Origin of the sequence: Cohnella sp. LGH (assembly GCF_017671885.1) — a bacterium.
GTDB lineage: Bacteria > Bacillota > Bacilli > Paenibacillales > Paenibacillaceae > Cohnella > Cohnella phaseoli.
On record NZ_CP072117.1, the window covers coordinates 1 to 57,671 of the forward strand.

General features: G+C 51.3%; 48 protein-coding genes, 1 tRNA gene and 4 rRNA genes (1 of these 53 running past the window's edge). 42 read left to right on the forward strand and 11 right to left on the reverse strand.

Features of this window, described 5'->3' with window-relative positions; genetic code table 11:
- The first annotated feature begins 98 nt into the window (after positions 1-98).
- From dnaA to gyrB, 6 genes are all read left to right on the forward strand, one after another.
- On the forward strand, positions 99-1,451 hold the full coding sequence (gene dnaA / locus J4772_RS00005; RefSeq protein WP_116060980.1) for a chromosomal replication initiator protein DnaA: 1,353 nt from the start codon (positions 99-101) through the stop codon (positions 1,449-1,451).
- Positions 1,452-1,599: 148 nt separating this feature from the next.
- Positions 1,600-2,739, forward strand: a complete 1,140-nt coding sequence (gene dnaN / locus J4772_RS00010; RefSeq protein WP_209073674.1) for a DNA polymerase III subunit beta — start codon at positions 1,600-1,602, stop codon at positions 2,737-2,739.
- A 10-nt stretch (positions 2,740-2,749) separates the two neighbouring features.
- Positions 2,750-2,965 carry a S4 domain-containing protein YaaA gene (gene yaaA / locus J4772_RS00015; protein WP_116060982.1) on the forward strand — a complete coding sequence of 72 codons (216 nt, stop codon included), beginning with the start codon at positions 2,750-2,752 and terminating at the stop codon, positions 2,963-2,965.
- 42 nt (positions 2,966-3,007) lie between these two features.
- On the forward strand, positions 3,008-4,126 hold the full coding sequence (gene recF / locus J4772_RS00020) for a DNA replication/repair protein RecF (RefSeq protein ID WP_209073675.1): 1,119 nt from the start codon (positions 3,008-3,010) through the stop codon (positions 4,124-4,126).
- Between the two features lie 17 nt (positions 4,127-4,143).
- The gene (gene remB / locus J4772_RS00025; protein ID WP_116060984.1) at positions 4,144-4,389 is read left to right on the forward strand and encodes an extracellular matrix regulator RemB; all 246 of its coding nucleotides are present in this window, start codon (positions 4,144-4,146) and stop codon (positions 4,387-4,389) included.
- A gap of 28 nt (positions 4,390-4,417) precedes the next feature.
- Positions 4,418-6,331, forward strand: coding sequence for a DNA topoisomerase (ATP-hydrolyzing) subunit B (gene gyrB, locus J4772_RS00030; RefSeq protein WP_116060985.1), 1,914 nt, complete (start codon positions 4,418-4,420; stop codon positions 6,329-6,331).
- A gap of 49 nt (positions 6,332-6,380) precedes the next feature.
- Here the strand turns inward: gyrB and J4772_RS00035 are convergent, their stop codons facing one another.
- Positions 6,381-7,154: a YheC/YheD family protein gene (locus J4772_RS00035; protein ID WP_209073676.1), complete on the reverse strand. Its 774-nt coding sequence runs from the start codon at positions 7,152-7,154 to the stop codon at positions 6,381-6,383.
- Between the two features lie 139 nt (positions 7,155-7,293).
- On the opposite strand from J4772_RS00035, the gene gyrA reads away from it, so the two are divergent.
- The 4 genes from gyrA (at position 7,294) to J4772_RS00055 (ending at position 12,877) form a co-directional block, all read left to right on the forward strand.
- Positions 7,294-9,777 carry a DNA gyrase subunit A gene (gyrA, locus tag J4772_RS00040; RefSeq protein WP_209073677.1) on the forward strand — a complete coding sequence of 828 codons (2,484 nt, stop codon included), beginning with the start codon at positions 7,294-7,296 and terminating at the stop codon, positions 9,775-9,777.
- 50 nt (positions 9,778-9,827) lie between these two features.
- Positions 9,828-10,904, forward strand: coding sequence for an HD-GYP domain-containing protein (locus tag J4772_RS00045; RefSeq protein WP_116060988.1), 1,077 nt, complete (start codon positions 9,828-9,830; stop codon positions 10,902-10,904).
- A 123-nt stretch (positions 10,905-11,027) separates the two neighbouring features.
- Positions 11,028-11,753 carry an MgtC/SapB family protein gene (locus J4772_RS00050; RefSeq protein WP_209073678.1) on the forward strand — a complete coding sequence of 242 codons (726 nt, stop codon included), beginning with the start codon at positions 11,028-11,030 and terminating at the stop codon, positions 11,751-11,753.
- Positions 11,754-12,262: 509 nt separating this feature from the next.
- Positions 12,263-12,877: a TetR/AcrR family transcriptional regulator gene (locus J4772_RS00055; protein WP_209073679.1), complete on the forward strand. Its 615-nt coding sequence runs from the start codon at positions 12,263-12,265 to the stop codon at positions 12,875-12,877.
- A gap of 71 nt (positions 12,878-12,948) precedes the next feature.
- Here the strand turns inward: J4772_RS00055 and J4772_RS00060 are convergent, their stop codons facing one another.
- A complete protein-coding gene (locus J4772_RS00060; protein WP_209073680.1) occupies positions 12,949-13,617 on the reverse strand; it encodes a DNA alkylation repair protein in 669 nt (222 codons plus the stop codon).
- 393 nt (positions 13,618-14,010) lie between these two features.
- Here J4772_RS00060 and J4772_RS00065 point away from each other — a divergent pair.
- The 5 genes from J4772_RS00065 (at position 14,011) to rrf (J4772_RS00085) (ending at position 19,169) form a co-directional block, all read left to right on the forward strand.
- Positions 14,011-15,564, forward strand: a 16S ribosomal RNA gene (locus J4772_RS00065).
- A 106-nt stretch (positions 15,565-15,670) separates the two neighbouring features.
- Positions 15,671-15,787 (forward strand): 5S ribosomal RNA (gene rrf, locus J4772_RS00070).
- 70 nt (positions 15,788-15,857) lie between these two features.
- Positions 15,858-15,934, forward strand: a tRNA-Ile gene (locus J4772_RS00075).
- Positions 15,935-16,053: 119 nt separating this feature from the next.
- Positions 16,054-18,970 (forward strand): 23S ribosomal RNA (locus J4772_RS00080).
- Positions 18,971-19,052: 82 nt separating this feature from the next.
- Positions 19,053-19,169: ribosomal RNA gene (gene rrf, locus J4772_RS00085) — 5S ribosomal RNA — on the forward strand.
- Together the 16S, 23S and 5S rRNA genes with 1 tRNA gene alongside form the textbook arrangement of a ribosomal RNA operon.
- Before the next feature lie 252 nt (positions 19,170-19,421).
- Here rrf (J4772_RS00085) and J4772_RS00090 read toward each other — a convergent pair.
- Complete coding sequence (locus J4772_RS00090; RefSeq protein ID WP_209073681.1) at positions 19,422-19,949, reverse strand: transposase; 528 nt, start codon at positions 19,947-19,949, stop codon at positions 19,422-19,424.
- A gap of 189 nt (positions 19,950-20,138) precedes the next feature.
- Between J4772_RS00090 and J4772_RS00095 the strand changes: the two genes are divergently transcribed.
- The 9 genes from J4772_RS00095 to J4772_RS00135 all read left to right on the forward strand — a co-directional run bounded on the left by J4772_RS00095 (position 20,139) and on the right by J4772_RS00135 (position 27,339).
- Positions 20,139-20,297 carry a sigma factor G inhibitor Gin gene (locus J4772_RS00095; protein WP_371822879.1) on the forward strand — a complete coding sequence of 53 codons (159 nt, stop codon included), beginning with the start codon at positions 20,139-20,141 and terminating at the stop codon, positions 20,295-20,297.
- 80 nt (positions 20,298-20,377) lie between these two features.
- Positions 20,378-21,874 (forward strand): aminotransferase class I/II-fold pyridoxal phosphate-dependent enzyme, encoded by a 1,497-nt coding sequence (locus J4772_RS00100; RefSeq protein ID WP_209073682.1) that lies wholly within the window; start codon positions 20,378-20,380, stop codon positions 21,872-21,874.
- 10 nt (positions 21,875-21,884) lie between these two features.
- Positions 21,885-23,348 (forward strand): glycan biosynthesis hexose transferase WsfD, encoded by a 1,464-nt coding sequence (locus J4772_RS00105; protein ID WP_209073683.1) that lies wholly within the window; start codon positions 21,885-21,887, stop codon positions 23,346-23,348.
- A gap of 227 nt (positions 23,349-23,575) precedes the next feature.
- Complete coding sequence (gene tmk, locus J4772_RS00110) at positions 23,576-24,208, forward strand: dTMP kinase (RefSeq protein WP_209073684.1); 633 nt, start codon at positions 23,576-23,578, stop codon at positions 24,206-24,208.
- 101 nt (positions 24,209-24,309) lie between these two features.
- The gene (locus J4772_RS00115; protein ID WP_116063306.1) at positions 24,310-24,639 is read left to right on the forward strand and encodes a cyclic-di-AMP receptor; all 330 of its coding nucleotides are present in this window, start codon (positions 24,310-24,312) and stop codon (positions 24,637-24,639) included.
- Between the two features lie 22 nt (positions 24,640-24,661).
- Positions 24,662-25,105, forward strand: coding sequence for a YaaR family protein (locus J4772_RS00120; RefSeq protein WP_116063305.1), 444 nt, complete (start codon positions 24,662-24,664; stop codon positions 25,103-25,105).
- Between the two features lie 24 nt (positions 25,106-25,129).
- Positions 25,130-26,107, forward strand: a complete 978-nt coding sequence (holB, locus tag J4772_RS00125; RefSeq protein WP_116063304.1) for a DNA polymerase III subunit delta' — start codon at positions 25,130-25,132, stop codon at positions 26,105-26,107.
- Between the two features lie 2 nt (positions 26,108-26,109).
- On the forward strand, positions 26,110-26,910 hold the full coding sequence (locus J4772_RS00130; RefSeq protein WP_116063303.1) for a PSP1 domain-containing protein: 801 nt from the start codon (positions 26,110-26,112) through the stop codon (positions 26,908-26,910).
- A 75-nt stretch (positions 26,911-26,985) separates the two neighbouring features.
- Positions 26,986-27,339 carry an initiation-control protein YabA gene (locus J4772_RS00135; RefSeq protein WP_371822880.1) on the forward strand — a complete coding sequence of 118 codons (354 nt, stop codon included), beginning with the start codon at positions 26,986-26,988 and terminating at the stop codon, positions 27,337-27,339.
- Between the two features lie 82 nt (positions 27,340-27,421).
- Here the strand turns inward: J4772_RS00135 and J4772_RS00140 are convergent, their stop codons facing one another.
- The gene (locus J4772_RS00140; RefSeq protein WP_209073686.1) at positions 27,422-28,747 is read right to left on the reverse strand and encodes a 6-phospho-beta-glucosidase; all 1,326 of its coding nucleotides are present in this window, start codon (positions 28,745-28,747) and stop codon (positions 27,422-27,424) included.
- A gap of 4 nt (positions 28,748-28,751) precedes the next feature.
- Positions 28,752-29,726 (reverse strand): N-acetylglucosamine kinase, encoded by a 975-nt coding sequence (locus J4772_RS00145; RefSeq protein WP_209073687.1) that lies wholly within the window; start codon positions 29,724-29,726, stop codon positions 28,752-28,754.
- A 382-nt stretch (positions 29,727-30,108) separates the two neighbouring features.
- Here J4772_RS00145 and J4772_RS00150 point away from each other — a divergent pair, with 382 nt between their 5' ends.
- The 4 genes from J4772_RS00150 (at position 30,109) to J4772_RS00165 (ending at position 34,504) form a co-directional block, all read left to right on the forward strand.
- Entirely contained in the window at positions 30,109-30,822 is a 714-nt protein-coding gene (locus J4772_RS00150; protein WP_116063299.1) for a GntR family transcriptional regulator, read from the forward strand.
- A 547-nt stretch (positions 30,823-31,369) separates the two neighbouring features.
- A complete protein-coding gene (locus J4772_RS00155) occupies positions 31,370-32,638 on the forward strand; it encodes an ABC transporter substrate-binding protein (RefSeq protein WP_209073688.1) in 1,269 nt (422 codons plus the stop codon).
- A 73-nt stretch (positions 32,639-32,711) separates the two neighbouring features.
- A complete protein-coding gene (locus tag J4772_RS00160) occupies positions 32,712-33,587 on the forward strand; it encodes a carbohydrate ABC transporter permease (protein WP_209073689.1) in 876 nt (291 codons plus the stop codon).
- Between the two features lie 41 nt (positions 33,588-33,628).
- Entirely contained in the window at positions 33,629-34,504 is an 876-nt protein-coding gene (locus J4772_RS00165; RefSeq protein ID WP_209073690.1) for a carbohydrate ABC transporter permease, read from the forward strand.
- A 90-nt stretch (positions 34,505-34,594) separates the two neighbouring features.
- Here the strand turns inward: J4772_RS00165 and J4772_RS00170 are convergent, their stop codons facing one another.
- Positions 34,595-36,364 (reverse strand): glycoside hydrolase family 35 protein, encoded by a 1,770-nt coding sequence (locus tag J4772_RS00170; protein WP_209073691.1) that lies wholly within the window; start codon positions 36,362-36,364, stop codon positions 34,595-34,597.
- Positions 36,365-36,570: 206 nt separating this feature from the next.
- Between J4772_RS00170 and J4772_RS00175 the strand changes: the two genes are divergently transcribed.
- The 12 genes from J4772_RS00175 (at position 36,571) to J4772_RS00230 (ending at position 51,460) form a co-directional block, all read left to right on the forward strand.
- Positions 36,571-37,503, forward strand: a complete 933-nt coding sequence (locus J4772_RS00175; protein ID WP_209073692.1) for a helix-turn-helix transcriptional regulator — start codon at positions 36,571-36,573, stop codon at positions 37,501-37,503.
- A gap of 1 nt (position 37,504) precedes the next feature.
- Positions 37,505-39,244: a sensor histidine kinase gene (locus tag J4772_RS00180; RefSeq protein ID WP_209073693.1), complete on the forward strand. Its 1,740-nt coding sequence runs from the start codon at positions 37,505-37,507 to the stop codon at positions 39,242-39,244.
- A gap of 156 nt (positions 39,245-39,400) precedes the next feature.
- A complete protein-coding gene (locus J4772_RS00185; RefSeq protein ID WP_209073694.1) occupies positions 39,401-41,590 on the forward strand; it encodes a hypothetical protein in 2,190 nt (729 codons plus the stop codon).
- A 22-nt stretch (positions 41,591-41,612) separates the two neighbouring features.
- Positions 41,613-41,843 (forward strand): twin-arginine translocase TatA/TatE family subunit, encoded by a 231-nt coding sequence (gene tatA / locus J4772_RS00190; RefSeq protein ID WP_209073695.1) that lies wholly within the window; start codon positions 41,613-41,615, stop codon positions 41,841-41,843.
- A 23-nt stretch (positions 41,844-41,866) separates the two neighbouring features.
- On the forward strand, positions 41,867-42,631 hold the full coding sequence (gene tatC, locus J4772_RS00195) for a twin-arginine translocase subunit TatC (protein WP_209073696.1): 765 nt from the start codon (positions 41,867-41,869) through the stop codon (positions 42,629-42,631).
- A 61-nt stretch (positions 42,632-42,692) separates the two neighbouring features.
- Positions 42,693-44,375 carry a response regulator transcription factor gene (locus J4772_RS00200; protein WP_209073697.1) on the forward strand — a complete coding sequence of 561 codons (1,683 nt, stop codon included), beginning with the start codon at positions 42,693-42,695 and terminating at the stop codon, positions 44,373-44,375.
- Between the two features lie 121 nt (positions 44,376-44,496).
- Positions 44,497-46,197, forward strand: a complete 1,701-nt coding sequence (locus tag J4772_RS00205) for an extracellular solute-binding protein (RefSeq protein WP_209073698.1) — start codon at positions 44,497-44,499, stop codon at positions 46,195-46,197.
- Positions 46,198-46,363: 166 nt separating this feature from the next.
- Positions 46,364-47,221 carry an ABC transporter permease gene (locus tag J4772_RS00210; RefSeq protein WP_209076793.1) on the forward strand — a complete coding sequence of 286 codons (858 nt, stop codon included), beginning with the start codon at positions 46,364-46,366 and terminating at the stop codon, positions 47,219-47,221.
- Between the two features lie 18 nt (positions 47,222-47,239).
- A complete protein-coding gene (locus tag J4772_RS00215; RefSeq protein ID WP_209073699.1) occupies positions 47,240-48,124 on the forward strand; it encodes a carbohydrate ABC transporter permease in 885 nt (294 codons plus the stop codon).
- 29 nt (positions 48,125-48,153) lie between these two features.
- Positions 48,154-49,347, forward strand: a complete 1,194-nt coding sequence (locus J4772_RS00220) for a hypothetical protein (protein ID WP_209073700.1) — start codon at positions 48,154-48,156, stop codon at positions 49,345-49,347.
- Positions 49,348-49,349: 2 nt separating this feature from the next.
- Positions 49,350-50,279: a nucleoside hydrolase gene (locus J4772_RS00225; RefSeq protein WP_247741151.1), complete on the forward strand. Its 930-nt coding sequence runs from the start codon at positions 49,350-49,352 to the stop codon at positions 50,277-50,279.
- Positions 50,280-50,317: 38 nt separating this feature from the next.
- Positions 50,318-51,460: a Gfo/Idh/MocA family protein gene (locus J4772_RS00230; RefSeq protein WP_247740959.1), complete on the forward strand. Its 1,143-nt coding sequence runs from the start codon at positions 50,318-50,320 to the stop codon at positions 51,458-51,460.
- Positions 51,461-51,550: 90 nt separating this feature from the next.
- On the opposite strand, the gene J4772_RS00235 is transcribed toward J4772_RS00230, so the two are convergent.
- Genes J4772_RS00235 through J4772_RS00250 form a run of 4 tightly spaced genes read right to left on the reverse strand, consistent with a single transcriptional unit; the run spans position 51,551 to position 54,929 of the window.
- The gene (locus J4772_RS00235) at positions 51,551-52,330 is read right to left on the reverse strand and encodes a 3-hydroxybutyrate dehydrogenase (protein ID WP_209073702.1); all 780 of its coding nucleotides are present in this window, start codon (positions 52,328-52,330) and stop codon (positions 51,551-51,553) included.
- 19 nt (positions 52,331-52,349) lie between these two features.
- Positions 52,350-53,012 (reverse strand): CoA transferase subunit B, encoded by a 663-nt coding sequence (locus J4772_RS00240; RefSeq protein ID WP_116063293.1) that lies wholly within the window; start codon positions 53,010-53,012, stop codon positions 52,350-52,352.
- Between the two features lie 13 nt (positions 53,013-53,025).
- Entirely contained in the window at positions 53,026-53,718 is a 693-nt protein-coding gene (locus J4772_RS00245) for a CoA transferase subunit A (RefSeq protein ID WP_209073703.1), read from the reverse strand.
- Positions 53,719-53,738: 20 nt separating this feature from the next.
- Positions 53,739-54,929 carry an acetyl-CoA C-acetyltransferase gene (locus J4772_RS00250; protein WP_209073704.1) on the reverse strand — a complete coding sequence of 397 codons (1,191 nt, stop codon included), beginning with the start codon at positions 54,927-54,929 and terminating at the stop codon, positions 53,739-53,741.
- A gap of 142 nt (positions 54,930-55,071) precedes the next feature.
- Here J4772_RS00250 and J4772_RS00255 point away from each other — a divergent pair, with 142 nt between their 5' ends.
- The gene (locus J4772_RS00255) at positions 55,072-55,962 is read left to right on the forward strand and encodes a LysR family transcriptional regulator (RefSeq protein WP_209073705.1); all 891 of its coding nucleotides are present in this window, start codon (positions 55,072-55,074) and stop codon (positions 55,960-55,962) included.
- Positions 55,963-56,232: 270 nt separating this feature from the next.
- On the opposite strand, the gene J4772_RS00260 is transcribed toward J4772_RS00255, so the two are convergent.
- Positions 56,233-56,877 (reverse strand): MCP four helix bundle domain-containing protein, encoded by a 645-nt coding sequence (locus J4772_RS00260; RefSeq protein WP_209073706.1) that lies wholly within the window; start codon positions 56,875-56,877, stop codon positions 56,233-56,235.
- Positions 56,878-57,086: 209 nt separating this feature from the next.
- Between J4772_RS00260 and J4772_RS00265 the strand changes: the two genes are divergently transcribed.
- Positions 57,087-57,671: the 5' end (the start) of a hypothetical protein gene (locus J4772_RS00265; protein WP_209073707.1), read on the forward strand. The gene runs 819 nt beyond the window's last position; 585 of the gene's 1,404 nt are visible here — the first part of the coding sequence; the start codon lies at positions 57,087-57,089; its stop codon lies beyond the right edge, outside the window.

The window sequence follows — 57,671 nt, forward strand, 5'->3', positions numbered from 1 at the left end:
ATTCAGGGAATAATGTGGATAACTGGCCGAATTGCGTTCGGCTGAACGTTTTCCGCATATTTTTTGTCCTTGTGAGGAGTTAAAGGAGAGAATTTGTCGTGGACAACCCCAACAATGAAATCTGGCAGCAGGTGTTGTCGGTCATCCAGACGAAGCTAAGCAAGCCCAGCTTCGATACTTGGTTTAAGTCGACGAAGGCTGCGTTCATCAGCGAGAACGCCGTACTCGTCACCGCGCCGACTACCTTTGCCGTGGAGTGGTTGGAAACGCGTTATACGAAGCTCGTCTCCTCGACGATCTCCGACTATATCGGCAGAACCGTCGACGTGAAATTTTCCATCGAAGAGGTTCGCCCGCCCGAGCCCGCCGAGCCTGTACCGCAAATCTCGGTTACGCGCGAGGCCGCGCTCGAAGAACCGACTATGCATATGCTCAATCCGAAATATACGTTCGACACGTTCGTCATCGGCGCCGCCAACCGGTTCGCACATGCCGCCTCGCTGGCTGTCGCGGAGCTACCGGCCAAATCGTACAACCCTTTTTTCATGTACGGAGGCGTCGGACTCGGCAAAACCCATCTCATGCATGCGATCGGCCATTATATATTGGAACATAATCCGCATATGAAGGTTCTGTACTTATCCTCCGAGAAGTTCACGAACGAATTCATCAACGCGATCCGCGACAACCGAGGCGAGAGCTTCCGCAACAAGTACCGCAATATCGACGTGCTGCTCATCGACGATATTCAGTTTCTTGCCGGCAAGGAAGGAACCCAGGAGGAGTTCTTCCATACCTTTAACGCGCTCCATGAGGAACATAAACAGATCGTCATCTCGAGCGACCGCCCGCCCAAGGAGATTCCGACACTCGAAGAACGGCTCCGCTCCCGGTTCGAATGGGGTCTGATCACCGATATTCAACCGCCCGATCTGGAGACCCGGATCGCGATTCTCCGCAAGAAAGCGAAGGCGGAAAATCTCGACATCCCTAACGAAGCGATGATGTACATCGCCAACATGATCGACTCCAACATTCGCGAGCTGGAAGGCGCCTTGATCCGCATCGTCGCTTATTCCTCGCTCACGAATCAGGATATCTCCGCCCATCTGGCGGCCGAAGCGCTGAAGGACATTTTGCCGACGGGCCGCACCCGGCTCATTACGATGCAGGACATCCAGCAGCGGGTCGGCGACTACTACGGGCTTAAGCTGGAAGATTTCAAGGCGCGCAAGCGGACCAAAGCCGTCGCTTTCCCGCGTCAGATCGCCATGTATCTTTCTCGCGAGCTTACCGACTATTCTCTTCCGAAAATCGGAGACGCGTTCGGCGGGCGCGATCATACGACTGTCATTCATGCGCACGAGAAGATTTCGCAGCTGCTTAAGATCGATCAGGACTTGTACAAAATTATCAACAGCTTGACCGAAAAAATTAAAAACTTGACCTGAAAATACACCCAACGCCTGTTCACAACACATCCACATGTGGATAGGCGTTGTTTTCGACCTTTTTCCCACTTATCCACATATTCAGTGCCCCTACTACGACTTATTTTTTAAAACATGCTACAATATACAAAACCGATGAGGTGGATCCATGAAATTCACGATATTGCGCAACGAATTGAACGAAGCGATTCAACACGTATCCAAAGCGGTTTCGTCAAGAGCGACAATCCCGATTTTGAGCGGCATTAAGATCGATGCCGATTTTTCCGGTATTACGTTAACCGCAAGCGATACGGATATTTCAATCCAAAGCTTCATTCCGCTTGAGACCGCGGACAAGACGATCGCTACCGTCGTTAAACCGGGAAGCGTCGTATTGACCGCTAAATTTTTCGTGGAAATCGTCAAGAAGCTTCCTCACGAAGAGGTTCATATGGAAGTCGGCGAACGGTTCCAGACGATGATTACGTCCGGAGCGACCGAGATCCAGCTCGTCGGACTCGATCCCGAGGAATTTCCTGTGCTTCCTTCCTTGACGGAGGAGCAAATCGTGTCGATCCCCGGCGATCTGCTGCGGGATATGATTCGTCAGACGGTATTCGCCGTAACCACTAACGAATCGACTCCGATTTTGACCGGAGTCCTGTGGAACCTGCACGACGGCGTGTACAAATTCGTTGCGACCGACCGTCACCGGTTGGCCAGCCGCCAGATTAGCGTCGATGCAGGAGACGTGCGTTTCTCCAACATCGTGATTTCCGGTAAAACGCTGAGCGAGCTCTCGAAAATCGTCCCGGACCAGAACGTAATGGTCGATATCGTCGTGGCCGAAAACCAAGTGCTGTTCAAGTTGGGCAACGTTCTTTTCTATTCGAGAATGCTCGACGGAACTTATCCCGATACTTCCAAGATTATTCCGCAAAGCTTCAAAACAGAACTCGTCCTCAATACAAAGCAGCTCAGCGATTCCATCGACCGGGCTTATTTGCTCTCCCGCGAAGAGAAGACGAACATCGTTCGCCTCGTCACGACGGATAACGGCGGAATCGAAATTTCGTCCAGCTCGTCCGAGCTCGGCAAAGTAACGGAACAGCTCAGCGTCAGCGCTATGCGCGGGGAACCGCTGAAAATCGCTTTTAACTCCAAATATATGCTTGACGTTCTGAAGGTCTTCGACAGCGAAGAGCTTTTTATCGGCTTTAACGGGTCGATGAGCCCGATCATTATCCGTCCGAACGATCACGAGCTCAGCTTGCATCTCATTCTTCCTTACCGGACGACGAATTGAGGCGAAGCGGATGAAGAGCATCGGAATCTCGACCGAATACATTACGCTCGGGCAATTCCTCAAGCTGGCGGATTGCATCGGAACCGGCGGCGAAGTGAAATTTTTTCTGCAGGAAAAGCGCGTTCTTGTGAACGGGGAGCCCGATAATCGCAGAGGACGCAAGCTGCGAGTCGGGGACACCGTCGAAGTCGAAGGGTTCGGATCGTTCGCGATCGGAACCCGGTGACCCGGCCGGGGCTGTTTATGCCAGTTGGAGAGTGAGTGGCTAATGCAATTAAAAGCGATGGAGCTGCAAGGCTATCGCAATTACGATTCCGTCAAGCTGACGACAGAAGGCGGCGTCAATATTTTCATCGGACCGAACGCCCAGGGAAAGACCAATTTGCTCGAAGCGATCCACGTGCTGTCGCTTACAAAATCCCATCGCACCTCGAAGGATAAAGAGCTGATCAGCTGGAACAGTTCCTCGGCGGTTATTCGGGCTCAGATGAGCCGCAGGGTCGGCGACGTCAGCCTGGAGCTGCAGCTGTCCGCGCAAGGGAAGAAAGCGAAAGTCAACGGGTTGGAGCAACGCAAGCTGAGTACCTTTGTCGGGACGCTTAACGTCGTGCTGTTCGCTCCGGAAGATTTGGATATCGTCAAAGGAGCACCGGGAGTGCGCCGCCGGTTCATGGACATGGAGATCGGCCAGGTGCATCCCGGTTATTTGTACGACATGCAGCAGTATCAGAAAATTCTGCAGCAGCGCAACAACTATCTGAAATCGACCGATATTCGCCGCGCTTCTCCCGAGCTGTTGGAGGTCTGGAACGAACAGCTTGCGCTGACAGGTGTTAAAATGATGCAAAAAAGGAAAAACTTTATCTTACAGCTGCAGAAATGGGCGGAAAAGATCCACGCGGGCATTACCGGCGGAACCGAACATCTGACGGTAGACTATAAACCTTCGTTCGGAACTGCCGACAGCTTGGATAGCCAAGATCAATCTTCTTTATTCGGGCAATTTATGATAAAGTTAACACAGAGCAAGGAACAGGAATTCAGGCGAGGCACGACGCTGACCGGTCCTCACCGCGACGATCTGACGTTCGCCATTAACGGCAAGGACGTACAGTCTTTCGGTTCCCAGGGGCAGCAGCGGACGGCGGCGCTGTCGCTTAAGCTGGCCGAATTGGAATTGATGCACGAAGAGATCGGGGAATACCCTCTCTTGCTGCTCGACGACGTGCTTTCCGAGCTGGATCAGACCAGACAGACCCAACTTATCGAGACGTTTCAGAGCCGCGTACAGACCTTCATCACGACAACCGGATTGGAGAGCGTCAACATGAGCCGGTTGAAGGACGCCTCCATTTTTCATGTGAAGGACGGCCAATTGCTGCGTTAGCGCTAAGGAGGAACTTCGTGTACATCCATCTGGGCGGAGAAAAGATAATTCGAACGTCGCAACTCATCGCAATCTTCGATATTTCGATCGAGCAATCCTCGAAGCTGTCGCGGCAGTTCGTTCTGCATGCGCAGAAGAACAAGGAAGTCGAAACGATCGGAGAAGAAGATCCCAAGTCGATCGTCGTCACGGAGCACAAGGTTTATTACTCTCCGATTTCCACGTCCACTTTGAAGAAGAGGACGCGAATTTTGGAAGGGTAGCTGTTACGTAAAGAAGGCGGTGGAAGGTTTGTCCGTTAATCAACAAAATAGTTACGATGAAAGTCAGATTCAGGTGCTTGAAGGACTGGAAGCGGTTCGCAAGCGTCCAGGCATGTACATTGGTTCGACCAGCGGCAAGGGGCTGCACCATCTCGTATGGGAGGTCGTCGATAACAGTATTGACGAAGCGTTGGCCGGCTATTGCACGCGGATCGACGTCATCATACACGATGATAACAGCATCACCGTCATCGACAACGGCCGGGGCATCCCGGTCGGTTTGAATGCGAAGCTGCAGAAGTCTACGCTTGAAGTCGTTATGACCGTTCTGCACGCGGGCGGCAAATTCGGCGGAGAAGGCTATAAAGTATCCGGCGGTCTGCACGGAGTCGGCGTCTCGGTCGTTAACGCGCTGTCCGAGCAGGTTATCGTTACCGTTAAGCGCGACGGGCGTATCCATCAGCAGGAATACCGCCGCGGCGCTCCGCAATACGACCTGAAAGTCATCGGGGAGACGGAAGAGACCGGAACTCAAACGAGGTTCAAGCCGGATCCGGAGATTTTTACCGAGACGACAATTTACGATTACGAGACTCTCGTCGGCCGGATTCGCGAGCTGGCATTCCTCAACAAAGGGATTCAGATTACGCTCACCGACGAGCGCACCGATATGCACGATTCGTTCCACTACGACGGGGGCATCGTGGAGTTCGTCAAGTATTTGAACAAGACGCGCGAGCCGCTGCACGAGCAGCCGATTTACGTCGAAGGCGCGAAGGATCATATTCATTGCGAAGTCGCAATGCAGTATAACGACGGCTATTCCGAAAATTTGTATTCTTTCGCGAACAATATCAATACGCATGAAGGCGGAACGCACGAGTCTGGCTTCAAGAGCGCTTTGACCCGGATCATTAACGACTATGCGCGGAAAATGGGCTTCGTGAAGGAAAGCGAGTCCAACCTGTCGGGCGACGATGTGCGGGAAGGCTTGACGGCGATTATCTCCGTGAAAATTCCCGAGCCTCAGTTCGAAGGACAGACGAAGACGAAGCTTGGCAACAGCGAGGTTCGCGGCATCGTCGAGTCGTTTTTCAGCGAGAAGCTGCTGCAATTTCTGGACGAGAACCCTTCCGTAGCCCGCAAAATTATGGAGAAGGGTTTGCAGGCGGCCAGAGCGCGGGAAGCGGCGCGCAAGGCGCGGGAATTGACGCGGCGCAAGAGCGCGCTTGAAGTTAGCTCGCTGCCGGGCAAGCTGGCGGATTGCTCCTCCAAGGACGCCGCGATCTCCGAGCTGTACATCGTCGAAGGGGACTCCGCGGGCGGATCGGCCAAGCAGGGCCGCGATCGTCATTTCCAGGCGATCCTGCCTCTGCGGGGGAAAATACTGAACGTAGAAAAAGCTCGTCTGGATAAAATTTTGTCCAACCTGGAGATTCGGGCGATGATTACGGCGCTCGGCACCGGGATTAGCGACGACTTCGATATTACGAAAGCTCGTTATCACAAGATCATCATCATGACCGATGCCGACGTCGACGGGGCGCACATTCGGACATTGCTCTTGACGTTCTTCTATCGCTTCATGCGCAAGCTGATCGAGGAAGGATACGTCTACATCGCTCAGCCGCCGCTGTTCAAGATTGAGCGGAACAAGACGGTTCGCTATGCGATGAACGAAAAGCAGCGGGACGAAGCGATCGCCGAGTTCGGAGAAGGCGCCAAGCTGAACATTCAGCGGTATAAAGGTTTGGGAGAAATGAATGCGGATCAACTGTGGGAGACGACGATGGACCCGTCCAGCCGGACGATGCTGCAGGTGCGCATCGAAGACGCGATCAAAGCCGACCTCATGTTCGATACGTTGATGGGCGATAACGTCGAGCCTCGACGCGAGTTTATTCAACAGTACGCTCGATACGTTAAAAATTTGGACGTATAAGCGCAAGATCAGACAGGGGGTATCTCTCGAGGGAGATACCCCCTGCGGGTTACGATTTGCGTTTGCGAGGTTTGAAGCGACCGTAGGCGGTGGCATAAGCGTACATTTTGCGGAAGATGGATTTATCGGGAAGCTTCTTGAACAAGAAGGGATCCGGCAGCGTATTGACTTCGAGTATCCAGGTCTTATGCTGCTCGTCGACGGCGATGTCGATGCCGATTTCTTTTAATCTCGGATATTTTCGTTCCAGGGCCTCGGCGACGGAGACTCCGAGCTTGCGCAGCCGAGCTTCGAATGAACGCCGCTGATTGGGTGACAAATGCGCGGACATCAGAGCTGGAACCGACTTCGGAGTGCCCCCGGCATGGTAGTTGGTAACGATTTTGCGCGGATGGGCGACGCGTCCGATCATCCCTGTCGTTTCCCAGGAGGCTTGAGGATTTTTCTGCACCATGACCCGGAGATCGAATCTTCTGCCGTGGTGTTTCAGTAGATGGATGCCTTGTTGGCTTAAGTAACTCTTCGGCTTCTTCACCGACAGCAGTTTGCGAAACAGATCGTCGAACGTCGGAAACTCATATTTGGTTTCTCCGGATTGCAGGCGGTACGGGGATGACGAAGCAGGATGCTTCTCGATTCGAATTACGCCTCGTCCGAACGTTCCGTTGATCGGTTTGACATAGATCATTTCATATTTCTCAAGCATTCGTTCCACGGTGAGTCGGTCGAACCCGTCGCTATCGGGAATGTAACCTTTAAGGCTGGGGTCGGCAAGCAGGACTTCAGTTTTGGCCCGTTTGCTGCGTACGCGCTGAATGGACATGCGGGTTCATCCAACCTTTCCCTTCGGCAATATGGTATAATGGAGTCATTGCATATTTACTAATCTATGACGGTATACGCCTTGCGGTGTACAGATTCGCAAGCGCGTTCTGCTTGTATATTCGTTAAGGAGGATCTTCATGTCGGAAGAACAACGCTCCCAGCTTCGCGATCGCGATATCGGGGTCGAGATGCGGGAATCGTTCATGGATTATGCCATGAGCATTATCGTCAGCCGGGCTTTGCCGGACGTTCGCGACGGGTTGAAGCCGGTTCAAAGACGGATTCTGTACGCTATGTCAGAGCTGGGAATGGCGCCGGACAAGCCTTACAAGAAATCGGCCAGAATCGTCGGAGAAGTTATCGGTAAGTACCACCCTCACGGTGATTCCTCGATCTACGAAGCGATGGTTCGCCAAGCGCAGGATTTCTCTCTTCGCTACATGCTGGTCGACGGTCACGGCAACTTCGGTTCGATCGACGGCGACTCCGCGGCCGCGATGCGGTATACCGAAGCTCGGTTATCCAAGATCGCGATGGAGATGCTCCGCGATATCAACAAAGAAACGATCAACTACCAGCCTAACTACGACGGCGAAGAGATAGAGCCTGTTGTACTGCCGGCCAGGTTCCCGAACCTGCTTGTGAACGGCACGACAGGCATCGCTGTCGGTATGGCGACGAATATTCCGCCTCACAACCTCAAGGAAGTGATCGAGGGCACGCAAGCGCTGCTGCGCGATCCGGAGCTGACGCCGTACGATCTGATGGAATACGTCAAAGGTCCGGACTTCCCGACAGCCGGTCTTATTCTTGGCCGCGTCGGAATCCGCCAAGCCTACGCAACGGGACGCGGTTCGGTAACGATGAGGGCTCGTGCGACAATTGAAGAGAATAACGGCAAAGCCCGCATTCTCGTTCACGAGATTCCGTATCAAGTTAACAAGGCGAGACTCGTCGAGAAGATTGCCGAACTGGTGCGCGAGAAGAAGATCGACGGCATTACCGATCTTCGCGACGAATCCGACCGCAACGGCATGCGGATCGTTATCGAGCTGCGCCGCGATGTGACGCCGACGGTCGTGCTCAACAACCTCTACAAGCAGACGCAGATGCAGACGAGCTTCGGCGTAAACATGCTTGCGTTGGTTAACAACGAGCCTAAAGTGCTTAACCTGAAGGACGTGCTCCACAACTATATCCAGCATCAGGTCGAAGTTATTCGCAGACGTACGGAATACGATCTGAAGAAAGCGGAAGCCAGAGCCCACATTCTCGAAGGTCTGCGCATCGCGCTCGATCATCTGGACGAAGTCATCGCGTTGATCCGCGCTTCCCAGACGACGGAGGAAGCCCGCGAAGGTTTGATGACGCGATTCGGACTGTCGCACGACCAGGCGCAGGCCATTCTCGAAATGCGCTTGCAGCGCCTGACCGGACTGGAACGGGAGAAGATCGAGCAGGAGTATGCCGAGTTGCTTGCGAAGATCGCCGAGTACAAAGCGATTCTCTCCGATCCGCAGCTCGTGAACGATATCATTCACGAAGAGCTTGAGGAGATCAAGCAGAAGTACGGCGACGAGCGCCGTACGGAGATCACGATCAGCGACGAGGAAATTCTCGACGAGGATCTGATTCCTCGCGATGACGTCGTCATCACAATGACGCATGCGGGCTATATCAAGCGGCTTCCCGTCTCGACCTACCGCAGCCAGAAGCGGGGCGGAAGAGGCATTATGGGAATGGGGACGAAGGATGAGGATTTCATCGAAAATCTGTTCATCTCCAATACCCATCACTACTTGCTGTTCTTTACGAACAAGGGCCGCGTATTCCGGATGAAGGCTTACGAGATTCCGGATCTCAGCCGAACGGCGAAGGGAACCCCGATCATCAACCTGATCCAGATTGAGCAGGGAGAGACGATCAACGCGGTGATTCCGGTCGAATCGTTCGAGCCGAATCAATTTCTCTTCTTTGCGACCCGGAACGGAATCGTCAAGAAGACGCCTCTCGACGACTACGCGAACATTCGTAAAGTCGGTCTAATCGCGATTTCCTTGCGAGAGGATGATGACCTGATCGGCGTTAAGCTGACGGACGGCTCCCGAGAAATCGTAATGGGAACGAGCCAGGGCATGTCCATTCGTTTCTCCGAGGACGACGTTCGCGCTATGGGGCGTTCGGCAACGGGCGTGAAGGGCATTCAACTGGACGATAACGATAAAGTGATCGACATGGACGTCGTCGAGCCGGAGCAGGACGTGCTGATCGTAACGTCCAAAGGCTACGGCAAACGGACGCCGATGACCGAATATCGCATTCAGACTCGTGGCGGCAAAGGCATCAAAACGTTGAACGTAACGGATAAAAACGGAGAAATCGTCGGCTTGAAGGTCGTTCATGACGAAGAAGATCTGATGATTATGACTTCCTCCGGAACGCTGATCCGTACGAGCATGTCCGGCATCAATACGATGGGCAGAATCACTCAAGGCGTTAAGCTGATCAATATTCGCGACGAAGATTCCGTAGCTACCGTAGCTCGGGCTCCAAGAAGCGAGGACGATGCAGATTCTGAACAGATCGAGCTTGATGGCGAAGGAGCAGGAGAAGACAGCTAACCGGCTGTCTTCTTGTTCTCGCTAGGCAACGGCGGATAAGGAGATGCGGCATGCCGACCATTCCGATTACACAGATACAATTAGGCGATCGTCTGAGCAGCGATGTTCAGACCGCTCTTGGGAGCGTGCTTTTGCAGGAAGGACGCGTATTGTCGGAGAGGGATATGGAAATTCTTCAGGCTTTCCTTATTCCTAGCATAGAGGTTGTTCGCAACGGGCTCGAGGAGTCTGCCGCGGAAGAAAATCCGAACGAAATCGCGGCGACTGCCGAAACCAAGCTGACTATGCTGCAGCAGGAATTTCTGCTGATGGAGAAGCAGTTGCAGCGTACGATTTCCATGGTAAGCTCCGGTCAGAAAATTCCCGTTCTCGATCTGCGCAATGGATTAACCGCCTTGATCGGGCATATGCATGATTACAACGTGTTAACCTTCTCTGTCCCCCTTTCACTTGGGGATCCGAATATCCTCATTCGCAACAGTATCCTGTGCGCGATGACTTCCTATCAGCTCGCCAAGTGGAATAAGTTCCCGGAGAAGGATTGGTTGCCGATTGCCATGGCCGGATTGCTTCACGATATCGGCAACGTTAAGGTGGATCCGGCGATTTTCAACAAGCCGTCCGGGCTGACAGCGGAAGAGATTCAGGAAATGAGACAGCACACCGTATACGGATTTAAGCTGCTTGAAGGGATCGCATCTTTTAATCAAGGCATATGGCTCGCGGCGCTGCAGCATCATGAACGGATTGACGGCAGCGGCTATCCGTTGAAGGTCAAAGGGGAGAAAATTCACCCTTACGCCAAGATCGTTGCGATTGCCGACATGTACCATGCGATGACGTCCAATCGGAAGTATCGCAAAGCCGAGTCTCCGTATCTCGTTCTTGAAGAGCTTCATGCGGGATCTTTCGGCAAGCTGGATCCGCTGTATGTGCAGACTTTTATCGAGAGGACGACACAGTTCCATAATGGCGTATTCGTTAAGCTTAATGACGGACGCATCGGGGAAATCGTCTTTACGGACAGACAGAATCCGACCCGTCCGATGATCTCGATCAACGGACAGATCGTTAATCTGGGATTGAATCGCCAATGGCATATTGTCGAAGTGTTCTCCACGAAATAATCTATAAGTAAATACATGTTATCGGCTTGAGATGAAGAGACGCCGTATTCGGTTGTATGCTTTCGGGTGAAGGCATAGGACAGAATCGGTGTCTCTATCTTCATATATTGGAGGAGAACGGGGATGGGTCAAGGGGTATGGGCGATCTCCTATTGGGAATTATCGCTGAGAATCGTATTGTCCGTAGCTGCCGGCGGCTTAGTCGGATTGGAGCGGGAGTGGAGCAATCGAGCTGCCGGCTTTCGGACTCATATTCTGGTATGCGTAGGCGCTACGGCGATTATGCTGCTGTCCATTTACGGTTTCTCCCAATTCGCGGATGAGTTGAACGTCAGGATGGATCCTGCGCGGCTTGCCGCACAGGTAATTAGCGGCATCGGGTTTCTCGGAGCGGGCGCGATTATGCGCAACGGATTTACAATCTCGGGGCTGACTACCGCGGCTTCGCTGTGGGTTGTGGCAGCGATCGGGCTATGCGTGGGCGCCGGCTTCTACTTCGTTTCTCTTCTAACGACCTTTTTCGTTCTGTTCTGCTTGTTCCTCCTTAATCGCTGGGAGAAGAAGTTTTTCACCGTAAAGCGTAAAATGAAAATGGAAATGAAGATCGGCTGTCGGGCAGGTCGCGTAAACGAAGTCGTGAAGTTGATCGAAGATAGCGGGATCGTCATTGTAGATATGGCGGTGAATAAAGAGGAGCACTTGTTCGGTTCAGATAAAAGAGAGTCCTGCGTCAAAATTCATCTTACCGTCAAAGTATCCAGTGCAAGCATACTCGTACATTTCGTTGATCAATTGGCGGTTCATCCCGACGTTCAATCGTTCCAGCAAAGCGCTCCGAATTCGGGGTAATCCGAGCAGTTGGACGAGAAGCTATCTTTAGTAAAGAGAACAGCCCCATTCAGAAACAGCGAGACGATTTCATCACGTTGGCTTCTGTAGGGGCATCTTTTAGTCCGGAGGGTATTTGGCAACGCGCCGGCCTCTTCATCCTTTTTCGCCGAGAAGCTTAAAATTTGCCGTACAACAATCGTCTTCCGAGCTCCAGTTGCGCTTCGAGTTCGATTCTGTTTTTGCATTCTTCGCAGCAATGCAATCCTTTGCGGTTTCGTTTCAAATGGTCGTAGGCTTGAGTCCCCTCGATGGCATAAAACGTGCGTTTGCAACAATAACATGTGGTACGAAACCGAAAAACTCCATCAATTTGCTCCTGCATCGTATCCCCTCCCGTCAACCATAACAGGTTCAATCCTATTGACGTGGTCCTCCCGGCGCGCTATAACTGAATACAAAATGAAATAACACACTGTATTGTTTTATTTTAGTACACTGTGCTTTTTAAAACAAGGGAGCGGTTATCATTGCCGAAAATCGTGGACCACGAGCAACAAAGAAAACGGATCGCCGAGTCAGCATGGAGCATTATTGAGGAAAAAGGGATCGAACATGCGTCCATCCGTGCCGTCGCCGCGGCTGCAGGTTTGTCGCCCGGAGCCTTGCGGCACTATTTTTCAACGCAGGACGAGCTGTTGTTATTTATCGTGGATTACTATTTGACAAGGGGAGTTGACAGGGCGGCAGAGGGGTTGGTAATAAGCCATATTCCGATAAAGGCTGCGAAGGAAGTTGTGTTACAACTGCTCCCTATGGATGCGGAAAAACGAACGGCTGTCGGCGTCTGGTGGATTTTCGCCATCCGTTCCCTCAGGAGTGAGGCGTTGCAGACTAAAAAAGACGAACTGACGGACGGACTCCATTACCTGACGAAAGCCGTCCTTGAAATTCTAGCTCAGGCGCAGCTTCTGCCCGCTGCGGTGGACATCCAACTCGAAACGCTAAGATTGGCCGCGCTGATCGAAGGCTTGACGATAATGGCAATGCTTCGCCCAGAGCTCTACGCATCGGAGACTATTGAGCAGATCGTCACCCTCCATATCCGAGAGCTATGCTCGCATGGTACGGCTACGGATGGATGAGCCAATAGCAAATACCCTCTCGCCGTCACTTATCGTTATATCAAACAAACACTAATGAATTTCTCGGGGAACTAATTGTTATTTCGTTTGTTCACTTCAATCGCAATGAACTCCGGCAAGTAATTGGGAGTACAGCCCTTTGATACCATTTCATCTTTATAAAGCCCCATTTTTTCACCAAGTTGAATACAACGTGCCCGATTCTTTTGATCATAAACGCCAATCCAGCCTGCGGTGAAATTCATAGCCCATTGAACTTCCGGTTCTTCCTGCGTAATCTTAGCTTCAATTGCAGATAGCAAGTCTGCGTTGTTATCAGGCGGTGTTTGTCCAGTCCATCTCAATCGCGCATTATAATACCAGAAGGTACGCCTTTGAAGAGCAGAAGGGCTATTTTCCCATAACTCCATCAAAGCAATTGTCTTCTTGTCTTTGGTGAGCTGATTAGCCATTAACCAATCCATTAAGTTATTTCGCTCATCGAAGGTGTGAATCTGCACATCCGTATCAAGCTTATTTAGCACATCTTCTGAAAGAAGTTTTTTGTCCATAATTAAAATTGCTAATAGTCTGGGCAAAAACTCTTCGGTTGACCAAAGTTCCACAGCTAGTTCGTGATCTGTTTTAATGTCCTTCGCGATTTTTCTTAAGTCGCCTAGCTTAGTTTTACTATTGATCTGTGACAGAATGTTTTCTGCTTTTGAAGAGCGTTTCATTTCTGTACTTTTATTCTTATTCATTTGACACAACTCCTTTATTAAAAAATATGCCCTCGGCGCGATCTATCAATAACTTAATTTCGCTATAAGTTTTATTGAATACAATTGTACCATTACAAATTTTAAAAGAAGCTATTCATTTCGACGTTACCTATAGTGAGGTGCTTCGTATCCCTATTCTACGGCCATGAAATTGAGCAAAAGTAACTCGTAAAAAGTTTTTTGAAAAAGTGCTTGCATCGTATAATCGTATGTGATACATTATTAAGGTCGCTGTTGACGCGGTGACGAAATAAGAAACACCGATTGTTCTTTGAAAACTGAACATTGAGCGTAAGAAACAAAAACGTCGGAAGACGGCTTCGGTCGTCGGAAGGCAAACCAGCAATAAAGTAATGAGCCTTCTGGCTCTCTATTATGGAGAGTTTGATCCTGGCTCAGGACGAACGCTGGCGGCGTGCCTAATACATGCAAGTCGAGCGGATCTCTGATGGAGCTTGCTCCTGATGAGGTTAGCGGCGGACGGGTGAGTAACACGTAGGCAACCTGCCCCCAAGATCGGGATAACATTCGGAAACGAATGCTAAGACCGGATACACGGTTTGGTCGCATGACCGGATCGGGAAACACGGAGCAATCTGTGGCTTGAGGATGGGCCTGCGGCGCATTAGCTAGTTGGTGGGGTAACGGCTCACCAAGGCGACGATGCGTAGCCGACCTGAGAGGGTGAACGGCCACACTGGGACTGAGACACGGCCCAGACTCCTACGGGAGGCAGCAGTAGGGAATCTTCCACAATGGGCGAAAGCCTGATGGAGCAACGCCGCGTGAGTGAGGAAGGCTTTCGGGTCGTAAAGCTCTGTTGCCAGGGAAGAATAAGGATCATTTAACTGATGATCCGATGACGGTACCTGAGAAGAAAGCCCCGGCTAACTACGTGCCAGCAGCCGCGGTAATACGTAGGGGGCAAGCGTTGTCCGGAATTATTGGGCGTAAAGCGCGCGCAGGCGGCTCTTTAAGTCTGGTGTTTAAGTGCGGGGCTCAACCCCGTGACGCACTGGAAACTGGGGAGCTTGAGTGCAGAAGAGGAGAGCGGAATTCCACGTGTAGCGGTGAAATGCGTAGAGATGTGGAGGAACACCAGTGGCGAAGGCGGCTCTCTGGACTGTAACTGACGCTGAGGCGCGAAAGCGTGGGGAGCAAACAGGATTAGATACCCTGGTAGTCCACGCCGTAAACGATGAGTGCTAGGTGTTGGGGGTATCATGCCCTCGGTGCCGAAGTTAACACATTAAGCACTCCGCCTGGGGAGTACGGTCGCAAGACTGAAACTCAAAGGAATTGACGGGGACCCGCACAAGCAGTGGAGTATGTGGTTTAATTCGAAGCAACGCGAAGAACCTTACCAGGTCTTGACATCCCTCTGAATCCGGTAGAGATATCGGCGGCCTTCGGGACAGAGGAGACAGGTGGTGCATGGTTGTCGTCAGCTCGTGTCGTGAGATGTTGGGTTAAGTCCCGCAACGAGCGCAACCCTTGAACTTAGTTGCCAGCACGTTATGGTGGGCACTCTAGGTTGACTGCCGGTGACAAACCGGAGGAAGGCGGGGATGACGTCAAATCATCATGCCCCTTATGACCTGGGCTACACACGTACTACAATGGCCGGTACAAAGGGCCGCGAAGCCGCGAGGTGGAGCCAATCCCAACAAAGCCGGTCTCAGTTCGGATTGCAGGCTGCAACTCGCCTGCATGAAGTCGGAATTGCTAGTAATCGCGGATCAGCATGCCGCGGTGAATACGTTCCCGGGTCTTGTACACACCGCCCGTCACACCACGAGAGTTTACAACACCCGAAGTCGGTGGGGTAACCCGCAAGGGAGCCAGCCGCCGAAGGTGGGGTAGATGATTGGGGTGAAGTCGTAACAAGGTAGCCGTATCGGAAGGTGCGGCTGGATCACCTCCTTTCTAAGGAGCTCTTCGGAGCTAATCAAAGTCCACGGTCCGCAAGGAAGTGGCAAACGTTTCTTACGCTCATGTTCAGTTTTGAAAGAGCAATCTTTCGCAAAACCGGTTTGGTGATGACGGCGGAGGGGTTCCACGCGTACCCATCCCGAACACGACCGTTAAGCCCTCCAGCGCCAATGGTACTTGGACCGCAGGGTCCTGGGAGAGTAGGACGTTGCCAAGCCGGGTTTTTCTCAACTCAAGAAGTTGGGCTGAGAAGAGCTTATAGGCCCAGCAGGAACGGGCGCATATATTGGCCTTTAGCTCAGCTGGTTAGAGCGCACCCCTGATAAGGGTGAGGTCGGTGGTTCGAGTCCACTAAGGCCAACCAATTTCATAATCCCTTGCACCTTGAAAACTGGATATCGAACCAAACTGCATACAATCTAACGATTGCATGCTGCGCGAAGAAGAATGAAGCATCTCTGCCTTACTAGTGTCAAACGACTGGGTTAAGCTAATAAGTGCGCACGGAGGATGCCTAGGCGCCAGGAGCCGATGAAGGACGCGACGAACAGCGATATGCTTCGGGGAGCTGTAAGTGAGCTTTGATCCGGAGATTTCCGAATGGGGAAACCCAGCTATCGTAATGGATAGTTACCTTCGAGTGAATACATAGCTCGTCGGAGGCATACCAGGGGAACTGAAACATCTAAGTACCCTGAGGAAGAGAAAACAACAGTGATTCCGTCAGTAGCGGCGAGCGAAAGCGGATTAGCCCAAACCAGAGGGCTTGCTCTCTGGGGTTGTAGGACGTCTCACATGGAGTGATAAAAGAGCATATTAGGCGAAGAGGTCTGGAAAGGCCTGCCACAGAAGGTAAAAGCCCTGTAGCCGAAAGTGTGTTCTCTCCGAGACGGATCCTGAGTACCGCGGGACACGTGAAACCCCGTGGGAATCCGGCAGGACCATCTGCCAAGGCTAAATACTCCCTGGCGACCGATAGCGAAGCAGTACCGTGAGGGAAAGGTGAAAAGCACCGCGGGAGCGGAGTGAAAGAGAACCTGAAACCGTGCGCTTACAAGAAGTCAGAGCCCGATCTAGGGGTGATGGCGTGCCTTTTGTAGAATGAACCGGCGAGTTACGTTCACGTGCAAGGTTAAGCTGATGAGGCGGAGCCGAAGGGAAACCGAGTCTGAATAGGGCGCTTAAGTACGTGGTCGTAGACCCGAAACCGTGTGATCTACCCCTGTGCAGGGTGAAGGTGCGGTAACACGCACTGGAGGCCCGAACTCGTGAGCGTTGAAAAGCTCTGGGATGACGTGGGGGTAGGGGAGAAATTCCAATCGAACTCGGAGATAGCTGGTTCTCCCCGAAATAGCTTTAGGGCTAGCCTCGAGGTTGAGCATCATGGAGGTAGAGCACTGATTGGGTGCGGGGCCCGCCAAGGGTTACCAAGTCCAGTCAAACTCCGAATGCCATGGATGTATACTCGGGAGTCAGACGGCGAGTGCTAAGATCCGTCGTCAAGAGGGAAAGAGCCCAGATCATCAGCTAAGGTCCCCAAGTGTGTGTTAAGTGGGAAAGGATGTGGAGTTGCGAAGACAACCAGGATGTTGGCTTAGAAGCAGCCACCATTTAAAGAGTGCGTAATAGCTCACTGGTCGAGTGACTCTGCGCCGAAAATGTAACGGGGCTAAACACACCACCGAAGCTATGGCATGCTTGGGTAGGGGAGCGTTGAATGCGGGTAGAAGTCAGACCGGAAGGACTGGTGGACTGCATTCAAGTGAGAATGCCGGTATGAGTAACGAAAAGACAGGTGAGAATCCTGTCCGCCGAAAGCCTAAGGGTTCCTGGGGTAGGTTCGTCCGCCCAGGGTAAGTCGGGACCTAAGGCGAGGCCGAAAGGCGTAGTCGATGGACAACAGGTTGAAATTCCTGTACCACCGTAATCCGTTATGAGCGATGGGGGGACGCAGGAGGGAAGCGACGCGAGCCGATGGATGTGCTCGTCCAAGCAGTGAGAGGGGTATGTAGGCAAATCCGCATACTGTAACCTTGAGCTGTGATGGGGAGGGAAAATCACAGTACCGAAGGTCGTACACCCACGCTGCCAAGAAAAGCCTCTAGCCAGGAGAAGGTGCCCGTACCGTAAACCGACACAGGTGGGCGAGATGAGAATTCTAAGGCGCGCGGAAGAACTCTCGTTAAGGAACTCGGCAAAATGACCCCGTAACTTCGGGAGAAGGGGTGCCTCGGTAGGGTGAATAGCCCGAGGGGGCCGCAGTGAAGAGGCCCAAGCGACTGTTTAGCAAAAACACAGGTCTGTGCGAAGCCGTAAGGCGAAGTATACGGGCTGACGCCTGCCCGGTGCTGGAAGGTTAAGGGGAGTGGTTAGGGGCAACCCGAAGCTGTGAACCGAAGCCCCAGTAAACGGCGGCCGTAACTATAACGGTCCTAAGGTAGCGAAATTCCTTGTCAGGTAAATTCTGACCCGCACGAATGGCGTAACGACTTGGGCGCTGTCTCAACGAGAGATCCGGTGAAATTTTAGTACCTGTGAAGATGCAGGTTACCCGCGACGTGACGGAAAGACCCCATGGAGCTTTACTGTAGCTTGATATTGAACTTTGGTACGGTCTGTACAGGATAGGTGGGAGCCGATGAAGCTGGGGCGCAAGCCTCAGTGGAGGCGCCGTTGGGATACCACCCTGATCGTATCGGAGTTCTAACCTGCTGCCCTGAATCGGGCAGAGGGACCGTGTCAGGCGGACAGTTTGACTGGGGCGGTCGCCTCCTAAAAAGTAACGGAGGCGCTCTAAGGTTCCCTCAGCGCGGTTGGAAATCGCGCGAAGAGTGCAAAGGCATAAGGGAGCTTGACTGCGAGACCTACAAGTCGAGCAGGGAGGAAACTCGGACTTAGTGATCCGGTGGTACCGAATGGAAGGGCCATCGCTCAACGGATAAAAGCTACCCTGGGGATAACAGGCTTATCTCCCCCAAGAGTCCACATCGACGGGGAGGTTTGGCACCTCGATGTCGGCTCATCGCATCCTGGGGCTGAAGTAGGTCCCAAGGGTTGGGCTGTTCGCCCATTAAAGCGGTACGCGAGCTGGGTTCAGAACGTCGTGAGACAGTTCGGTCCCTATCTGTCGCGGGCGTAGGAAATTTGAGAGGGGCTGTCCTTAGTACGAGAGGACCGGGATGGACGCACCGCTGGTGTACCAGTTGTTCCGCCAGGAGCATCGCTGGGTAGCCAAGTGCGGAAGGGATAAGCGCTGAAAGCATCTAAGCGCGAAGCCTGCCTCAAGATGAGATTTCCCAATTCGTAAGACCCCTGGAAGAACACCAGGTTGATAGGCTCGGGGTGGAAGCGCAGCAATGTGTGGAGCTGACGAGTACTAATCGGTCGAGGGCTTATCCTAACCTCGTGCGATGCAAATCGCTACGAACAGGGCGCAAGCTTTGAATGCCATGTTAAACATGGCTTGAAATGAAGCAATCTGGTCTGGTGATGACGGCGGAGGGGTTCCACGCGTACCCATCCCGAACACGACCGTTAAGCCCTCCAGCGCCGATGGTACTTGGACCGCAGGGTCCTGGGAGAGTAGGACGTCGCCAGGCTGGATAGACAAGAGAAACACCCTTAACCGGGTGTTTTTTGTGTATTAATCAGACTGTTGGAGAAGAAAATTGCATCAGGCCGGTTTACGTGTTGAACATACCGGCTTTGACCATTGGAACGCAGACGGAAGTTCACGGATCGCTCCATCATAAGAGGGTTGTGTGAGGAGCCGACTGTTACGGTGGACTGGCGCGCTTCCGTCAATGAGGCCGGCGAGACAGTTCTTACGGAAAACCATTTTTCAACCCATGTTACTGGTGGTAGAACGACACTTCCTTCGCTTCCAGCCGCACGATGCCGTCTCTGCGCTCACGCCGCAGTGTAAGAAGCAGTCTCACGCGCGGGGTTAACAGCCAAATGTGCCAATACACCAACGAGATCACGAGCGAGGAAGGGGCCCACGGATAGAACAAGCCGGAGACGCAGCACCCGACGAGGAACAGATGGAAGTGAAGTCGGCGAAATAGAGCTAGCTGCGTATCCATGATCGGCAGAGGGCCGATCCATGGCCAGTCTCGGCGGAAGGTCCATTTTTTCTCCGACATTTCGTCGACTCGTCTTAGCGTAATTCGCAATACAAGGGCATGTACAAGCAGCATAAGAACGGCGCCTATAATCGAATAGATCAATCCATACCAGCCGTCAATGAAGTATAATACAGTAACTAGCAGCAGTGCGGTGGACATATAGCTATATTTACTCTCTGGACGAAGAGCTATTTTACGAACGAGTGTATAATTATAGAAAGTAGCTTCTCTCTTGGACTGCAGCTCGCTCATTCACGATATTCCTCCCGGCGCAAAACGCTTCCTGTCCATTACTATCGGAATAATGAAAGCTTATTGTTATGTTTCAAGCCGTTTTCGAACTATCAATAGGTATATTTTCATAGAATTCGGACATACTAGAGGCAACGATAGGAAAAGGCGGAGGTGGCGTTCATGGAGGCGACCGAGCGGAAAACCTGCATGGTATGCGGTGAGCCGAAGGACGAAGGGATTACGATTGTTACGGAATTTATATGTACGTCATGCGAATCTGAGATGGTGCACACAAGCGCGGAAGATGAGAGGTATCCTTTTTTCGTCAAACAGTTAAAACAGTTGTGGGTTCGTTTCCATATTTGATTGCGAGAGACCGGGCAGATAATCTGTCCGGTCTTTCGTTCTGATATAATAAGATCAAAACCCAGAGGGGGCAATGATGAGTGAAGCTAGATCAACAGAAAGCCCCTCTATTCGAAGCGCTGGTCACCCACGATCGGCTGCAGGCGGCCGCTTTCCATGTACCGGGACATAAAGCTAGGGCAAGCTGGGGCGATGGGCGGGCGGCCGCCTATTACGAAGCGCTGCTTGCTCTGGACGTTACGGAGCTGGCGGATACCGACGATCTGCACCATCCGGAGGGGGCGTTGCTTGAAGCGCAGGCTCTCGCAGCGGAATGCTTCGGGGCGGAGGAGACCCGGTTTCTCGTAGGCGGCAGCACGTCGGGCAATCTGGCGATGATCGTCGGCCTATGTCGCCCGGGCGATCTCGTTATCGTGCAGCGCAACGTACATAAATCGATCGTTCACGGTCTAATGCTGGCGGGCGCTCGGGCAGTGCTGCTGTCACCGCAGATCGATCGATTGTCGGGACTGGCGACCGTTCCGGACGAGCGCCTGGCGACGCAAGCGTTGGCGCGTTATCCGGAGGCTAAAGCGCTTATTCTGTCTTCGCCGAATTACTATGGGATGAGCGTCGATCTGTCGCCGCTTATTGCGGCCGCGCATAACCGAGGCGTGCCGGTAATGGTCGACGAGGCGCACGGAGCGCATTTCGGTTCGCACCCGCAATTTCCCCCATCGGCGCTGGAGGCAGGCGCGGACGTTGTCGTGCAATCGACGCATAAAATGCTCGGTGCAATGACGATGGGCGCTATGCTGCATATGCAAGGAAAACGCGTTCCGAGAGCCGCGATCAGGCAAGCGTTAACGATGGTACAGAGCTCCAGTCCCTCCTTCCCGATCATGGCGTCGTTGGACTTGGCCAGATGGCAGCTGAACAATGACAAGGAACGCTTGTTCTCTAGCGCGATGGATGCGGCGCTGCAAGTCGTGAAAGCGTTGGAGAAGACGTCGTTCCGGGCGTTGGGTTACGGGGATTATATAAGCGCCGATATCGTCTACGATCCTCTTAAGCTGGTCCTGTTCGACGAATCGGGCTGTCTGACCGGTTTTGCGCTGCGAGACGAGTTGGAGAAGCAGCTCTGCATTGCGGAAATGGCCGATGAGAGATATGTCGTGCTGGCGCTTGGGCCGGGAACGACGCTGGAGGACGGGCAGAGGCTGAAGGCGGCATTGGCAGACATCGCAGGGCGCAAGCAAGGAAGTGCACCGGGGATTAAACCGCTAGAGGGTAATCCGAAGGAGACATCGCCGTTCGAGGAAGAAGACGAACAGTCCGCGATCGTTCCGGAACCGATTTTGTTTGATCGGGAAGAGAGGATAACCGTAACGGTTTCTTTGGAGAGCAGCATCGGCCGCAAGGCGGCGGAATGGGTCATTCCTTACCCGCCGGGTATACCAGTGTTATATCCGGGAGAAACCATTACAGAGGCAACTGTGAGCCAACTGCAGCGTTGGCGGCATGAAGGGGCGCGTATTCAAGGGGTCCGGGATCCGCAGCTTAGCGAGATTCAAGTATGGCAAGAGAACAACGGCTAGAGGTGAGAGCATGATCAGGGATCGCGTCGGCCGAGACATTCGTATATGGATGGCATGGCTGGCTGGTATTGCGGCAGGAGCGCTGCTGGTCGGATTAATTATGATTCCTCCCGTTATCGGTCTGGCCGACAGCGGAGATTTTGGGCGCGTGCTGGGCGTGTCGGGATTGCGCGTGCTTCATCCGGACCAGTCCTATGAAGCTTTGTATTTCAAATATGCGCATCAGCATTTCGGATATGGGGGCTACACGCTCGGGGGCTATGTCTCTACGCACGTCGTATTCGTAGCCGTTGCCGGGTGGATCGGAAGGCTGGTGGATGGATCGACTTTCGATATTCGCGTACTTGGGGGCCTCTATGCGGCTGCTTATATTTGGGCTGTCGTGCTGTTTGTTCGTTATGCGCCGCGAGCGGATAGCCGCAAAGCGACGCTGGCTATGGCACTGCTATTGGCTGCGGCGCTGTTGTTCGTATTCGGCGATATCGGTTATGCGGCTTATTTTCAATCCTTCTTCGGAGAGCCTTATGCGCTGATTGCGATGCTGCTGATGGTTGCGTCGGCTTTCGCGCTGGCCTCGTCGGACAGGCCGACCGGCTGGCTGTTTGCATTATTCGTGGCGGCCGCATTGGCGGTAGCAACGTCGAAAATTCAGAACGCGCCGCTGGGATTCGTCTTCGCGCTGCTCGCCTGGAGAATGTGCGGATTGCGGAACGATCCTAGATGGAGACGGCAGGTGTGGACGGGAGCGGGAATTTTGCTAGCCGGATCGATCCTTATGATCGTAGCCGCGCCGGATCGGTTAAAGCATGTCAACCTATACCAGTCGATCTTCTTCGGCGTGCTCAAGGATACGCCGCATCTGGAACGCGATATGGAGGAGCTAGGCATCTCCGGCAAGTACGCCGTGCTTGCGGGCACGAATTATTTTCAGAAGGACACGGCTATTCCGCAGAACGATCCCGTGCTGCATCGAGAGGTGCTGCAGCAGCTAAGCCACAAGGATATCGCTATGTATTATTTGAAGCATCCTTCGCGTTTTATGCAGAAGCTGGACAGAGCGGCGGAGAACGCGATGTATATTCGCCCTTATTACCTGGGCAATTATGATGCTTCGGCGGGCAAATCTCCCGGGGCGATTTCGCATTCTTTCAGCGGGTGGAGCGACTTCAAGGTGGCTTACATGCCTCGCAAAGCCGTGTGGTACTTTCTTATTTTCCTCGTATACGTCGGAATCTTGATCGCAGTTTGGCTGAACAACCGCTCGGGTAAATGGAGAATAGGGGTCGAGATGCTTGCCGTCGTTGCGCTATCGGCGGTTTTCTCCTGTATCGTGCCGCTTATTGGGGACGGAGAGGCCGATCTTGGGAAGCATTTGTTTATGTTTAACGTCTGCTTTGATATGATGGTAATAAGCGCAATAGTCGGAGCATTCTACGGAGCAATTAAGCTTGCGCAGAGGCGGGTTTGGAGCTAAATAAGTTGAACCAAAGATACCTCGAAGAGATAAACCAATGGAATGAAGAAAGGGAATGGTTTTGCCGCGAGTTTTGGCTTTGGGCTGCTTACCTATAAAGTTCTTATCGATCCAAGCAGCCCAAAACAACCTGTCTGAAGTCGGCAAAACCATCCCTTTTGGAATGCAATGGGCTTTCCCTTCATTGGTTCAACTTATATAGGCAACGGCTGAAAGGGGAAAGCGGAGTGCAGGGCGGATTGTTCATCACGATTGAAGGCGGGGATGGAGCGGGTAAGACGACGCTAATCACGCAATTGACTGAGAGAATATATAAGGAAACGAAGAGGAGGACAATCCGGACCCGCGAGCCGGGGGGCAGTCCGATTGCAGAATCGATCCGAAGCATTATTCTGGATACGAAGAATACGAAGATGGATGCGAGGACGGAAGCGCTGCTGTATGCGGCAGCCCGCAGGCAGCATCTGGTGGAGATCGTCATGCCGGCGTTGAAGCGGGGGAGTATCGTGATCTGCGATCGTTTCGTGGACAGCAGTCTAGTCTATCAAGGCCATGCTCGGGGGCTGGGCGTAGACAAGGTGTGGGACATCAACCGTTTCGCCATCGAGGATTGCATGCCCGATCTTACTTTATACTTGGATCTGGACCCCGAGGTCGGATTGGCCAGAATCGCGGAGAACCAACACCGCGAGGTCAATCGGCTCGACTTGGAAGGGCTGGCTTTTCATCGCAAGGTTCGTGACGGATATTTGCAGATCGCGGAGAAGTTTCCGGAGCGAATCCGTACGCTGGATGCAAGCGAAGAGTCTGCACGTCTGGCGGAAGCGGCGTGGGTGCTGGTGGAGAAATCGCTGGCATAGCCATTTAAAAAAGGGTTTTAGCGTGTAAGTGTCCAATTTATATTAAGTAGAAGTAAATCCAACATCGACAGACCGCTATTTCATTACGAGGAGGCCTGACTATGAAATTGCTGATTGCGGTTATTCAGGATAAGGACAGCAACCGGTTGTCCAATGCATTGATCAAGGAAGGGTTCCGGGCAACAAAGCTGGCGAGTACGGGGGGATTCCTTCGCGCCGGCAATACGACGTTCCTGATCGGGATCGAGGACGATCGGGTACAGAGCGCTCTGGACGTGATTCGTTCAAGCTGTAAAGTGCGAGACCAACTGGTTACGCCAGTGTCGCCTGTTAGCGGAGCGGCGGATTCGTACATTCCTTTCCCGGTCGAGGTGCAGGTAGGCGGGGCTGCCGTATTCGTGCTTCCGGTAGAACGGTTCGAACATTTCTAACGGTTGGGCGGTGTGAACGGACATGAAGATCCAACCGGGGCTATATCCCGTCGGCAAGACGATTCAACGGGGAGAACTGCCGGCAAGACCTGCCCAATCGCAAAGCTTCGGCGATCTGATGCAGCAGCAGGACGAACAGCGAACGCATGAGGAGCTGCAGCGCAAGCTGGAGGACATCCGAATGCAAGGGGATCGGCTTACCCGTTCGATGACGATTCGGGAGCTGGTGCTGTATCGGCAGATGGTCAAAGCGTTTCTGGAAGATACGGTGCGCCGCGGCATTGCCTTGAAGGAGACGCGGGGCTGGGACAGGAGAGGCCGCGGCAAGCGCTACAAGCTGCTTGAAGAGGTCGACGCGATGCTAGTAGGTATGGGAGAAGAGCTGTTGCAGAGCGAAGAAGGGCGAATCGATCTGCTGCAGAAGGTCGGAGAAATTCGCGGCCTTCTGATTAATATCGCATTTTGAGTTTCGACTAAGGAGTTTCTTTAGATGGGCTTTCAACAGATTGCAGGACAAGACAGGGCGAAGTCGCTTCTGCGCAACGCGCTTGCGGCGAATCGGCTTGCGCATGCCTACCTGTTCGCGGGAACGCCCGGCTCGGGACGGATGGAGATGGCGCAGGCGTTCGCGCAGGCGATTTTTTGCGAGAGGGGCGGCAGCGACGCTTGCGGAGAATGTCTGGAATGCCGCAAGGTGCTCCATGGCAATCATCCGGATCTTCATATCATTCGACCGGACGGAGCAACGGTGAAGATCGAGCAGATTCGTTCGCTGCAGCGGGAGCTCTCCTATCGCAGCTCCGGAGCGGGCTATAAAATATATATCATCGAATCGGCGGAGACGATGACGACCCAGGCGAGCAACAGCCTGCTTAAATTTCTGGAGGAGCCCCCTTCTCCCGTCGTCGCCATCCTGCTTGCCCCGAGCGCACAGGCCGTGCTGCCGACGATTCTGTCGCGGACGCAGCTCGTACCTTTCGTTCCGGGCGATCGGCAAGCGTTGGAAAATATTCTCGTGCAGGAAGGCAAATCGCCGCTGCTCGCACGGGCGGCCGTTCATTTGTCGCCGGGACTCGGGGCCAGCCGAAAATTGGCAGACGAGAATTGGTTTGCAGATATCCGAAACGTAGTGATACAATTAGGCAAGGAGAGTCCGTCCCGGTTCGCCGCCAGTATGCTTCAAGCGCAGCAGCAGGTGTTTAAGACGGAACTCGCCGAACATGTTGACATTTTGCTACAATTGTTAGCTTTGTGGTATAGAGATATGATTTACGCAATGACCGACCGTCAGAGCTATATGGTGTTCCCGGACCAGGCGGAGTGGATTTCCAAGACGGCTTGGAGCCGTCCGATCGGGTCCTGGGTAAGGATTATGGAATCCGCACTGACGGCGGCAAGGAGAATTAAAGCTCACGTAGCGCCGCAACTGGCGCTGGAGCAATTTCTGGTGAACGTGCGGGAGGGGTAGATTTGTACGATGTGGTGGGAGTCCGCTTCAAGAAAGCGGGCAAAATCTATTATTTCGATCCCGCCGAGCATCCGGTATCCAAAGATCAGCATGTCATCGTGGAGACGGCACGCGGCGTTGAATACGGCAAAGTCGTCGTCGGCCCGAAGACGGTAGGAGAAGAGGATGTCGTTCTTCCCCTGAAGAAGGTCATTCGCATCGCGGGAGATCCCGACGCCAAAGCTGTCGAGGAGAACCGCAACGCAGCCAAGAGTGCATTTACCGTCGGACTGCAGAAAATCAAGGATCACGCGCTTAAGATGAAGCTCGTAGACGTGGAATACACGTTTGACCGGAATAAAATCATTTTTTACTTCACGGCTGAAGGGCGCGTCGACTTCCGGGAGCTGGTGAAGGATTTGGCCGGCGTATTCCGAACTCGAATCGAGCTGCGTCAGATCGGGGTGCGCGACGAGGCCAAGATGCTTGGCGGAATTGGGCCGTGCGGGCGAGTGCTGTGCTGCTCCTCCTGGCTGGGAGATTTCGAACCGGTATCCATCAAGATGGCGAAGGACCAGAATCTTTCGCTGAATCCGACGAAGATCTCCGGCCTATGCGGCCGTTTAATGTGTTGCTTGAAGTACGAGCACGACAACTATGAAAGTGCTAAAGAAGAATTGCCAGCGGTAGGCAAGACGGTCGTGACGTCGCTGGGAGAGGGCAAAGTCGTTGGTATCAACCTTGGCTCTCGCAGCGTTCACGTACAGCTGTTCGAGCTGGGCAAGGTCAAAGAACTGCCCTTCGACGATGTCGTCTTGAAGTGAGTGACAGAACCTTCCGAAATGACATAGCGGATGCCTTGAGGTGGATATCTGTTCATGAAAGACACTTTTCTTCATATGGATGAACTGGAATCGAATTTGGGTAAAGTGTATGCCGAATTCGGAGATCTGAAGCTGAAGTTCAAGGAACTGCTGGAGGAGAACCAGCGGCTCAGAATCGAGAATCAGCAGCTCAGAAAAGTACTGAAGCGGGAAACGGAATCTATAGCGGTCACCCAAGAAGCGGTGGAAGAACCGGCTGCCGTCAAGGGGAACGAAGACTACGCTTCCGCTGCAAACGCCGGCGTCGGAGAAGGCTATGACAATCTCGCCCGGCTCTATCATGAAGGCTTCCATATTTGCAACGTGTATTACGGTCATTTGCGTATGGAAGGCGATTGCTTGTTCTGCTTGTCGTTTTTGAGTAAATAAGATAGAAGAGGCATTAACTTCCCCAAGTGAAAGGGAGTCGATGCCTCTTCATTATTTATGACGCTATATGAGGTCCTAGGTATTAGTCGTTCTTTGCAAATTGAGGCAGATAGGCCGCATTCTGCGCAAGAATCTCGCCGATTAACGATTTGGCGAGCTGTTCGTCCCCGACTAACGGGTGGATCGTGAGCGCCTGCAGCGCGGCATGGTAATCGCCGAATACTGCCGCTTGAACGGTTAATTCCTCGTAGGCCTTCACAACTTGCAGCAGCCCTCTAATTTGCGGCGGAAGCTCTCCGCTTAACACGATCGGATGCGGACCGTCCGATTTAATCACGCAGTTGACTTCGATCGCGGCGTCCTCAGGCAAGCAGGAGATAACTCCTCCGTTGCGAACGTTCACCACCTGAATATCTCCGCTATCGTTGTAGATCGATTTCATTAGCTGGACGGCGGCCTCGGAGTAATAGGCGCCTCCGCGTTTTTCCAGCTGAGGCGGCTTAGATACGAGTTCAGGTTGAGTATAAAGCTCGAACAGCTCCGCCTCCACTTCTTTGACATCGTCCGCTCTCGTTTTGCCGGTTTCTTGGAAGGTGGTATTCAGTTCGCGGAACATTTCTTCTTTCATGTAATAGTAACGATGATAGGCACAAGGCAATGCGCCGACAGAAGTAATGAATTCCGCATCCCATTCCAGGTCGGGGATGTTCTTCATAGAAAATCCGCTTCTACCCGCAATCTTCGTAAGAAAATCCTGCGTTTGATCTTTCCCGTCAATGACCACCTTAGTCGTCCAGTTCAGATGATTGATCCCGACCATCTCGATATACAGGTCGCGCTGATCCACATCGTAAAGCTCCGCGATTTGCATCTTGTTGCCGATCGGCAGGTTGCACAAGCCAACGGATTTCACTTTTGTATGCTTATTGACCGCTTCCGTCACCAAGCCTGCCGGATTCGTAAAATTAATTAAGAAAGCGTCAGGCGCAAGCTCTTCGATTTCGCGGCAAATGTCCAGAATAACCGGAATCGTTCTCAGCGCTTTGGCGAACCCGCCTGCGCCGGTCGTCTCTTGCCCGATTAGACCGAACAGCAGTGGAATCTTCTCGTCGCGCGAACGAGCGTCCAACATGCCTACGCGGATTTGAGTCGTCACGAAATCCGCGCCTTTGATCGCTTCGCGGCGATCCATCGTCGTATGCAGCTTGATCGGTTTGCCGCTGGCGTCGATCATCCGCTGCGCCAAGTCTCCAATGATTTTCAGCTTGTCTGCGCCTGGCTCAATATCGACCAGATAAAGCTCCGCAACCGGAAATTCGTCATAGTAACGAATCAATCCGTCGATTAGCTCCGGCGTATAAGAGGAACCGCCGCCAATAACTGCAATTTTTAATCCGTCTTTTTTCATTTCGTTATCCTCCGAAGTTCGTAAATTTTTCCGCGATTTGTTCTGTAACGGCAATTCCCAGACGATCCATGGCCAGCATGACGGATCCGAATACGGGAACGAGCTGCGGAATGACAAACGTGCACGAAGCGTGAGTCGCGGAGACCTCCTTCTTCAGCGCTTCAAGCAGCTCGGGATTCCTCCCGGATTGCAGAATGCTACCGGTTAATACAACCGGAACGATGTGGCCGCTAAACCCGCCAAGCTTGTGGATAACGGCTGCAGCGGCTAGGCCAAGCTCCCTGCCCATGTTGGTCAGCAGTTCAATCGACAGCCAGTCGCCTTCCCTTGCCGCTTCGTGCACCACGTAAGACAGTTGAAGCGGGGCTTCAACGATTTCGTCATCCAAGCATCGTTCGATCATCGTCTCCATGCTGTCAAACCCCAGCGCTGCAGGGACCTTGTCGACGAGTATGCTGTGCGGCTCTCGGCCGTCCCAGCAGCGGACGGTTCTGCTGAAGGCTTGAAAAGCCAGGTGATAGCCGCCCGCCCGATCGCCGAACAGATCGTTAAACCCTCCTACTTGCACGGTTTGCCCCTTCTCGTTGCGTCCGGCTGCATTCGTATTGCTGCCGCAGACAAGCACAACTCCCGTGTTCGTCGGACTGCCCACACGCAAGCCCTCCATCGTATCGCATACGATATCCGTCTGTTGCAAATTCATCTGTCGCGAAATTTCCGGTTGCAGCCTATTCATATCGAAAGGTCTGTCCGCTCCTGCCAGGCCGAACTGGACAAAGCTTAACTTCTCTTCCTTCAGGTCCGCTTGCCGAAGCGCTTCATGCAAAGATTCGCGAATGTTCGTCACCGCCGCTTCCGCGCCGATGATTTGATGATTGCCGCATCCCGCCAAGCCAGAACCTAGCACATTTCCTGCTTCATCGACGACAAGCGAGTAGGTTTTGCTGCCGCCTCCATCTACCCCTGCAAAATATCGCATAGGTCAGCTCCTTTCAGTCCATCTCTACAGTTGTCTCATTTGCAGCATCAATCACCAATTTGTTAATACCAATAAACGAATTATAATATTCATTACTACAAATGTAAAACAAAAGTATTAAACGCTGAGTATTCATGAATTGTTTTGAATGACATAGGAAATGATTCCAATTATTTTGGAATTAATTTATAATTTAAGGGTAACATTTCATGTGAAAGGACCCCGGGTTGAGCATGCTTTCTCGTCGAGTATGATCAAAGGTAATGATTAAACTTTTAAAAAAATAATTAAATCTTTTTATTTGTAACTACCTTTTGGTGGATTTAAGCCAAGAAGCACATGTGATATAATAAATCAATACTGGTATCGGAGGCAGTTTGTAATGACAAAGAGATCGGGAAACTCCTTATACTTTCATATTAGAGAGCAGTTGCTCAAACAAATTCAATCGGGCGTTTATGCCGTCGGCGAAAGATTGCCGACAGAAGCCGATCTGTGCACGCTGTATTCTGCAAGCCGAACGACGATTCGATTGGCGCTCAGCGAGCTTGAGACGCAGGGCATACTTGAACGAATCCAGGGTAGAGGAACGTTCGTTAAGCGCAAGGAGCTCCACCTGATTCAGACGCGAAGCTTTTCCGAAGACATCATGATGCAGGGCAAGGAGCCGTCGAGCAGAATTATCGAGGCGAAGGTGATTCCCGCCGAAGCGCCGCTAAACGAATTTTTACAGGCGCCGCTTAATTCCCCGATCAACCAACTATTGCGCGTTCGGTATGCGGACGGCGAACCGCTTATCTACGAGACAACCTACATTTCGTGGGATCTGGCTCCCGGCCTGGTGAACGATTACAGCGACGGTTCGTTGTTCGAATTCCTTGAATCCAAATATCAGCTTAAAGCGCATCGTTCCGTGGAACAGCTTAAGCCGATTCTAGCGGACAAAGTCGCCAAGAAGCTGCTGGGCATTAAGGAAGGCTCGCCGTGTTTGCAGGTCAAAACCTTCACTTATCTCTCCGACAATAAACCGTTGGAATACAGCTTCGGCGTATTCCGCGGCGACTTCTCCAACTATACGATCGAGAGATTCTTCTAGCTTCTCGCGCGAGGAATCAAAAAAAGAAGATCACCGCAACTGGCGATCTTCTTTTTTGTCTTGATCCCCTGTATTCCTATTCCTCTGCAATAAGCTCAAAGTAACGGTCAATCCAGTTAAACAGCGACTTCTTTTTTCGCGTTTCTTCTGCAAAACAGATTATTGTAGTAACAATTTACTATCATTCTATTTATAATAATGACAAAATGTCAATGATTATGTTTGATAATAACAAAATAGAGGGGGAAGAAACCGAAAATTGGCGAATTCTGCTCTTATCATATAGACTTTTACAAATTGAACACGGAAGAGGGGAAAGGCGGAAAACCTTTTTTTATAAATTCATTGACAACAGCTGCATTTCGTTAATACAATAGTTTTATATTGTTACTACAAATTATTGAAGAGAAAACGAATAAGATCGGCTTTTACATCATTCGTATAGATTTACTCTGTAATTCTGCTTAGCGACGTTCAATTTGATAGTAATGACAATTTGGGGAATATCGTTTTAACAAATAAATATAGGTTATGAAGAGGAGCGATTATGTTGAGAAAAGGTATTTTGGGATGTACAGCGGTTGTTGTGGCTGTAGGACTTGCCGGGTGTTCAGGCGCTTCCAAGAGCGAGCAGACGACTTTGCGAATCGCCATGGGGTCGCCGGGCGAAGGTTTGATAAAAGTATGGGAGGATATTGCCAAGGAATTCGAGAGCCAGCACAAAGACATCAAAGTCGAATTTACTTTCCAGAAGGACGATACTTATAAATACATTGGCCTCCCGAATCTGCTCAGCAGTCAGAATGCGCCGGATCTTTATTTTGAATGGGCCGGAGTGCGCTTGAACAATCGCGTTCAGGAAGGTTATGCGGCAGATATTACGGAGATTCTCAAAACGACCGGTCTCGGAGATCAGTTCGAAGAGGGCAGCTTTAACGGCATGAAATTCGACGGCAAGACGTATATGATTCCGACTGCAGGCGACGTTACTAACGTTATTTATTACAATAAGCAAGTTTTTAACGATCTTGGACTGGAGCCTCCAACAACTTGGGAGCAGTTCCTTGAGGTCAACGAGAAGGTTAAGGCGGCCGGTATTACGCCCATCGCCGTCGGCAATAAGGAGCAATGGCCTGCCGGCAACTGGATCGGCCATCTGATCTCGCGCGTAGTCGGCGAGCAAGCCTTCGACGATGCGATGCAGCTCAAGAAACCGTTCAATTCCCCGGAATTTGTTAACGCATACACATATGTTCAGACACTATGGGACAAAGGCTACATCAACGATAGCGTCAATGCGATCGCGGACAATGAAGCGGATATGCTGTTCTTTAACGGCAAGGCGGCAATGCATCCGATCGGCAGCTGGCTCGTTCCGACTGCGGAAGAAGAAGCTCCTGAATTCGAAATGGGCTACTTCAACCTTCCGTCTATGCCTGGCGGCCAAGGGAATCAGGACAGCGTCATCGGCGTTCTAACCGGAATGGTCGTCAACAAAAATTCCAAGCTGGTCGAGGAATCGATCGAGTTTATGAAGCTCTACAGCTCCTCCGAGTCGTCCAAAAAGCTGTCCGCTGCAGGCGCCGTTCCGATTACGAAAGACGGCATCGACAAAGAAGCAATGAACCCTCTCGCTTCCAGCATGAACGACCTGCTTCAAGGAGCTCCGGTGGTCGTGTCTCCTCCGGATATGGGCTACAACATCGAAGTGGCCAACGCGCTGTACTTGGCCACCTCTCAAGTGCTGAGCGGAGCGAGAACGCCGGGAGCCGCGCTGGCCGAGTTGGACAATACGATCGCACCGCTTAAAAAGTAGAAATTCACAGGAAGGCCGGCACCTTAACGGTTATAGCCGGCCTTCCTGACCGCATTACGATGGAGGTGGGAAGATGTCCCCCAAATCAAGATCAGCCTATCTATTCGTTGCTCCTGCCGTCCTCTTGTTCGCTTTTACAATTCTCGTTCCCATTGTGATGACCTTTGCCTTCAGCTTTTACGATTGGAACGGCTTCGGAGCAATGAACTTCGTAGGGCTGGACAACTATGCCAGAGCGTTCCACGACCGTATCTACTGGAGCTCCTACAGCCATATTCTCATCTACATTATCGCAACCGTATTTCTTGAGGTTCTCGTCGGATTATGTCTTGCCGGATTAATTACGATGGGACGTAAAGGAAGCAGCCTGTTCCGCATCGCATTTTTCACGCCGGTGATGCTCCCGATGATTGTCGTCTCCTACATCTGGAGATTCGTGTACAACTCCGATTTCGGTCTGCTGAATTCCATTCTGACGGCTGTCGGCTTAGAAAGCTGGACGAATGTCTGGCTGGGCAATCCGAATACGGCACTGTTAGCGATCTGTCTCGTATCCGGTTGGGTATATGCGGGCTTCTACATGACGATTTTCTATTCCGGTATTCAACGCATCCCCAAGGATGTGTACGAATCGGCGTATTTGGACGGGGCAACCGAATGGACAATCTTCACTAAAATTAAAATGCCGATGATCCGCGGCTTAGTCGATACCGGGGTGATGCTCTGCGTCTTGACCGGTTTTCAAGCGTTCGATCTGTTCTACGTCATGACGAACGGAGGACCTTATAACTCCACGGAAATCGTAACGACTTATCTTGTTAAAGTGGTTTTCAATAACATGAGCATCGGCTACGGTTCTGCACTGGCCGTTATTATGACGGTGGTGATCGCCGTGATCGGTTTGTTGGCGGGCAAGCTTCAACGTAAAGACAACTCGCTGGAATACTAGTCCCCATTCCTTATCGCATTCGAAAGAAAGAGGTGCTGTCATTGGCGACCGCAGCTTGGAACATAGAGAAGAGACCCGACGATCGCGTACGAACGGGGAAGCAATATCCCTCCAAAATTTTGTACTACGTGCTCATGATCGTCCTATCCTGCTTTTTTTTCTACCCGATGATTTGGTTGGTTCTGTCGTCCTTCCGTACCAATCGGGAGATTTTCACGACTCCGTTCGGCTTGCCTAACACGATTGCTTGGCAGAACTGGGCCGACGCCTGGAATGTAGGCAATATGAGCATCTACGCTAAGAATAGCGTCATCGTCACGTCTATTACTATCGTAGGCATTCTGCTGTTTGCCAGTCTGGCCGCATTCGCCTTCAGCAAGCTGAAGTTTACGGGCAGCAAAGCGCTTATGCTCATGTTCGTATTCGGTTTGTTTATGCCGCTGCAATCTTTTTTTATTGCGCAAAGCTATATTTTCGAGAGACTTCATCTTAAAGACAGCTACATGGGGCTGATCCTTCCTTATATCGGGATCGGACTGCCGCTAGCTATTTTTCTGTTAAAAGCGTATCTCGATTCCGTGCCCAAAGAGCTGATGGAGGCGGCGAGGATCGATGGCTGCAGCAATTTCGTCCTGTTCGCGAAAATCATTTTTCCGCTGCTGATTCCAAGCATGGCAACCGTCGGCATTTTCTCCGCTCTCAACACTTGGAATGAACTGCTGCTAGCCATGCTCTATATTCAGAACGACGAATTAAAGACGATCCCCGTCGGATTGTTGGCATTCTCTAGCCGATATACGACCGACTACAAGCTGCTGTTCTCGGCTCTGTCCATCATTACGATCCCGATGATCGTGCTGTACGTTTTCTTTCACCGTTACATTGTAGCGGGATTAACGGAAGGCGCATTGAAGTAATCCGAGCTCAATTCTGCGCTGGGAAATAAGATGCCGTCATCTTTCGTCGCGAAAATCGAGGCGCGAAAGATGACGGCATTTATGCAAAATCTATCCCAGACGAGCCGTATCTTCAAATTCCACGCTCAATTGCTGGGCTCCATGCAGTTCGAAAATGATAATCTCGTTGTCTCCGACTTTAAGGAGGGGAGCGGGAATATACAAGGTCTGTTGAGGTCCTCGTTCCCAATAACGACCGAGGTTAAACCCGTTCACGTAGACAACGCCTTTGGTCCAGCCGCTCATATTTATAAAGGTGTCGGCCGTTTCGTCGATGGTTAATATTCCTTTGTAGAATACCGGCTGCGCCGCGCCGCCCTCTTCGGAAGCCGTCTCCTGCCCGTTGCCCGGTTCGAAGGAAAGGGAATGCAGGTTATCGAGCGGCAACGTGTAGATTTCCCAATCGAACAAAAATTGGTAGCCAAGCCGCACGCCTTCGGTAATTCCTTTGCAATCCTTCAAAAACCGGCCATAGTTGGTCCTCCCCAAGTTTTCTACAAGGATGGACAATTGGGCTCCCGATGCCGGGATTTCCAGTTCAAGCTCCTGCAGCTCCTCGCGGTCTCTCTCGATTACGCCAATATACCGATTGTCCAAATAAACGATGGCCCGGTCACGCACATCCTGCAGGGTGAGATTTGTTTTGCCCCGAGGTCCGGTTACGTGCGTCTTATACAAAATAAATCCATAATCCTGCCCCAGCTTCTCCATGGTCTCGGGATAGGCGCTTTGCGTTTTGGTGCCCAACGCATCCAATTGGTCGAACAAGCCCGTCCATTCCGTCATTTGGATCGTCCCATAGGCTTGTTTCTTAATCGGATCGGGCAGCACTAAAGGATCAAGCTTCTCATATTGTTCGATCACGCTGCGTACGGCATAGAATTTGGGGGTCGGATCTCCCGACTCGCTGAGCAGCACATCGTAGTCGTAGCTTGTAATCGTGGGCTCGTATTTCGGATTGTTGGCGCCGTTATAAAATCCGAAATTCGTCCCGCCATGGAACATATAGAAGTTGACCGAAGCGTTCGCCTCCAGCATTTCCTGGAATACCTTCGCAACATCGGCTTCATCCCGGGTATGATGCTGCTCGCCCCAATGGTCGAACCAGCCGTTCCAGAATTCCATACACATGAGCGGTTTGTCGCTTTGGTATTCGCGCAATTTCGCGAACGCTTCAGCGGGACGGGAGCCGAAATTGACGGTTTCGAGTACGCCGTCCACCATTCCTCCTTGCAGCATAGCGTCTTCAGGGCCGTCCGAGGTGAAAAGAAGGACATCGATACCGCGAGACTGCATACTGGTCTTTAAGTATTCCAGATATTTCTTATCGTTGCCGTAGCTGCCATATTCATTCTCGATTTGCATGGCAATAATCGGCCCGCCGTTCGTATAGAGCAAGGGCTTAAATTTCGGCAGCAGAACATCGTAATAAGCATCGACTTTGTCCAGGAAAGGCTGATGGAAGCAGCGCAACCTCATATCGGAATCGGCGAGCAGCCATGCAGGCAGTCCTCCGAATTCCCACTCCGCACAAATATAGGGGCTGGGACGAACGATTACGAGCAGTCCGACGTCAGCGGCAATTTGAATAAACTGCTCGATATCGGCCAGACCGTCGAAGCGGAATTGGCCTTCGCGCGGCTCGTGCAGGTTCCATGCCACATAGGTTTCCACCGTATTAAATCCGCAAGCTTTCAGCTTAAGAAGACGATCGCGCCAATACTGGGGCACTACGCGAAAATAATGAATTGCGCCGGAGATAATGCGAATAGGTTGTCCGTCCAGTAAAAATTGCTCGCCCTGATAATTAAAAGTACCCATTTCCGGTTCACCCCGTGAATGATAATGATGATTCCTTTAAATCATCATAAGAAGCAGGGAAGAAGGGGGCAATTAGCAAATGCTCCGACTATTTGACCATTTGTTATTTTGCCATATAAGAGAGTTAGACGAACTCGCGGCCGCGAATTATACTGAACACAGAATCCTTGTTAACTCTATGCGATGCAGTAGGGGAGTGGCGACAGATGGAAACCGATATTCGAATCGCAAGCATGACGCATACGCTGCAAATTGTGGGTTGTCATTTTGGCGTCAGGCAGCCCTTCTGGTCATATCCAAGACATCATCATCATTTATTCGAGCTGTTGTATTGTTGGGATGGGGAAATCACGCTGTCGACGGAGGATTATGAATTCACTCTAGAGGCGGGAGATTTACTGCTACTGAAGCCGGGAGTTAAGCATTACATGCATAACAACTCTGCACAGACCTATAGTTTCTTTAACACCCATTTCAATATAGACGATAAAGAATTGCGAGACCATCTGTCCGCCAATTCCTATGAGCATCTGAAGAAGAGCGCGATTCAACAAACTCGGTTGCCTGCTTGTTTGCAGGAATTGGAGGCCTTGCTCCAGAACGAGTTACAAAATTCCGCTCATCGCAGTTGGGAGGAAGGCACCATTTCTTTGCATCTCGCCGGTTTGAACAAGCTGTTGTTTCAAAGTCATGTCTTGCTGATGATTAAAGAGGTTGCAGTACTTCTTGATTCCAGAAGACATGGGAGCCGCGGCCTGGATCGCCATAGCTCTACAACCGAGGTGGATTTGGCCCATGCGGTAGAGTCGATGATTCAGAACAATATGTACACAGATATTAAAATCGAGGAAATCGCTAATCATTTGAATTTGAGCAGAAGCCAATGCTACAAGGTTTTCACCAAAGTGTACGGGATGTCGCCGCGCCAATATTTAACGCAGCTCACGCTGAATCAAGCCAAGCGACATCTGCTGGACAACGAACTAACGATAGAAGAGATCGCGGAGAAGCTGGGTTTCTCCTCCATCAGCCATTTTTCCAGACAGTTCAAGAGATGGACGGGCGTTTCCCCTTCCCAGTACCGTCCTAGAATCCATTTGAATCCTACGAACGGCAATTGGACGGGGGAGGAGAATTAACTTGCGGGTATGGTCGCGAATCAGGAACCTGTCTATTTTTCATAAGCTGATTCTTACCTTTGTTTTGATCACATTGCCTCTGTTCGGGTTGAGTCTTCGTATGAATGAGCTGGGGAAAAAGGAAGTGCAGACGCAGCTGTCGAACACGATGAAGTCGCAAATCCACTATTATTTCTTGTCCCTCCAGAATGAAATCCAACAAATTATTAGAAACCAGCAAGAGATTGTAAACGATGAACAGTTGCAAAACCTGGTTGGATTGGAATCTATTCTATCCGACTATGAAAAGGCGCAAACCATCAATTATCTGGCCAACAAATTAAAGAGCTTTAAGGGCTCCAACGCCAACATTAAAGATGTCAGCCTTTATTTGTACGCCATAGACGATGTGATCACCACTATGAATGCCAAGTTGGGTACAGTGACCAAAGAAAATATGGAAGACGTATCAAATGCGATTAACCAGAGAAGTTTTCCGCTCACTTACTTGAACGATCGCTTGTACGTCAATTTGTATTACCCTCAACGTCCGACTTCCGCTCAAGCGGATGGGGACGTGTCGCTTATACTTCAAGTGGAATTATCCATTGACGCGCTTAGAACGGCATTGGGGAATTTCCATCCGAACGGGCAAACGGTATTATTCAGCGATGCGTGGGCAATCGGCAGCCATTCGGATCTAACGCTTTTTGAGCAATTCAGCAACCACCTCTCTCTTGAACGGCTTTCCGAAAGTGTTCAGTCGAGTCTTTCTGTAGGAGGAGTCAAGTATCTTATCTTTTATGAAAAGTCGCTTTCGCTGGATACGGGGCTTCTTTTCTATATTTCTGAAGATATCGTGCTCGGAACATTGAAATCCTACCAGAGTTGGTTTTGGCTGCTGATTGCCAGCTCTCTAATCATCGTGATTGCCTTCTCTTACATGATTTATATGCTCATTCATCAACCGTTGAGGCGATTGGTGGAGCAATTCAAGAGGGTGGACGCGGGGCGTTTCGATGTCTCAACGTCGTACGTCAATCAGGATGAATTCGGCTATTTGTTCCGACAGTTCGATAAGATGGTCAACAACTTAAAGGTGTCAATCGACGATCTGTATATCCAGAAAATCAGGCTCCAGCACGCGGAATTGCAGCAACTGCAGGCACAAATCAATCCGCATTTCCTCTACAACAGCTTTTTTATCCTTCATAGGCTTATTCTGAATTACGATATCGATTCCGCAAAGATCGTATCCAAAAACTTGGGGAGCTATTTTCAATACATTACACGCAATGCGAAAAAAGAAGTGCCTCTAGTAGAAGAGGTAAATCATGCGCGATCTTATGTAGAGATTCAGAACGTCCGTTTCTCTAACCGAATTAACGCCGTATTTGAGGAATTGCCGGAACGATTCCACGAGATTCAGGCTCCAAGACTGATCCTGCAGCCGATTATTGAGAATGCCTACCAGCATGGACTTGGGGAGGTTGTCGAACAAGGCAGGCTGAGCATCCGATTCGCATCAAACGAACAACAATTACTGATGATTGTAGAAGACAGCGGACCGGGTCTGGATGACTCGGCCATCCACGATCTGGCGAGCAAGCTCAATCAATCGGACAATAGCGGAGAAAGCACAGGGTTGATTAATGTTCACCGTAGACTCCAACTCAAGTATGGGAACGGCTCGGGTATTGCAGTCGCCCGAAGCGACTTGGGAGGGTTGCTGGTGCGAATGAGCATTCCGTTTGAAACCTAGCCGTTGAAGCATCGCCGCTGAAGAAGACAAGGAGTGTCAACAAAAGTAGAAAAAAGCTTGTATTTTCAGAAAATGCCCTTCTCTATAATAAAAGGCGAGTAAGCAAACTTGCAGATTGTAAGCGATTTCTCGAGCAGCTATTTGGAGGAGGAGCAAATGATGTCGAAGGATGAAAGCGAGAGCAAACCAAAGCAAGGGTCAGAGGAGAACGTCCACGAAGGTGCCGGCGGTGTCATGTCGAGAAGAAAGCTGCTAGCTGCAATGGGAGTTGCCGGAGCGGCGATTGTCGCGGGGAGTTTACTTCCTTCAAGAGCGTTCGCGACGGAGGAGGGGAAAAGCGGAACAGGGAATGGAAATAAGGCCGGCAGCTGCGATCCCAACGAGCTATGCGACAGAGTGACGTCAATCGAGACGGATATCGGCGCGCAGGTCCAGCTTGTCGACTTTGGGGCTGACGGAACGGTCTCCGCCGATACGACCGCGCTGGCCGCTCTCACTGCTTATGTGAATGGTTTCCCTAATGGAACGGAGCCGCTGGGCATTGTTGACGGCATACCGGTACGTGTAGGGATCAATCGCGCCTCGGCGCCGATGAAGTACACGATCAGTTCGGGCGTTCAATTCATAAGACCGGTTGAGATCGTTGGAAGCGCCTCCAAAGTGTTGAATTATACCGGTACAGGCATTCTTCTGGAGATGGGAATCGACGATGGGCGAACGAGCGCCAATCTTTTTAACGAGGACCACTATCTGCTGGAAGGTCTTCATTTCACTGGTGGAAAAAACATGACGGCGGGAATTAGCTTTGCGCCGTTCTACGGACTGCTGGCAAGAATCAAGGATTGCATTTTTAATCAGTTCGGCAATCCGTCGAGCTGGGCGGTTGAGTTTCAAGCACAAAACTGGTGGCCGGAAATTACAGGCTGTCGCTGGGAAGTGTTTGACGATCAGGCGAAGAACTTCGTAAAAGCAATAGACGATGGACGCGGCGGCGCTTATCGAGGCTCCGGCAATTCACGGCTGAATTTCGCGGACAACAAGTGCAAATGGCATGGTGCGCTAATTGGCGGAACGGGCATCTATACGAATGCGGTGAAAACCCTAATCAGCCGCTGCGACTTCGAGAATGCAGGAGTAGGCGTGCAATTGGGCTATCCCTCCTTGGCCTCGGAGGTCGTAAATTGCTACTTTGAGCAGCCGCTTGGAGGAACGTCGATCCGATTGGGCGACCAGACTTCGCAAGGGAACAACAGCATTAACTTGATTAATATCAAGGACATTTACGTGAATCTGCACGGAACCGGCAAATTTCTGGATACAGGAAACACAAGCGTTACCACAGGCATACAGATCGACAGCGCGACCCTCATTGCGGGAGGAGAGCAAAAGCCGGTCCTCCATCTGAACGATCTTCCGGGGCAAGTGGTCCGGGTGCGCAATCTCGTCGCCTCGTATCAACCGCTACTGCCGGTAACGGATAATCCCATACAGGTTATCGATGTAGACGGGGTTCTGAACTCAAATGTCGTAAATGGCGCTTTAGCCGTGTCTCAATCGGGGGACAGCTTCACCATCCCGACCAATAAACTTAAACGGTTGGCCGACATGTGGTATGCCAAGACGGATTTTTCCTCTTGCACAGCATCTCGCGTTCAATTGAATAATGCGGACTTTATGCGAACCAGGAAGTCGCAGTATGCCTTGAGATTTAAACCGGGCGGCACAGGCACTTACAAATCCGTTTATTTTATGGTGCCGGCGTTAAGCGAGATGGTCGGCCATGTATGCACGGTGCAGCTGTTCGCCAGAGCTTCTTCCGCCGCCAATCTTCGCGTTGTCGCGCAAGCGGCCTATTCCTCCGCTGCTATCTTGCCTGCCGAAATTAAAGCGGAGAACGTCGCGTTAACAACGAGCTTCCAGGAGTTCACTTTCCCGTTCTGGCTCGGCAATCACGCCAATCTGACGAAGGATTCCTGGTTTATGCTGGAGCTAAGAATGCCGGATTCTCCGGCATGGTATGAGTTTACGGGCGTTCGGATTAATCATGGCGACTTTGGCCTATGCGCAAGTAATGACTACAGGACTGAGGGCGAGACGCTGGAGAGAGTTCGGCACTATTACGAACGTCGTACATTCGCATTGTCAGGCACAGGCGTTAGTACAGTTACGGTAGATATGGCTCCCAAAGCCAAGGCGCTTGCTTCAGCGGTTATGACCTTTACCAGCCCGGTTCGGGGGCCGCTATCGGGCGTGGAGGTACAGGGAGGCGCGAAGTTTGCGTTAGGGAGCTTTACAACTAATCTTAACACCGTTGTAGACTTTGACACGCAAGCCTTTCAATTCTAACGCTGACAAAGGAGGAGATGATATGCATCCGACTACCGTAACCGGCTTTATCTTGATTCTTATTGTAGCTCTTTTGCTATTTGGTCCGAGTAAGCTTCCCGAGCTAGGCAGAGCAGTTGGGCGGACGCTCCGGGAATTCAAGAACGGCGCCAAGGAATTGCTTCCGGAATCGGACTCGTTGAAACGGGAAATTGTACTGGACTCCGATTCTCAACCGGTGAGCTCGGATAAGCCGTCCAATCAGCCGGGATAATGGCCGAGCGGGGGGATGACTCGATGAAGGAAAAAGAGATGAAGCTCTCCCTGCATCTTGCGGAGCTTCGCAAACGCGTTTTTCGGATTGTGGCTGTGCTGGTTGTTACGATGGTCGGCGGTTTGTTGACGGCAAACGATGTTTTGGCGTATTTACGCTCCGTGAAGCCTGCGGATGCTGTTTCCTGGCATGTATTCTCCCCATGGGACAGTATCCGGCTTTATATGCAGATTGCTTTCATCGTTTCAGTGGGACTGTCTATGCCCGTTATTCTTTATCAGCTATGGGCGTTCGTCAAACCCGGTCTTCGCGAGGAGGAGAGGTCGGCGACGTTTCGGTACATTCCGCTGACAGCCCTATTATTTCTGGCTGGACTGGGTTTTGCTTATTTTGTTGTCTTCCAATCGGCTTTTCATTTTGCCGGCATGCTTAACAAACGGATGAACGTGACGGAAACTTACGGAGCTGCCCAATATTTCTCGTTTATGTTCAGCATTCTGCTTCCGGTTTCGTTGATCTTCGAGCTTCCTGCTTTGCTTATGTTTCTGACTAAGCTGCGAATGCTTAAACCGGGCTTGCTGCGCAAGTTCCGCCGACATGCTTACTTTGGCCTGATTGTTGTATCGACGTTTATCGCTCCGCCGGATTTCTTATCTAATATTTTGATTGCGATTCCGCTTATACTGCTTTATGAGCTGAGCGTTCTGCTCTCAGCGCGGATTTATCGCAAACAGATGGAGCGCGATCTTGATTTTTTGAATAAAACAAGGATCTGTCCGCGGGGATGAAGATGACCGGGGATAGATCCTTTTCCCATATTTCTACTTCGAGAGCAAAAGGAGAACCGCCATGTACAGACTCTTAATCGTGGATGATGAACCCGTAATCGTTAACAGCATGTATCAGTTATTTCGCGAGGCTGTCCATCTGGACATCGAAATTTACCGGGCCTATACGGTCTACGAGGCATTAAATATTCTCCAGCAGCATCGTATAGATTTGGTTCTGTCCGACATCCGCATGCCGGGATTAAGCGGAATTGAATTGCAGAAAGTCATTGTCGATAAATGGCCCATGTGCAAAATTGTCTTTTTAACGGGATACAACGACTTTGAATACGCCAAACAAGCGATACGCAATGGCGGGGTAGTCGATTACTTGCTTAAGCATGAGGATGACGACATGATTCTGCAATCGGTGGAAAAGGCAATCGCGGCGATCGAGAAGCAGGCATTATCGGACAGCTATGTGCTCAAATCGCGAACGAAGCTGCAATTGGCGCTCTCTGCGGCACAGAAAAACGCGCTTTTTGATTTAATCTACGGAAACAAGCCATCACAGGAGTTATTGGCGAAGAAATTCGGACAATTGGAAATGCCGCTCTGCGTGGATCGGCGCGTGTATCAGATCGTTGGAAGGGTCGACAACTGGGATCATGTCCAGGAGGACAAGGATCGCGAGCTCCTCGTCTTTGCCGTGCAGAACATTGTCGACGAGTATTTAAGCTCTGCAGCCGTATGCGTGTCGGTCGCTTTCGATCAATATAAATTGCTCTGGTTAATGCAGCCGCCGGAGAGCCCTGCCGCCCTCTCGGATCAAGAGGCGGAACAGGAATGGAAGCTGTTAACCGCAAGAGTGCAAGGCTTGCTGGAAGATGCGCAATCGGCCTGCAAGCAAATTTTGAAACTATCGGTTTCTGTTGCTGTCAGCCATGAACCGGTAAGCTGGGAGGGGTTCGGGGTCCAATTCAATTATTTGAAGATGCTTCTCGGACAAGGGTACGACGGCAAGCACGATTTGCTGATTCAAGAAGGGAAAAGTCTGGGCGGGCTGGATGTCGGTAAGAATCGGCAGTACTTTGCCGGATCCCAGCAGCTTCGGAAGCAGTTGGGACAACTGGAAGAGTACCTGGAAAGCGGGCAAGCCGAAGCGTTCACGAAGCTTTATGGACAAGTTATGAAGCGGGATGTTTCCTTGCACAGTCACGGCGATCTGCTCGAGCTGTTTTACTCCGTTTCCCTCTATCTGCTGTCTTACGCTAACCGGACCGGACTGCTGCACATCCTTTCTTACAAGATGGACATAGGCAAGTTAACGCAGTATGCCGCTCATGACTCGTGGGAGGGCATTGTACAATATTTTGCAGAATTCGCGCAGTTATTGTTCGAAAACAGAACGGGCAGTCTGGAGGTCGGCACGCAAAGAACGATTCAAATAATCCATCAGTATATCCAAACTCATCTGGATCAGGAACTGACCTTAACGAATTTGGCCGAGCTTGTCAATCATAGTCCGGCCTATTTGTCCAGACTATACAAGAAGGAGACGGGAGTGGCTTTATTCGATTACATTACGGAACGCCGAATGGCGAAGGCAAAGGAATTGCTCTCCCAAACTGCGATGAAAATCCACAAGATTGCGCTAGAAGTCGGCTATGAATCGCCGCCTCAATTCACCCGTTCATTTAAGAAGTGGCTTAATGTGACCCCGCAAGAGTATCGGGATTCCTCTCAGAATCTTGACCTGCAATGAGGATAACAGGAGTCAACGAAAGTAGAAAGAAGCCTGTATTTGGTCAGGACGGCGCTCTCTATAATGGGGTATAGCAACAAGATTGGCAGTATAAAAAAAGACTATGGAGGGTGTTCGGGGTATGAGATTCAAGAGAATGAAAAGAGCGGGAATCTTTGCTATGGCTTTGGTGCTTGTACTGCTTACAGCTTGCAACAACAGTAACAACGCTGCATCGGAGAGCATGCAGCCTGCGTCGTCTCCGGAATCGTCGGCTTCCCAATCGGCTTCGTCCGAGGCAAGCAGCCCGGAGGCGAGCTATGACCCACTAGGCAAGTTCGATCCGCCTATAGAGGTTTCCGTCGTTCGTTCAACCAATGTGTTGAAGTTTGACGAGGGAGAATCCTATGAGAAAAATGCTTGGCTGGACTTCTATGAGAGCGAGTTCGGGATCAAAGTTAACCTGTTGTGGGTGTCCGACCAATTCGATCAAAAGATGAATACGACGATGGTGTCGGGGAAGCTGCCCGATATTATGCCTCTGGGCGGCAATCAATTCAAACGGCTGGCCGAGACGGATCAGCTGGAGGATTTGCGAGACGCGCTTGAGAAATACGGCTCGGAGGACTTGAAAAAGGTTTTTGAAGGTGGCGGCCAAATCGGTCTTGATTCGGTCACTAAGGACGGGAAGATTCTGGCGCTTCCATGGCTTGGCGGTTACGCGGGATCGGCGCCGCTGCTGTGGATCCGCACCGATTGGCTGAAGAAGCTGAACCTGCCTGAACCGCAAACGATGGATGATGTGCTTAAAATTGCAGATGCATTCGTCAATCAGGACCCGGACGGCAACAACCAGAAGGATACGTACGGGTTGGTTGTGAACAAGGACTTGTATACCGATCTGTTCGGAGTAGACGGCTTCTTCAACAGCTATCATGCCTATCCGAAAATCTGGGTCAAGAACGATGCCGGGGAAATCGTCTACGGCAGCGTTCAGCCGGAAATGAAAACGGCCTTGGCCAAATTGCAGGAGCTGTATAAAAACGGAACACTCGACAAAGAGTTCGTCGTTAAAGACGCAGATAAAGTAGGGCAAATGGTGAACGCCGGGAAGCTGGGAATCACCTACTCCGTAGATTGGCTGCCGCTGTACTTGCAAGCGGGCAAAAACCAGAACCCTGACATGGAATGGAAGCCTTATCCGCTGCTGTCGATCGATAGCGCGCCGGTCCAGCCTAAAGCGGGATACCCGATCAACGCCTACTACGCGGTGCGCAAAGGCTTCGAACATCCGGAAGCGCTCGTGAAGATGATGAACGCGAGTCTGGTTCTCTGGAGCAAAAAATATCCGGACAGAGACTTGGCGCGGAAGCTGGAATTCAATAATGGCGTTGAGAAGTGGTCCTATCGACTTGTCCATAATCAAATTCCGACGCAAAACATCGATGCGTACAAAAATGTCAATAAAGCGATCGAAACCAATGACGAATCGGTCCTTAATCCCAACTCGGGCGAGCCGGATGTCTATAAGCGCATGAAGGAATACTTGGCCGGGGACCTCAAGTCTTGGGGGTACTACATGGATTTCGGACCCGAAGGCTCCCAATCCATCTTGGCGGAATACGACAAAAACAGTGCTTTCAAAATAACGGAATTTATCGGCGTACCTACGGCGACCATGGTTAACCAAGGAGATACGCTGGCGAAGCTGGAGCTCACTGCCTTTACGAAAATTATTATGGGCGAAGCCTCTGTCGATTCCTTTGACGATTTCGTTGCGAACTGGAAAAAGCTTGGCGGAGACGACATGACCAAAGAGGTTCAAGAGGCGATGAAGAAGTAGAAACTGAAACAGAAACAGAAATCCCATCAAGAAGGTTTAATTGCAGAAGCGGGAAGGAGGCTTCACTTCTCCCGACCGCTTCTGTAATCGACAAGGCGGTGAAGAAATATTGCATTTCATTAAACCAAGATCAAGCAAGCGGCTGCGCGAGTTTCCCTTGCATATCATGCTGCTGCCGGGCGTCCTTATCTTGTTTGTTTACAGCTATATTCCGATGGCGGGCATCTCGATTGCGTTTCAAAATTTCTACCCGACTAACGGTTTGTTCGGCTCGGATTGGATCGGGCTGAAAAATTTCCGCTATGTGATGCAGATGCCGGACATCGCGGAAGTCCTGTGGAATACGATCTACATCGCCACGATGAAAATTATAGCCGGCCAGATTGTACCGCTCTCCATTGCGCTGTTATTGAATGAATTGAAGAATCAGCTTGTCAAAAGAGGCGTTCAAACCTTAATTTATTTGCCGCACTTTCTTTCCTGGATTTTGCTGGGCGGAATTTTGATTGATATTTTGTCTCCTTCCGAAGGGATTATTGCTCAGATTTTAAGGACGATAGGCATTGAGCCGATCTTCTTCCTGGGATCGAACCAATGGTTTCCTTATGTGATGGTAGCCTCGGATGTTTGGAAAGAGTTCGGTTTCGGCACGATTATTTATCTCGCCGCCATTACGGGGATCAATCCGACCCTCTACGAAGCGGCGATTATGGACGGCGCGAACCATTGGCGCCAGACCTGGCATATTACCTTGCCCGGCATGCTGCCGATTATTGTCCTGATGGCCACCTTAAGCTTGGGCAATGTATTAAATGCGGGCTTTGATCAGATTTTTAACCTTTATAGTCCTGCTGTCTATCAGACGGGAGATATTCTCGATACTGTCGTTTATCGCATGGGTTTAATTGATGCGCAATTCGGCGTAGCGACAGCGATCGGTTTGTTGAAATCCGTCGTGTCGACCATTCTGATTTCAATTTCTTATTATTTGGCTTACCGTTTGGCCAATTACCGGATTTTCTAAGGAGGGAGAGGGATTGCTTTGAAACAGCGCATTTCGCTTGGTCGGAACATTTTTATAGGGAGTAATTACATTTTTCTTATTTTCTTGTCTTTTCTATGCCTGTTCCCGCTTATCCATGTGCTTGCAATATCTTTCAGTTCCAGCTCCGCTGCCGCGTCCGGCTTGGTTAAGCTGTGGCCGGTTGATTTCCAGATATCCTCCTACCAGTACATCTTGAATAAGCCGGAATTTATCCAGTCCGTTCTCGTGACGCTGAAACGCGTTGCCCTTGGATTTACGATTAATTTGCTGATGTCGGTTTTATGCGCTTATCCCCTCTCCAAGGAGAGAAGCTCGTTCAGGTATCGGACCGTATATGCTTGGTATTTTATTATTACGATCTTATTTGGCGGCGGCCTCATTCCCTGGTATCTCACCGTTAGCGAGACAGGGTTGATCGATACGATTTGGGCGTTGGTTATTCCGGGCGCCGTGCCCGTGTTTAATGTCATCTTGCTGCTTAACTTTTTTCGAGGATTGCCCAAAGAAATTGAAGAATCGGCATTCATGGATGGCGCCGGACATTGGCGGGTGCTGTGGCTGATGTATATTCCGCTGTCGCTTCCTTCGCTCGCCACAATATCGTTGTTCACGCTTGTAGGTCATTGGAACTCCTGGTTCGACGGCCTGATCCTGATGAATTTCCCGGACAAATATCCTTTGTCTACTTATCTTCAATTGGTCATCATCAACAGCGATCCGATGAAAATGAGCGCCGGCGATATTTACAAGTATGCCGAAATCTCGGATCGGACGACGCGAGCAGCGCAAATTTTCCTGGGTGCGCTACCTATTCTGCTCGTTTACCCGTTTCTGCAAAAATATTTTGTCAAAGGAATCGTTCTTGGAAGTATTAAAGGCTGATGTTCTTTGGAAAAGGATGATGATTTGCTATGACGAATCCGTTGCGGGTTGCATTTGGGAAAGTGAAGATTACGCCGGAGGAGCATGCTCCGCTGCAAGGCTACGATGTAACCGGGAATATTGCCAATCCAGCGCAGGATATACTTGACGATTTATATGCCAGAATGGTGATGCTTGACGACGGTGAGGAGCGCAGCGTCATCGTGAGCGTAGACAGCTGTCTGACGAATGAACTCCCTTTTCTACCGATAAAACCGTTTATTGAACATCCCGCCTATAATTATTTGGCCAGCACGTTCCCGGAGGGCACCAAGCGTTCATGGGGGGAGGCTGCGAATGTAGATCCCGACAGGGTGACGGTACATGCGACTCATACGCATACGGCTCCGGGATATTTCGGGCACAAATATACGTCGCGCATTACGACGGAGATCAAGGCCATGTCGAGCCGGTTACAGCCTGCGCTTGTGAAAGTAGCCTCCGGAGAATGCGTCGTATCGGTTAATCGGCGGCCAAATCTGCGCCATAACGATGACCTGGAGATCGATCGTGCGCTGCATATGCTTCTGTTCGAGTCGCAGGAAGGGGAGCCTTTGGGCGCGCTTGTGAATTGCGCCGTCCATCCGACGCTGCTGTCGCATACCTCTGCCAGGGTGTCATCGGAATTTGTAGGTCTGGCGATGGGGGAATTGGAGGAAAGGTATGGGGACGGATTTGTTTCCTTGTTTATTCAGGGTTTTGCCGGAGATGTCGGCCCTCTCAATCAACGGTGGGAAGAGACGACAGACACTTATCCGAAGGTGAAGGAGATGGGGCGGGCCCTTTGCGAGAATATTGCGAGCCTGCTGCCGCAGTTAAGCGCAGTTGCCGGCACGCCGATTCGCAGCGTACAAAGGCAGATCGCTTTACCGACGAATGCGCGCTATTATGAGCCATCCGTCCATGCCCAACTGCATGCGCTCAGAATCGGGGAGATCTTGCTGTTTGCTTCTTCGTTAGAGACGTTCAGCGGGTATGCCAAACCAATCGCAAAGCATTCACCGGCCGCAGCGACGCTCTTCTCGGGCCTGGCGAACGGGTATGCCGGTTACCTCCCGACAACGGCAGCCTTTCGGGATGGTTTGGGCGGATATGAAATGGAAACGACGCCGTATTCGGAGGAAGCTTGCGAGCTTTTTATTTCCGAAGCGGTAAGTTTGATCGGGGAGTTGTATTCGCCGTGAGTATGGAAAATCGGGAAGTCATGGCCGCGGTACCGGTTATTCTGGATACGGATATTGGCCCGGATTGCGACGATGCGGGAGCGCTGGCTGTGCTGTTAACTTTGGCCGGTAAGGGAGAAGCCGATATTTTGGGCGTTATGCACTGTACGTCAAGTCCATGGGGGAGCGGCTGCATCTCTGCAATTCATACGTATTACGGGAGACCGGACATTCCGATCGGCACATTGCAAGAGGAGCATTTTCTGGATGAAGAGATGTATCAGAGGTACAACAGACCTATTGCCGAAAACTACCCGCACGCCTATCGGCAAGGGGGAGCGGCGGAGGATGCTATCGTCTTATATCGGAAGCTGCTGGCGGCTTCGGACGACGAGAGCGTGGTCATTATCGGCATCGGCCCATTAGTGAATTTATATCGTTTACTGAGTTCTGCTCCTGATGAATTGCACCCTCTGGATGGAATTGCTTTGGTTAGACAGAAAGTCAAAACGCTGGTTGTCATGGGAGGAGCCTATCCGTCGGGGAAAGAATGGAACTTCGAAATGCACCCCGCAGCGGCAAAATATGTAGTCGAACAGTGGCCTTCCCCGATCATTTTCAGCGGATATGAAGCAGGGGTAGATATTCAGACGGGCTCGCGATTGTTTAGAGACACTGCTGCAGACCACCCCGTTCGCAAAGCCTATGAGCTGTTCCTTGATGGGAGGCAAACCAGAAGCAGTTGGGACTTGATCACCGTGTTGATCGGCGTGCGAGGCTTGTGCGGGTTATGCGAAGCGGAGCAAAACGGTTGGGTTGAAGTGAGCGCGACAGGTGAAAACAGATGGATCGAGGGACGCGTGCCGGGCAAGACGCACAGCTACATCAAGATGAAGGCCGCGAAGGCCGAAATCGAGGCCATACTTGATGAACTGATTTGCACTAAAAATTAAGAGTCATAGCTCCAATTGCTTCCTGGAGGGATACACATATGATCGACATTGCGGTGATCGGCTACGGTTTTAGAGGGAAAGTGCTAAGCACGCATCTGCTGCAAATGAACAAAAATATTAGAATATCGGCGATTGTCGATAGCCGGATAGAAGAAATTAAAGGCGAGCTGGGGAACGACGCGGACAATATCCGTTTTTACGACACGGTGGACGAACTGCTGGATCGTGAAAAGCCGGACGGTATAATCGTCGGCACCAGATGTTCGTCTCATGCTCAAATCGCGATTAAAGTGCTGGAGAAACGCATTCCTTTTATTCTTGAGAAGCCCGTTTCGACTCGTATGAACGATTTGTTGGCGCTCAAGTCGGCTTACGAACGGAGCGGTACCGAGGTAGCTGTCCCCTTCTCCTTAAGGCTAAACACGCTGGGTCAAGCAGCGAAGGAAATTGCGGAATCGGGCAAGCTCGGAACGATAGAGCATGTGCAGGCGATTAATAACGTTTCTTACGGCTCCGTCTATTTTCAACACTGGTATAGGGATGAGCGGGAAACAGGAGGACTGTTTCTGCAGAAAGCCACGCATGACTTCGACATGATCCAATACATTTTACAGCTAAAGCCGACATGGGTCAGCGCTGTAAAATCCAAACAAATATTTAAGGGCAATAAACCGGCAGGATTAAGATGTGCCGACTGCGAGGAGCGGGAGACATGTCCGGAAAGTGCGATACTCCATCGCAAAAGAGGCGAGCCGGTTCACGGCGAAATGTGCTGCTTCGCAGCGGATACCGGGAATGAAGATTCCGGCAGCGCAATCATCCAATATGAGAGCGGAATGCATGCCAGCTATTCGCAAAACTTCTTTGCCCGTAATAAAGCGGCTACGAGAATGTTTAGATTTCTAGGGTATAAAGGAACAATGGAGTTTGATTATTACACGAATCGCATTCAGGTATTTATGCATCATACGAATCGGATCGAAACGTACGAAATCCCTGTCGGCAACGATACGCATGGCGGCGGAGACATCGCTGTATGTCAAAGTCTCCTGGATACGATTACGAAAGGCCTGCCCTCCCAGACTCCTTTGGAAGAGGCGATGCAAAGCGCATTGCTGTGCTTAAAGGCGAATAAATCGGCAGAGACGCGTACTTTCCAAGAAATAAAGTGGACTGAATAGTCAAATGAGAAGAAGCGTGGAGTTAAGGTTTATATGAAAAGCGGCTTTCCCTGTTCTTGAAGCAGAGATGGAAAGCCGCTTATTTGCGTCTTATTGAGCAGTATAACCGCCATCGATGACAATCGCTTGGCCGGTAATTCCTTTGGCGTGATAGCCGGACAGGAAGACGGCGTATTCCGCGACTTCTTGCATTTCGATGAGTCTGCGTTGCGGAACGAGAGGCAAAATCACTTTTTCCAGAGCTTCCTCCCGGGAGAGCTGGTGGAGGGCTGCCACATCCGCCAATTGGTTTCTCACCAAGACCGTATCTACATAACCGGGGCAGAGCGCATTCACCGTAATTCCGTCCGTGGCGGTCTCAAGCGCAACGGCTTTGGTTAAGCCGATAAGACCGTGCTTAGCGCTATTGTAGGCGGTTTTCCCCGCGAATCCGACCAGGCCGTTAATGGAGGCGATATTGATAATCCTGCCGAATTGCCTCCTCTTCATGCCGGGAATGACCAACTTGGTCAAAATAAAGGGGGCCGTCAGCATAATTCGGAGCATTCGTTCGAACGTTTCCGTCGGAAAATGCTCGACTGGCGAAACATACTGCATCCCCGCGTTGTTGATTAGGATATCGACGCTCCCCCAGGTCGATTCGATACTTTGAATCGTGCCGGCGATCTCACTTTCGGGCGCGGTTACGTCCAGCTTGATCCCATGTGCGTCGAGTCCCGATTGTCTAAGAGATTCCGCAGAATGTTCAGCTACCGTTCCGTCCAGATCGGTTAGAACGACGGTGGCCCCTCCTTCGGCGAAGCGCCGCCCGATTTCAAATCCGATTCCTCGCGCCGCTCCCGTGACGAGCACGACTTTTTGGTTTAACATGCCGCTTTCCCTCCACTCATTAGTAAGCGTCTAGAAGGACGTTGTCTGCGATTCGCAGCGGAGGCTCTGTCGCAGCCAGAATATCGTCGCAAGTATAACCTCTAGCGACCTCCGATAAGACAAGGCCTTCCGGAGTGACATCGATAACTGCGCGATCGGTTATGATTCTGTCCACGACGGATTTGCCCGTGAGAGGGAGCGTGCATTGCTTCAATATTTTCGGCTTGCCGTCTTTGTTCACGTGATCCATGATGACGACGATTCGCTTGGCGCCATGAACGAGATCCATCGCTCCGCCCATGCCTTTGACCATCTTACCGGGAATCATCCAGTTGGCCAAGTCTCCCGACTCGGATACCTCCATGCCGCCAAGGATGGCGAGGTCGATATGCCCGCCGCGGATCATGGCGAAGGAGTCGGAGCTATCGAAATAAGAGGCCCCTGCAATCGCGGTTATCGTTTCTTTGCCGGCGTTGATCAGATCGGGATCGACTTGATCTTGGGCCGGATAAGGGCCGATTCCGAGCAGGCCGTTCTCGGATTGAAGCAGCACCTGCTTCTCATCCGGGATGAAGTTGGCTACCAATGTAGGGATGCCGATTCCAAGATTCACGTAGTATCCGCTGGCGATTTCCTTCTCTGCGCGGATTGCGATTTTCTCGCGAATAGATAATTCGGCCATGGGATTCTCCTCCTTATCGCTGTGCGACCGTTAACTTCTCGATTCGTTTTTGTTGTTGGCCCACGATGATCTGCTGCACGTAAATTCCCGGTGTATGAATTCGATCGGTATCAAGAAAGCCGTCTTCCTTTAACTGTTCCGTCTCGGCAATCGTAATGCGACCGGCGGTTGCCATGAGAGGGTTGAAGTTGCGCGCTGTTTTGTTATACGTCAGATTTCCCAGCTTATCAGCGGCTGCGGCGCGAACTAAGGAGAAGTCGGCGGTTAACGCTTCCTCTAGGAGATAGGTTTTGTTGCCGAACACTCGCGTTTCTTTCCCCTCCGCGAGCGGCGTTCCTACGCCTGCGGGGGTGTAGAAGGCAGGAATGCCTGCGCCACCCGCTCTGATTTTCTCCGCTAACGTGCCTTGAGGCAACAGGTCGACCTCGATCTCTCCCGAGAGAACTTGCCGTTCAAACTCTTTGTTCTCTCCGACATAAGAGGCGATGATCTTCTTGATCTGCTTGTTGCGAAGCAACAGGCCAAGACCCCAATCGTCGACCCCGCAATTGTTGGATATGACGGTTAGGTTCTTCACTCCGGTTTCGGACAGCGCGACAATCAGATTTTCGGGAATGCCGACAAGACCGAAGCCGCCAACCATTAGAATTGAGCCGTCGCGAATATCGGAAACCGCTTCCATAAACGATGAGTTTATTTTTTTCATTTGGCTTGCTCCCTTCTGGATTATTCGCAGCGCTCTACGACGACAGCGACTCCTTGCCCGCCGCCGACGCATAATGCAGCCAAGCCATATCGTGAATTTCGACGTGCCATCTCGTACAGCAGGGAGACCACGACCCTAGCGCCGCTGGCTCCGATCGGATGTCCTAAAGCAATTGCTCCACCGTTGACGTTAAGCTTGCGGTCATCTAGATCGAAATGCTTCGCGTACAGGAGCGCTTGGGAGGCAAACGCTTCATTAGCTTCGATCACATCGATATCGGCAATCGTTAGTCCGGCTTTCTGAAGCGCCTTCTCCGTAGCCGGAATCGGTCCGATTCCCATATGAGCGGGATCGACGCCAACGACGGCGCATGAGCGAATAACGGCCATGGGATGAAGACCGTGCAGTTCTGCGCTAGACCTGCTCATGACCAATAGAGCTGCCGCTCCATCATTGATGCCGGAAGCGTTGCCGGCCGTCACTTTGCCGTCTTTCTTGAATGCAGGCTTGAGCTTGGAGAGACCTTCCAACGTCGTGTCCGGGCGAGGAAACTCATCTTGATCGGCTCGCAGCATTGCTCCTTTGCGCCCCGGCAGATCCATGGCGACGATTTCGTCCTTGAAGGTTCCATTGGTCATCGCGGCTGCGGCTTTTCTTTGGCTATCTAACGCAAACTGGTCGAGCTGCTCGCGCTCCAGGTTGTACCGTTCGCATAAATTTTCCGCAGTTATACCCATATGATAATCGTTCTGCGCACACCACAAGCCATCCTTGATCATGCTGTCGCGAAGCGTTTGATCACCCAAGACGTAGCCGGAGCGCGTTCCTTGAAGCAGATGAGGAGCCTGGGTCATATTTTCCATTCCGCCTGCGACGACAATGTCGCATTCCCCGCTCTGAATGGATCGGTAAGCGATCTGCAGCGACATTAGACCGGAGCCGCACACTTGGTTTACCGTTGTCGCGGGCACCTCTACGGATAAGCCTGCTTGAAGCGAGGCCTGCCGTGCCGGGTTCTGGCCAAGTCCGGCCTGCAGGACATTGCCCATAAGTACTTCTTGTACGAGAGAGCCGGAGATGCCGGCTCGTTCGATAACTGCCTGTATGACGGCAGCGCCTAGCTGCACGGCTGAGACATCCTTGAAAGCACCGCCCAATTTCCCGATTGGCGTTCGCGCCGCGCTGACGATGACAACTTCATTTTCGCTCATGCGCCCATCCCTCCTCATTCAATCGAATCGTCCATAATGATTCCCTTCATTAAAATTGTACTGAAGCAGCATTTATGAGTAAAATACATATATCGAATATAATTAATTCACAATTGGAATATATATCGGAGGGGATTGTGGAATGGAATTTCAACAGCTTCTTTATTTCGCGGAAGTCGCCAAGCAGCTAAGCTTCTCGAAAGCGGCGCAGTCGCTTCATAGCTCGCAGCCGTCGCTAAGCAAAGCGATCAAGAACTTGGAGGAAGAGTTAGGAGTCGTGTTGTTCGACCGTACGACTCGGTATCTGCGGCTGACGGACGACGGAGAGGTCGTGCTGAAATACGCGATGGAGACGATCGCGATGTCCCGTGATCTTCAGTCGACGTTAAATGAAGGGAGGCAATTGAAGCGGGGGAAGCTGTCTTTAGGGCTGCCTCCCGTTATTGGATCGAGTTTCTTTCCGAGAATGATTGCGGATTTTCGCGGCGAGTATCCGGGCGTGCAGCTTCAGTTGGTCGAAGAGGGCGGCAAAGTGGTGGAGCAACTGGTCAGGGAAGCTAAGCTGGATGTAGGTGTGGTCGTCTTGCCGGTGGACGAGGAGCAGTTCGAGGTATTTCCTCTGGCTGAGCGTCAGCTATCGTTGATCGTGAATTCGAGCCATGCGTTGGCGGGGGCACAAACCGTCCATCTTGCGGAATTGAAAGAGGAGCCGTTTATTTTGTTCAGAGAAGGTTTCTCGCTTTATGATCGTGTGAGAGAGTCCTGCATACAAGAGGGGTTCGAGCCGAAGATCGCTTATGAAAGCTCGCAATGGGATTTTATCGGGGAGATGGTCGGGGCCGGACTGGGGATCGCTTTCCTTCCGGATACGGTGTCCAGAAAAATCGATCTGGGGTCGGTTAGCGTGATTCCCGAGACGATTCCGCCGATTCGTTGGGATCTTGCCGCGATCTGGAGCAAAAACCATTACCTCTCCCACGCAGCTAGAGGGTGGATTGAGTTTATAAGGCGGCAACAGGTTCGCGGCAATTGATTTGATGGACGTGGCTGTCCCATAGTGATCTGCAATCTCTGATCTTGGTTGATTTATATGGTTTTTCCTACAAAAGTTCGTCGTTATAGCCTGAGCAGAGCAGCTTTGTACGATTTTCCGAACAAAAGTCTGCTCTTTAAGCCTGATCCGAGCTGTGTTGTACGATTTTTCGACTACCTTCTCTGCGTAAACTCTTGTGTGCAAATGGATCCGCTGCTTGCATCGGAATGAGGTACATACCACTTGCAACTTTATTATCGATTATCTTGGCTAGCTCTTGAAGCGTTGAGTAATGTCGAACAAATCCTGCGACATCTTGGTCAGCGAGCCAACGGCCGAGGAGATTTCCTCCAATGTCGCGAGCTGCTCTTCCGAAGCCGCAGCAACGCTCTCCGTATTGGAGAAAGAGACTTGCGCAATGCTTTTCATATTATGAAGCGATGCGGCAACCTGCTGCGAGCTAGCCGACATTTCCTCGGATGCGGCGGAAACCTCTTGAATCTGGCCGGAAACCGCTTGAACCGAATAAAGAATGTTGCGGAAAGCTTCTCCGGCTTCTTGCTTTTGGTATTCAGCCTGAGCCCGCTGCGACAGCTCAATCTGCTCCAGCTCTTTGCGCGTTGCTTGGTTGCTCGCTCTAGTTTCGGTAATTTGCTCTTGGATTTGCATGATCAGATTCGGGTCGACGGCTACGAGCAGCTCCGTCTGATACAAGTCGATCTGAGAGTTCCCGAACAGCAGCTTGTTGATCAAGCCGTTCGGGATCATCTGCTTCTCGTAGATGGCGCGGGCATTGTTGCCCATCGATTGCATAAAGGTTGTTCCGATCGTTCCGATTGCAAATAAGAAGAGAATAGACAGTCCAAGCATGCTGAAAATTTTAGTTCTAATCTTCCAATTTCTAATCCAATTCATGGTAGTGTACTCCCCTGCTGAGTGTTGTGGGTAGCTCCCGATTTACGGCAGCCCGGCTGCAAAAAGTGGATTGTATCGTTTTCATGAAGCTGTTGTTTCCTGCGGTTTATTTGATCTTGTTGGGCGCATTTCCTGCCTTCGATTCATATGGATGTATTTTCTAAATAGCTTTACAATATTGGGAGGTGAAAAGTCAAAGGAGAGAAACGATGAACAGTTCCTTTCAATTTATGCCCCTCAACCAACTTAAGGATCGCTTTCCCGAAGATTCCTGTTGGGCGAAATTCTATCAGGACTTTACCGACGAGCACATTGCCGCTTACTATGCCGGAGATTTAACGTTGCCTTCTCTCGATTTGGATTGGGAAAAGCCGTTTCCGGATCAGACGGAGACGATACTCATTTTTATCGATGGGAACTTTACGGTGGACAACCTCTACAATGAGGAAACGGATGGCGCTATCGGGCTTATGGTGATGGGGAACTTGACTGTCCAAAATATGGCGGTAGGCGGCCAAGAGATCTATGTCGAGGGCGATCTGCTGGTCGAAGAAGTTCTGTGCGGCTCCTACAACCACGGAGAAACGATCGTTCGAGGCAATCTGAACGCAACGGTGCTAGTTCAGGATGACCAATACCGTATCACAGCGGGCGGTGAAAAACGGTTCGTGTGTACGGTAAACGCGTGGGAGGGGGATGGCGTCTGCCAGGAGCTTCCCGTAGACATTCGCGATGTGCTAATCGACGACGTTTTCCTGGATGATGAAGATATTGAGGACGAAGAGGTCGGTTTT

Bases quoted from the DNA above. Each gene is read 5' to 3' on its own strand.
- J4772_RS00140 (WP_209073686.1), bottom strand. From the start codon at position 28,747: ATGAAAAAAGACGGATTAAAAATTGCAGTTATTGGCGGCGGTTCCTCT.
- gyrA (WP_209073677.1), top strand. From the start codon at position 7,294: ATGTCGGAAGAACAACGCTCCCAGCTTCGCGATCGCGATATCGGGGTC.
- tatA (WP_209073695.1), top strand. From the start codon at position 41,613: ATGCATCCGACTACCGTAACCGGCTTTATCTTGATTCTTATTGTAGCT.
- J4772_RS00230 (WP_247740959.1), top strand. From the start codon at position 50,318: ATGATCGACATTGCGGTGATCGGCTACGGTTTTAGAGGGAAAGTGCTA.
- J4772_RS00115 (WP_116063306.1), top strand. From the start codon at position 24,310: ATGAAATTGCTGATTGCGGTTATTCAGGATAAGGACAGCAACCGGTTG.
- holB (WP_116063304.1), top strand. From the start codon at position 25,130: ATGGGCTTTCAACAGATTGCAGGACAAGACAGGGCGAAGTCGCTTCTG.
- J4772_RS00245 (WP_209073703.1), bottom strand. From the start codon at position 53,718: ATGAAAAAAATAAACTCATCGTTTATGGAAGCGGTTTCCGATATTCGC.
- J4772_RS00205 (WP_209073698.1), top strand. From the start codon at position 44,497: ATGAGATTCAAGAGAATGAAAAGAGCGGGAATCTTTGCTATGGCTTTG.
- J4772_RS00260 (WP_209073706.1), bottom strand. From the start codon at position 56,877: ATGAATTGGATTAGAAATTGGAAGATTAGAACTAAAATTTTCAGCATG.
- J4772_RS00185 (WP_209073694.1), top strand. From the start codon at position 39,401: ATGATGTCGAAGGATGAAAGCGAGAGCAAACCAAAGCAAGGGTCAGAG.
- J4772_RS00210 (WP_209076793.1), top strand. From the start codon at position 46,364: ATGCTGCTGCCGGGCGTCCTTATCTTGTTTGTTTACAGCTATATTCCG.
- J4772_RS00235 (WP_209073702.1), bottom strand. From the start codon at position 52,330: ATGTTAAACCAAAAAGTCGTGCTCGTCACGGGAGCGGCGCGAGGAATC.
- J4772_RS00175 (WP_209073692.1), top strand. From the start codon at position 36,571: ATGGAAACCGATATTCGAATCGCAAGCATGACGCATACGCTGCAAATT.
- J4772_RS00105 (WP_209073683.1), top strand. From the start codon at position 21,885: ATGATCAGGGATCGCGTCGGCCGAGACATTCGTATATGGATGGCATGG.
- J4772_RS00255 (WP_209073705.1), top strand. From the start codon at position 55,072: ATGGAATTTCAACAGCTTCTTTATTTCGCGGAAGTCGCCAAGCAGCTA.
- J4772_RS00095 (WP_371822879.1), top strand. From the start codon at position 20,139: ATGGTATGCGGTGAGCCGAAGGACGAAGGGATTACGATTGTTACGGAA.
- J4772_RS00135 (WP_371822880.1), top strand. From the start codon at position 26,986: ATGGATGAACTGGAATCGAATTTGGGTAAAGTGTATGCCGAATTCGGA.
- J4772_RS00060 (WP_209073680.1), bottom strand. From the start codon at position 13,617: ATGAATAAGAATAAAAGTACAGAAATGAAACGCTCTTCAAAAGCAGAA.
- J4772_RS00090 (WP_209073681.1), bottom strand. From the start codon at position 19,949: ATGAGCGAGCTGCAGTCCAAGAGAGAAGCTACTTTCTATAATTATACA.
- J4772_RS00240 (WP_116063293.1), bottom strand. From the start codon at position 53,012: ATGGCCGAATTATCTATTCGCGAGAAAATCGCAATCCGCGCAGAGAAG.
- recF (WP_209073675.1), top strand. From the start codon at position 3,008: ATGCAATTAAAAGCGATGGAGCTGCAAGGCTATCGCAATTACGATTCC.
- J4772_RS00045 (WP_116060988.1), top strand. From the start codon at position 9,828: ATGCCGACCATTCCGATTACACAGATACAATTAGGCGATCGTCTGAGC.
- J4772_RS00155 (WP_209073688.1), top strand. From the start codon at position 31,370: ATGTTGAGAAAAGGTATTTTGGGATGTACAGCGGTTGTTGTGGCTGTA.
- J4772_RS00160 (WP_209073689.1), top strand. From the start codon at position 32,712: ATGTCCCCCAAATCAAGATCAGCCTATCTATTCGTTGCTCCTGCCGTC.
- J4772_RS00050 (WP_209073678.1), top strand. From the start codon at position 11,028: ATGGGTCAAGGGGTATGGGCGATCTCCTATTGGGAATTATCGCTGAGA.
- dnaN (WP_209073674.1), top strand. From the start codon at position 1,600: ATGAAATTCACGATATTGCGCAACGAATTGAACGAAGCGATTCAACAC.
- J4772_RS00035 (WP_209073676.1), bottom strand. From the start codon at position 7,154: ATGTCCATTCAGCGCGTACGCAGCAAACGGGCCAAAACTGAAGTCCTG.
- J4772_RS00170 (WP_209073691.1), bottom strand. From the start codon at position 36,364: ATGGGTACTTTTAATTATCAGGGCGAGCAATTTTTACTGGACGGACAA.
- yaaA (WP_116060982.1), top strand. From the start codon at position 2,750: ATGAAGAGCATCGGAATCTCGACCGAATACATTACGCTCGGGCAATTC.
- J4772_RS00220 (WP_209073700.1), top strand. From the start codon at position 48,154: ATGACGAATCCGTTGCGGGTTGCATTTGGGAAAGTGAAGATTACGCCG.
- J4772_RS00250 (WP_209073704.1), bottom strand. From the start codon at position 54,929: ATGAGCGAAAATGAAGTTGTCATCGTCAGCGCGGCGCGAACGCCAATC.
- J4772_RS00225 (WP_247741151.1), top strand. From the start codon at position 49,350: ATGGAAAATCGGGAAGTCATGGCCGCGGTACCGGTTATTCTGGATACG.
- tatC (WP_209073696.1), top strand. From the start codon at position 41,867: ATGAAGGAAAAAGAGATGAAGCTCTCCCTGCATCTTGCGGAGCTTCGC.
- J4772_RS00200 (WP_209073697.1), top strand. From the start codon at position 42,693: ATGTACAGACTCTTAATCGTGGATGATGAACCCGTAATCGTTAACAGC.
- J4772_RS00145 (WP_209073687.1), bottom strand. From the start codon at position 29,726: ATGCGATATTTTGCAGGGGTAGATGGAGGCGGCAGCAAAACCTACTCG.
- J4772_RS00150 (WP_116063299.1), top strand. From the start codon at position 30,109: ATGACAAAGAGATCGGGAAACTCCTTATACTTTCATATTAGAGAGCAG.
- J4772_RS00120 (WP_116063305.1), top strand. From the start codon at position 24,662: ATGAAGATCCAACCGGGGCTATATCCCGTCGGCAAGACGATTCAACGG.